Origin of the sequence: Pseudomonas sp. NPDC090208 (assembly GCF_044746785.1) — a bacterium.
Taxonomy (GTDB): Bacteria; Pseudomonadota; Gammaproteobacteria; order Pseudomonadales; family Pseudomonadaceae; genus Aquipseudomonas.
Genome location: NZ_JBIVCU010000010.1, coordinates 143396 through 199618, shown reverse-complemented (window position 1 = coordinate 199618; position 56223 = coordinate 143396). Strand labels below are relative to the sequence as shown.

The following is a 56223-nucleotide window of genomic DNA, read 5'->3' as shown; positions in this document are numbered from 1 at the left end:
CCGTCATCGCCACCAGCACAGCGGCGATGCTTCCGAAAAACAGCGCGGTCGGCAGTGTCCAGGACATCCACTCCATTTTTTCGACTCCTCAGACACGACCAAGGGCAAAACCCTTGACCACATGGTTGCGAACGAACCAGATCACCAGCATGCCCGGCAGAATGGTCAACACCCCCGCCGCCGCCAGCACTCCCCAATCGATCCCGGACGCCGACACGGTGCGGGTCATGACCGCAGCGATCGGCTTGGCGTTGACCGAGGTCAGGGTGCGCGCCAGCAACAGCTCGACCCAAGAAAACATGAAGCAGAAGAACGCCGTCACACCGATCCCCGAGCCAATCAGCGGGATGAAAATCTTGCCGAAGAACTTGGGAAAGCTGTAACCGTCGATGTAGGCCGTTTCGTCGATCTCCTTGGGAACGCCGGACATGAAGCCTTCAAGAATCCATACCGCCAGCGGCACGTTGAACAGGCAATGGGCCAGAGCCACGGCGATGTGCGTGTCGAACAGGCCGATGGACGAATAAAGCTGGAAGAACGGCAGCAGGAACACCGCAGGCGGCGCCATCCGGTTGGTCAGCAGCCAGAAGAACAGGTGTTTGTCGCCGAGGAAACGATAGCGTGAAAAAGCATAAGCCGCAGGCAGCGCCACACTCAGCGATATCACGGTATTCAGGCAAACGTAGTACAGCGAGTTGATGTAGCCGCTGTACCAGCTTTCGTCGGTGAAGATCACCTTGTAGTTGGCCAGGGTGAAGTCCTGCGGCCACAGGGTCAGGCCGCCGAGGATCTCGGTGTTGGTCTTGAACGACATGTTCACCAGCCAGTAGATCGGCACCAGCAGAAACAGCAGGTAGATCCACAGCGGCAAGGTCTTGCGCATGCTCATGGCTTGCTCCTCAGTTGGTTTCGCCATGGGTCATGGCGGTGTAGAACACCCACGACACCAGCAGAATGATCAGGAAGTACACCAGCGAGAATGCCGCCGCCGGGCCCAGGTCGAACTGGCCGAGCGCCATGGTGGTCAGGGTCTGACTGAGGAATGTCGTCGAGTTGCCCGGCCCGCCGCCGGTCAATACGAACGGCTCGGTGTAGATCATGAAGCTGTCCATGAAGCGCAACATCACCGCGATCAGCAGCACGCTTTTCATCTTCGGCAGCTGGATATGGCGGAACACGGCCCAGTTCGATGCACGGTCGATGCGCGCCGCCTGGTAGTACACGTCCGGGATCGCCCGCAGCCCCGAGTAGCAGAGCAGCGCCACCAGCGACGTCCAGTGCCAGACGTCGATGATCAGCACCGTCACCCAGGCGTCCGAGGCATTGGCCGCGTAGTTGTAGTTGATGTGGAACACGTTGTTCAGCAGCCAGCCCAGCAGGCCGATGTCGCCACGCCCGAAGATCTGCCAGATGGTGCCGACCACGTTCCATGGAATCAGCAACGGGATGGTCATCACGATCAGGCACACCGAAGACCAGCGCCCCTTGGTCGGCATGGTCAGGGCGATAGCGATGCCCAGCGGAATCTCGATCAACAGTACGCAGGCCGAGTAGATGAACTGACGCAGCAGCGAGTCATGCAGGCGCGGGTCCTGCAGCACTTGCTTGAACCAGTCGGCGCCGACGAAGTAGCGGCTGGACTGGTCGAAGATGTCCTGCACCGAATAGTTGACCACGGTCATCATCGGAATGATGGCGCTGAACGCCACCAGCAAGAACACCGGCAGCACCAGCCACCAGGCCTTGTTGTTCTGCACCTTACTCATGGGGCACCTCGCTGGCCGGTACTTGACTGGCGGCTTCCAGCAAAAACTCGTCGGCGTAGAGCATCAGCCACTGCGCCGGGAAACTGATCCAGGCCTGACCCTGCGGTACCGGCTTGTCTTCCTGCAGACGCACCTTGAGCGGCTGGCCTGCCAGGCTGAGTGTGAGGATCTTGTAAGTCCCCAGATCCTCGACATAGGTCACGTCGGCGCACATCGCGTCATCGAACGGGCCGTCCCAGACATGCACGAACTCGGGCCGGATGCCGACCTTGAGCGTGCTCCATCGGGTGCCCGCCAGACGCTGTTGCAGGGCTTCCGACAGCGGCAGATGAATCCCGCCAAAGCCGACGCCACCCGCCTCCGGCTTGACCTCGATGAGGTTCATGCCGGGGCTGCCGATGAAGTAGCCGACGAAGGTGTGATGGGGTTTTTCGAACAGCTCGCGCGGGGTACCGAACTGTACGATCTGGCCGCCGTACATCACCGCGATCTTGTCGGCGAAGGTCGAAGCCTCCAGCTGATCGTGGGTGACGTAGACCATGGTGATGTTGAACTGCTCGTGAATCTGCTTGAGCTTGCGCCTCAGCTTCCACTTCAGGTGCGGGTCGATCACGGTGAGCGGTTCGTCGAAGAGGATCGCCGACACGTCGTCGCGCACCAGTCCACGGCCCATGGAAACCTTCTGTTTCTCGTCGGCAGTGAGGCCCTTGGCCTTCTTTTTCAGCAGCGGCTGCAGGTCCAGCACGTCGGCAATTTCCTGCACCTTGGTCTGGATCTTCGCCTCGGCCATGCCCTGATTGCGCAGCGGAAAGGCCAGGTTGTCGTAGACCGTCATGGTGTCGTAGACCACCGGAAACTGGAAAACCTGCGCGATGTTGCGCTGCTCCGGCGACATGTCGTTGACCACGGTAGTGTCGAACAGCACCTTGCCTTCGGACGGGCTGAGCAGGCCGGAAATGATGTTGAGCAGGGTCGACTTGCCGCAACCGGATGGACCGAGCAGCGCGTACGCCCCGCCCTGTTCCCAGATGTGGGTCATCTCGCGGATCGCATAGTCTTCAGGGCCGGCTGGATTGGCACTGTAGCTGTGCGCGAGTTGTTGCAAACGGATCTCGGCCATCAGGCAACCCTCGCCATGCGCAGGCCCGGTGCCTGTATCAGGCCGCCCTGCTGATCGAATACAAAAAGCTTGTGGGTCGGGATGTACACCCGAATCGGCGTGTCGACGTCGTATTCGTGTACGCCCGGCAGGTGCAGCACCAACGAAAAATGCTCGTTACGCACATGCAGAAAGGTTTCCGAACCGCTGATTTCCGCGAGCTCCACGGTCACCGCCAGTTCCAGATCGTCGTCATTGGACGGCACCAGGCTCAGATGGCTCGGGCGTACGCCGAAGCGGTATTCGCCGTCGCCGATCTTGCGCAGGTCGACGTTGAGCGGGAAATGCACGAAGTTGGCGAAGCTGACTTCGTTGCCATCGATACGACCGGGCATCAGGTTGATCGGCGGCTCGGAGAACAGCTCGGCGGCCAGCACGCTTTTCGGTTGGTGATAGACCTCAGGGGTCTTGCCGCTCTGAATCAGCCGGCCTTCATGCAGGATCGTGGTGGTGCCGCCCAAGGCCAGCGCCTCGTTGGGCTCGGTGGTGGCGTAGACCGCGATGGTGTTGCGGGTCTCGAACAGCTGGCGCATTTCCTGGCGCAGCTCTTCGCGCAGCTTGTAGTCGAGGTTGACCAGCGGCTCGTCGAACAGGATCAGTTCGGCGTCCTTGACCAATGCGCGGGCCATCGCCGTGCGCTGCTGCTGACCGCCGGAAAGCTCCAGCGGGTAACGGGAGAGGAATTTTTCGATCCGCAGCATTTTTGCGGTTTCCCGCACGCGGCTGTCGATTTCGTCCTTCGACATCTTTGCCTGACGCAGCGGCGAGGCAATATTGTCGTAGACGGTCATGCTCGGGTAGTTGATGAACTGCTGATAGACCATGGAGACATTGCGATGGCGCACTGCAACCTGGGTGACATCTTTGCCATTCATGAGGACTCGGCCGCTGTCCGGCTTGTCCAGACCGGCCATCAAGCGCATCAGGCTCGTCTTGCCTGATAAGGTGCGCCCCAGCAATACGTTGAATGAGCCGGGTTCAAAGCTCAGCGAGGCGTCGTCGATCCAGATCTGACCGTCGACCGCGCGGCTGACGTGCTCAAGCGTGAGAGACATGGCGTGCCCTTTTTATGTGTTCTTGTCAGGGTGCTGCATTGTTCGGGGGTGACATTCGTCGACCGCCTGTTGGATAGCGACAATCGTGCCAACCGGCATTCGATAACGATCAACACCGCCAAATGCCCGAAACAGAGGGCTCAAGCCGCCTTACATGATGAAACGATATTCGTTGATGAACATAAATGAACAGAGAATGCTGAACACCTGAACAAATTGAACGTTGACTTTGAACACTACTGAACAACAATGGGTGAACGCTTCGAGCATGGATGCTCGGCCTGAGCTGTCCCTCAAAAACAATAAAAGTACCCGTACGGACTCACCCCATGGCCATACCCAGTGCTTCCACTGCTCACGACGCCATCATTCGCGACTCCTGGGCCCGCTGCCGTGAATTCGGCCTCGATCACCAATCCCGTCCGGCCTTCGGACGTCTGGCACAACAACAGGTCTCGCAACTGTTGGAACGCCATCACGGCCTGGTGCAGACCACCCATCAGCAAGTGCTGCCGTTCTACGAAAACATCCTGAGCAACTCCAACTGCCTGATCCTGCTGGCCGATCATCAAGGCCAGGTGCTCAACTCCTGGGGCACCAAACGCTTCGTCGAGCCGGATCAGCAAATGGGCTTCGTCGCCGGCGCCAGCTGGCTCGAACAGGGTGTCGGCACCAACGCCATCGGCACCGCGCTGGCCTGTGAACAGGCTGTTCACATTGAACACGATGAACACTTTCTCAAGGCCAATCGCTTCATGACCGGCTCTGCCGCGCCGATCTTCGACGCCTCGCGGCGGATGATCGCGGTGCTCGATGTGTCCAGCGACAGCTTCCTGCCGCCGTCCCACACCCTGGGGATGGTGAAGATGATGAGCCAGACCATCGAGAACCGGCTGATCCTCGACCAGTTCCAGCACAGCCACTTTCAACTGACCTTCAACACCGGCCTGAACAACCTCGACAGCCAGTGGGCCGGGCTGCTGATCTTCGACGAGAGCGGACGGATCCTTTGCGCCAACCGCCGCGCCGACACTCTGCTGGGTGTCAGCCTGTTGCAGGCCAATATCGAAGACCTGTTCAAGGCGCCGCGCGCGCAGTTACTGACGCATCTGCTCGATCAGGCCGAAGGCCAGCCTTTCCCGCTGCAGGCCGCCGGGCACAACCGCTTTCATTGCCTGCTGAAACGGCCGAAAGCCTCGGTGCTGAAATTCAGGGCCCCGATCACACTGGCCAAACCCGCCGATGTCGCGCCCTGCGACGAGCGCGTCGCCAAGGCATCGCGCCAGGCCTTGCGCCTGCTGGAGAAAAACGTACCGCTGCTGATTCTCGGTGAAACCGGTGCCGGCAAAGAGGTATTCGTGAAGCACCTTCATCAGGCCAGCTCCCGCGCCGATCAGCCGTTGATCGCGGTGAACTGCGCGGCTATTCCGTCGGAACTGGTGGAGGCGGAGCTGTTCGGCTACGAAAAAGGCGCCTTCACCGGCGCTCACCATAAAGGCAGCATCGGCCTGATCCGCAAGGCCGACAAAGGCACGCTGTTCCTCGACGAAATCGGTGACATGCCCCTGCCCGTCCAGGCCCGGCTGTTGCGGGTGTTGCAGGAACGCAGCGTGCAGCCTCTGGGCAGCAGCGAGCAATTTGCGGTGGATATCCGGATCATTTCCGCCACCCACTGCCCGCTGCGCGAGCAAGTGCAGAGCGGGCGTTTCCGCCAAGACCTCTACTACCGGATCAACGGCCTGAATCTGGAACTGCCACCGTTGCGCGAGCGCAGCGACAAGGCCGAGCTGGTACGGGCGATCTGGGAACAACACCGCGAACCGCAACAGACTGCCGGTTTCGAGCCGCAGGTGATGGCGCTGTTCGAGCGTCATCCATGGCCGGGCAACCTGCGTCAGTTGAGCAACGTGATTCAGGTAGCACTGGCGCTGGCCGACGATCAGCCGATTGCCGCGGAGCACCTGCCCGAAGACTTCTTCGCCGATCTGGAGATGGAAAACGACAGCAGCGAGCCGGAAACGGTGTTTGATCGCCGCGCCGTGCTGGATACGCCGGAGGAATTGAACGAGTTGCTGCAGGCGGCCGGGGGGAATATTTCGCAGTTGGCCAAGCGGCTGGGGGTGAGTCGCAATACGTTGTACAAGCGGTTGCGGGAACAAGGGTCAGATTGATTTGTAGGAGTGAGCTTGCTCGCGATCGAGCGGGAACCGCTCGCAGTCCATTCATGGCGGCATGCCTGGCATACCGTACTGATCAGACTGACTGCCGTTCCCGGCAGATCGCGAGCAAGCTCACTCCTACAATTAGAACCAAGCGCTATGAATCAATCCGCCAGACGCCAGGTCGTTCCGCCCTTGCCGTCTTCCAGCACCACGCCCATGGCGGTGAGCTGGTCGCGGATGCGGTCGGATTCGGCCCAGTTCTTGTCGGCACGCGCCTGCAGACGCGCAGCAATCAGCGCTTCCACTTCGGCAGCATCGACACGGCCTTCAGCACCTGCACGCAGGAAGTCGTCCGCCTCAAGCTGCAACACACCCAGCACGCTGGCCAGTTGCTTCAAACGCGCCGCCAGACCGGCCGCCGCCGCGACATCGCTGTCACGCAGACGGTTGATCTCGCGAACCATCTCGAACAGCACGGCGCAGGCTTCCGGCGTACCGAAATCGTCGTCCATGGCCGCGGTGAAACGCTCGACGAATGCTTCGCCACCAACCGGATCGACCTGCGGCAGGCCCTTGAGCGCGTGGTAGAAACGCTCCAGCGCGCCCTTGGACTCCTTCAGGCTGTCTTCGGAATAGTTGATCGCGCTGCGGTAATGGCTCGACACCAGCAGGTAACGCACCACTTCCGGATGGTATTTATCCAGCACGTCGCGAATGGTGAAGAAGTTGTTCAAGGACTTGGACATCTTCTCGCCATTGATGCGGATCATGCCGCAGTGCATCCAGGCGTTGGCGTAGGTCTTGCCGGTGGCCGCTTCGCTCTGGGCGATCTCGTTTTCGTGGTGCGGGAACTCCAGGTCGCTGCCGCCGCCATGAATATCGAAGGTCTCGCCCAGGCAACAGGTGGACATCACCGAGCACTCGATGTGCCAGCCCGGACGGCCCGGCCCCCATGGCGATTCCCAGCTTGGCTCACCCGGCTTGACGCCTTTCCACAGCACGAAGTCCAGCGGATCGTCCTTGGCTTCATCGACCTCGATCCGCGCACCGATGCGCAGGTCTTCGATCTTCTTGCGCGACAGCTTGCCGTAGCCGAGGAATTTGCCGACGCGGTAATACACGTCGCCATTGCCCGGGGCGTAGGCATAACCCTTGTCGATCAGGCGCTGGATCATGTCGTGCATGCCGCCGATGTAATCGGTGGCACGCGGCTCCAGGTCCGGCTTGAGGATGTTCAGGCGCGCTTCGTCCTCGTGCATGGCATCGATCATGCGTGCGGTCAGGGCATCGAACGGCTCGCCGTTGTCACGGGCGCGGTTGATGATCTTGTCGTCGATGTCGGTGATGTTGCGCACGTAAGTCAGGTCGTACCCGCTGAAACGCAGCCAGCGGGTCACCAGGTCGAACGCCACCATGCTGCGGCCATGGCCCAGGTGGCAGTAGTCGTACACGGTCATGCCGCAGACGTACATGCGCACCTTGTTGCCATCCAGCGGCTTGAAGACTTCTTTGCTCTTGGTGAGCGTGTTGTAGATCGAAAGCACGTTCGGCCTCTTTATCGGTACTGCATCAAGTCCAGGAATCCCGCAGCGTCACGGTGCGGTTGAATACCGGCTTGCCCGGTTTCGAGTCCTTCAGGTCCGCGCAGAAATAACCTTCGCGTTCGAACTGGAAACGGTCTTCCGGCTGAGCTTCGCCCAACGACGGTTCGGCCCGACAACCGGTCAGCACTTGCAGCGATTCCGGGTTGATGTTGTCCAGGAACGACTTGCCCTCTTCGGCCTTTTCCGGGTTCGCCGACAGGAACAGACGGTCGTACAGACGCACTTCGCATTCGATGCTTTCAGCCGCCGGCACCCAGTGGATCACGCCTTTGACCTTGCGGCCTTCCGGGTTCTTGCCCAGGGTGTCCGGGTCGTAGGAGCAACGCAGCTCGACGATGTTGCCGTCGGCGTCCTTGATCGCTTCGTCGGCGCGGATCACGTAGCTGCCGCGCAGGCGCACTTCGCCGTTCGGCTCCAGACGCTTGTAGCCCTTCGGCGGCTCTTCCATGAAGTCATCGCGGTCGATGTAGATTTCGCGGGAGAACGGCAGCTTGCGCACGCCCAGCTCTTCTTTCTGTGGATGACGCGGCAGTTCGAGGTGATCGACCTTGTCTTCCGGGTAGTTGGTGATGACCACCTTGAGCGGACGCAGCACGCACATGGCGCGCGGGGCGTTGGCGTCCAGGTCCTGACGGATGCTGAATTCGAGCATGCCGAAATCGACCACGCCATCGGAACGGTTGGTGCCGATCATTTCGCAGAAATTGCGGATCGATGCCGGGGTGTAGCCACGACGACGGAAGCCCGACAGGGTCGACATGCGCGGGTCGTCCCAGCCGTTGACGTGCTTCTCGTCCACCAGTTGCTTGAGCTTGCGCTTGCTGGTGATGGTGTAGTTCAGGTTCAGACGCGAGAATTCGTACTGGCGCGGCTTGCACGGCACCGGCAGGTTGTCGAGGAACCAGTCGTACAGCGGACGATGGCTTTCGAATTCCAGGGTGCAGATCGAGTGGGTGATGCCTTCGATGGCATCCGACTGACCGTGGGTGAAGTCATAGATCGGGTAGATGCACCACTTGTCACCGGTCTGGTGGTGGTGAGCGTGACGGATGCGGTACAGGATCGGGTCACGCAGGTTCATGTTCGGCGAGGCCATGTCGATCTTGGCGCGCAGCACGCGAGCGCCGTCTTCGAACTCACCGGCCTTCATGCGGCCGAACAGGTCCAGGTTTTCCTCGACGCTGCGCTCGCGGAACGGGCTGTTCTTGCCCGGCTCGGTCAGGGTGCCACGGTATTCGCGGGCCTGTTCCGGGGTCAGGTCGTCGACGTAGGCCTTGCCGGCCTTGATCAGATCGACCGCCCAGTCGTACAACTGATCGAAATACTGCGAGGCATAGCGCACTTCGCCGGCCCACTCGAAGCCCAGCCACTTGACGTCGCGCTCGATGGCGTCGATGTATTCCTGGTCTTCCTTGGCCGGGTTGGTGTCGTCGAAACGCAGGTGCGTGACGCCGCCGAATTCCTGAGCCAGACCAAAGTTGACGCAGATCGACTTGGCGTGACCGATGTGCAGGTAGCCGTTGGGCTCCGGCGGGAAGCGGGTCACGATCTGGGTGTGCTTGCCCGAATCCAGGTCCGCCTGCACGATCGGGCGCAGGAAGTTGGTGGGAATTGCAGGGCCTGCCTTGGTGTTGGCAGCAGCGTCTTGAGTGGGCTTGCTCATAGGATCCTTGAAAACCTGACAGTCGCGGCCAGGGTAGGCCGAATAAATCAAAGCGCCTATCATAGCCGAACCTGTCAAGCCCCTGACAGCATGCCGTGACAAAACTGCCGGGATGCCGTGTCGCAGGCTTCAGGAACCCTTGATATCGGGTCATGTACCTATCGCAGCGACATCGCAAGTGCATCGCAAGCTACCCGTTCGGCGGTCAGCCTCTGTAAACTGCGCGCCCGGGTGAAACTGTCGGCGGGACGCCGCCTCTATAAAGGCGGCGTGCGCTGCCCGGCACATCCAACCACGAATGACGAAGAGCGACCTTGAACATGTCCAAAGTAAAACTGAGCACCAACCACGGCGACATCGTCCTGCAACTGGATGCCGAAAAAGCGCCGATCACAGTCGCCAACTTCATCGAATACGTGAAGGCCGGCCACTACAGCAACACCATTTTCCACCGCGTCATCGGCAACTTCATGATCCAGGGCGGCGGTTTCGAGCCGGGCATGAAAGAGAAGAAAGACAAGCGCCCAAGCATCCAGAACGAAGCCGACAACGGTCTGCCGAACAAGAAGTACTCGATCGCCATGGCTCGCACCATGGAGCCGCATTCGGCCTCCGCGCAGTTCTTCATCAACGTTACCGACAACAGCTTCCTCAACCACAGCGGCAAGACCGTTCAGGGCTGGGGCTACGCGGTGTTCGGTGAAGTGGTCGAAGGTTCGGACGTGGTCGACAAGATCAAAGGCGTCGCCACCACTTCCAAGGCCGGCCACCAGGACGTGCCACAAGAAGACGTGATCATCGAGAAAGCCGAGATCGTTGAGTGATACTGCTGATCTCCGATCTGCATCTGGAAGAAGGACGCCCGGACATTACCCGGGCGTTTCTGGATCTGCTGAGCGACCGCGCCCGTGGCGCCGAGTCGCTGTATATCCTCGGGGATTTTTTCGAAGCCTGGATCGGCGATGACGCCATGTCGCCGTTCCAGCGCTCGATCTGCGAAGCCCTGCGCGCCTTGAGCGACAGCGGCACGCAGATATTCCTGATGCACGGCAACCGCGATTTCCTGATCGGCAAGGCGTTCTGCAAGGCCGCCGGCTGCACCCTGCTGAGCGACCCGAGCGTGGTGCGTTTCAACGACGAGCCGGTCTTGCTGATGCACGGCGACAGCCTGTGTACCCGCGACGAAGCTTACATGCGCCTGCGCCGTTACCTGCGTCACCCGCTGACATTGTGGATCCTCCGTCATCTGCCGCTGAGCACCCGCCACAAGCTGGCGCGCAAGCTGCGTAGCGAAAGCCGCGCGCAGACGCGGATGAAGGCCAACGACATCGTCGATGTCACCCCCGAAGAAGTCCCGCGGGTGATGTCCGAATACGGCGTCAAGACGCTGATCCACGGCCACACGCACCGGCCAGCCATTCACAAATTGCAGCTGGGCGATGACGCCGGGCAGCGGATCGTGCTGGGTGACTGGGACCGCGAAGGCTGGGCCCTGCAGGTCGATGAACAGGGTTTTCAGCTGACCTCGTTTGGCTTCGTTCCGGACCAGCCGCAAGGCCTGCCGGCACCGACGCAACCGAGTCAGTCTCTGTAATTCTGCTGCGGGTTTGCGCCCGCGCAGTTCCCGCGTTTCAGGTCACCTGCCGCTCTAGCCTGAGCCTTTCTGGTCTGTACCTTGCCGAAACTTGTCCTACACTCCCCGGTAACAACAAGAAAACACCAAGGGGAAGCCTCATGATCGATCAACGCACATCGCATCGCTGCCTGCTCGCTGACATCGCCTCGGGGGAGGATCTTTACAGCGGCACACCGAACCGTACCCTGCAAACCCTGCTGCTCATCGGCTTCGTCACCCGCCAGCCGAGTCCCGATCATTCCTTTTGCCACCTGGCCCTGACCGAAGCCGGCCATCGTTATCTGGCCGGGCTGTGGCGCTGATCGCTTTCGGATAACGCAAATCCCGTGGGAGGGAGCCCTGTTCGCGAAGGCGCCAATCCAGACAATGCTGCGTTGACTGACACACTGCTTTCGCGAGCAGGGCTCCCTCCCACAAAAGCCCATCGCTGGATACGCGACAGGCACGGGAGACAGACCGCCAGTCCTCATCGGGCTATCGGCAGATGGATCGGGCATCTATACTCCCGCGCCTGTTTTTGCCTCTGAGGACTTCACCATGGCCAACGCCACTATCGACCGCACTCTCAACCTGCTGACGCACCTGCGCGGCATTCTGGTCGCGCTGGGCGAAGCCGAGCAGGTCCCTGAAGAAAGCCATGCGCTGTTTCTGGAACGTTATGACGAGCTGATCACCCTGCTGCCGCAGGAGCCGATCGAAAGCCAGTACCTGGGCCAGGACGTGCTCTGCCAGGTGATCCAGCGTTACCCGCAGATCGCGCACCTGGTGCCACGCGACCTGCTCTGGTTCTTTGGCGGTGACTGCCTGCACTTCATGCCCGACGATGAAATCGACCTGTACACCGCGCTGGAAGAGCGCCGTTACGAAGCCGAGCAGAACGACGAGCCGTTCGATTGGGATCAAGAGAAGCAACTGCTGGCGATGTCGGACGACACGCCGAAGCACTGACAGCCAGGTACGCTACAAAACCTGTGGGAGCGAATTCATTCGCGAGAAGCCTTACCAGGCGACATCAATGTGTTGCCCTGCGCTTGCATCGCGAATGAATTCGCTCCCACATATCCCCCCTACTCCTCAAGCCGCATCCTGCGCCTGCCGCAATGACTCGGCCACCAGATTGCCGAACGACGCCACCGGCGCCTGCAGGTTGCCGAGAAAGCGCGGATAGATCAGCCACAGGTCCATCACCGGACGGAAGTCCTTGACCGGCATCACCGCCAGCGCCTCGCGATGGCTGCTGCGCTCCAGCAACGGACGTGGCACCAGCCCAAGCCCCATGCCGTCGGCCACCAACCCCAGTTGCAGTTCGGTGCCAAACGTTTCCAGATTGACCTTCAGGCTCAGGCCCTGATCGGCCAGGGTGCGCTGCAACCCGCCACGGAACCCACAGCCATCCGGATTGAGCACCCAGCCGCGCTCGTAGCACTCGGCCAGCTTGACCGGCTTTTTCGGCAGGCTGTCTTTCGCGCAAACCACCACCAGTTCCATCTTGCCCATGGATTCGCCGATGATCCCGTCCGGGAAAATCTTGCCCGCCGGAAACAACGCGGCGGCAGCGTCCAGCTCGCCGTTTTCGATCTTGCCGATCAAATGGCTGCCCCACCCCGTCACCACCTGAGCGCGCAGATCCGGGAACTGCCCGCGCAGGTGTTTCAGTGCGTCGAGCAAGACCACGTCACCAATGGTCTGCGGCACGCCCAGGCGCAGCAAGCCGCTAGGCGGCGTGTCAGTGGCCACCAACTCACGCAATGAATCCATTTCCCGCAGGATCGCCAGACACTTCTGATACACCTGCATGCCCATGGCCGTCGGCTTGAGCGGTTTGGTGTTGCGGTCGAACAGTTCCACGCCCAGCGCCTGCTCAAAATTCTGTACCCGCCGGGTGATGGCCGGCTGGGTCAGTTGCAGCGACTCGGCAGCGTGGCTGATCGACTGACAGCGAATCACTGCGACGAAGGCATCGATATCATCAATTTTCATTCGGACAACACATGGAAAAAGGCAGAAAAGATAGGCAAAAAGCATAATTCCAATCACTGCCCATGGATAGCCCGTCGACCCCGTCGCAACCTGCGTAAATGCGATTTCGTTATATTCTAATCATCAATAAATAGCATATTAATCCGCAGCATTATGCTTATATTGACTAACCACATTGCTGCGGAATCGACATGACCTCTCCTCGACACCCTGAACGGCTGAGGGCCTTCATTGGCGCACTGGCCGAACTCATCGACAGCAATCCCCGCGAAGGCGACCTGCTGCATCGCGGCGGCAAGTTGCTCGGCCAACTGGTCAGCCATGACGATTGGCTGCCCGACGAATACGCCATTCCCGACCCGACCCGCTATCAACAGTTTCTCCTGCATGCCGATTCACGCCAGCGTTTTTCCGTGGTGAGTTTCGTCTGGGGGCCGGGCCAGAGCACGCCGATACACGACCACCGGGTCTGGGGCCTGATCGGCATGCTGCGCGGCGCCGAGTACTCCCAGGGCTTCGCCCGCAGCGCCGATGGGCGGCTGGAGCAGGAGGGCCCGGCGATCCGCCTGGAGCCCGGCCATGTCGAAGCACTGTCGCCGCGCAGCAACGATATCCACCAGGTCAGCAACGCCTTCACCGACCAGGTGTCGATCAGCATTCATGTCTACGGCGCCAATATCGGCGCCGTGAAGCGTGCCGTCTATCAAGCCGATGGCAGCGAAAAACTGTTCATTTCCGGCTATTCGAACGCCTATCTCCCGAATATCTGGGACCTGTCCAAAGAGAATCCAAGCCAATGACTCTACCCACACGCTCGTTCGCCGATATCCGTCAGGCCCTGCTGGCACAGGAGGAAGTCGCCTTGGTCGACGTCCGTGAAGAGGCACCGTTCGCCGAGGCTCACCCGCTGTTTGCCGCCAACATTCCGCTGTCGAAACTGGAGCTGGAGGTGTTTTCACGTATCCCCCGCCGCGATACGGCGGTCACCCTGTACGACAATGGTGAAGGCCTTGCGCCCCGAGCCTTCAAACGCCTGACGGCCTTGGGCTACACCGATGTCAGGCTGCTGGAAGGTGGCCTGCAAGGCTGGCGCGATGCCGGTGGCGAACTGTTCATCGACGTCAACGTCCCGAGCAAGGCTTTCGGCGAATGGGTGGAGCACCATCGTCATACGCCATCGTTGAGCGCAGAAGACGTCAAACAGTTACTGGATTCGAAGGCTGACGTGGTGGTGCTCGACGCCCGCCGTTTCGACGAATACCAGACCATGAGCATTCCCACCGGAGTCAGCGTGCCCGGCGCCGAACTGGTGCTGCGCGCCCGCGAACTGGCCCCCGATCCGAACACGCGAATCATCGTCAACTGCGCCGGTCGCACCCGCAGCATCATCGGCACGCAATCGCTGGTCAACGCTGGCTTGCCCAACCCGGTTTCCGCCCTGCGCAACGGCACCATCGGCTGGTTGCTGGCAGGCCAGACGCTGGACCACGGCCAGTCGCGACGCTTTCCTGCGGTCAGCGCAGCCACTCTGGAAACCGCCGGCGCCGACGCCCGCAAGGTCGCGGACACCGCTGGCGTGAAGCGCGGCAACCGCAGTGATCTATCGATCTGGCAAGCCGAGGCGACCCGCACCACCTACCTGTTCGATGTGCGTACGCCGGAAGAATTTGAAGCCGGCCACCTGCCCGGCGCACGCTCCACGCCCGGCGGCCAGTTGGTGCAGGAAACCGACCACTACGCCAGCGTGCGTGGCGCACGAATCGCGCTGGTCGATGACGATGGCGTGCGCGCCAACATGTCCGCCTCATGGCTGGCGCAACTGGGCTGGGAGGTATTCGTGGTCGATAGCCTCAAGATTCAGGATTTCAGCGAAAAAGGCCCTTGGAACGCGCCGATCCCGACGCCTTGGCAGGTCGAAGAAATCAGTGCCGAAACCCTGAACCAGTGGCAGCAACACGGCGGCGTCGCCGTGCTGGACTTCACCGCCAGCGCCAACCATGTGAAACAGCACATTCCCGGCGCCTGGTGGACCTTACGCGCCGATCTGTCCAACGCATTGCGCAAGATCCCCGACGCCGAACGTTATGTACTGACGTGTGGCAGCAGCAAGCTGGCGCGCCTGGCGGTACCGGAAGTGGAAGCACTGACCGGCAAACCGGTGTTTTTGCTGCGCGACGGCACCGCCAGCTGGATCGCCGCCGGATTACCGCTGGAAAGCGGCGAAAGCCATCTCGCCTCCCCGCGCATCGACCGTTATCGCCGCCCTTATGAAGGTACCGATGCGCCGCGCGAAGCGATGCAGGCGTATCTGGACTGGGAATTCGGGCTGGTGGAACAGTTGGGGCGCGATGGCACCCACGGGTTTCATGTCATCTGATCATTGATCGGTAGGAGCGCGCTTGCCCGCGAATACGTCTAGCCAGGCGCACAATGGTTGCCTGGCACAACGGGATCGCGGGCAAGCTCTCTCCTACGATCGGTGAAGGGAATGAGAATGCGCCCATAAAATTAAATATATTTATAATTAATCTTTACCAAATCAAATAAATACATAATTAACATATAGCCAAACGATATTTTTCATACGCCATTTATAAGAATAAGGTCATAAAAAATGACCGACCCCTTCTCCAGGCGGAGGTTACGACCCCACTTACAGCCCGGAGACCCGCTATATGACCTCCCCTCGTGCCCCTTTGGCACGCACCCGCACACTGCTGTTTGGCGCACTGCTGTCCTTGTCGTTTGTCACCCACTGCCAAGCCGCTGAAGCCCTGCAACCGCTGCTGGTGGCGAACCAGAAATCGGCGCTCAAGGTGCTGCTGGAAGCGTCTGGCGAACTGAAAAACGTGCCGTACGAGATCAAGTTCTCCGAATTTCCCTCCGCCTCGCCGCTGGGCGAAGCGCTGAATGCTGGCGCAGTGGATGTCGGCGCACTGGGCGACGCACCTTATGTCTTTGCGCTGGGCGCCGGCGCGTCGTTGAAGGTGATCAGCATCACCCACGTCAACGGCCGTTACACCACCGCGCTGATCGTGCGTGACGATTCGCCGGTCAAAACGGTGGCCGACCTCAAGGGCAAGCGCATCGTCACCGGGCGCGGCTCCATCGGTCATTACCTGGCGATCCGCGCCCTGAACGAAGCCGGCCTGAAAACCAGCGACGTCAACTTCGTGTTCCTGCTGCCCAGCGAATCGCGTTTGATCCTCGACAACGGCGAGGCCGACGCATGGGCCACCTGGGCGCCGTACACCACCGTCGCCACCCAGAACGGTGCACGGATTCTGCCCAACGGCCCGGACCTGTTGACCAACCACTCCTACCTGGCCGCCACCAGCAAGGCCATCGCCGAGAAACGCCCGCAGCTGGATGACTTTGTGGTGCGCCTGGACCGCGCCTATCGCTGGGCGAACACCCATCCGAAGGAATATGCCGCAGCGCAGACCAAAGTCACCGGCCTGCCGCTTGAGGTCCACGTCGCCATCAACCAGGACACCACACTGGAACGGGTCGATATCGACGACAGCGTGATCAAGGGCCTGCAGAACACCGCTGACATCTATTTGCACGAAGGCATCCTCAACAAGCGTGTCGACGTTTCCCAGGGCTTTGACTCCGGCTTCAACGCCGTTCGTCTGGCCGCCGAACAGACCGCGCTTCACACCCACCAGCCGACCGACCCACAAGCAGCGCGCTAAGCCAACGACTCAGGAGAGCACAACATGAGCAAATCCCGTCAACTCAAGTTCGGCGCCATGGTCCACGGCGTCGGCCACGGCTGGGGCGAATGGCGCCACCCGCAGGCGCAGGCCGACGCCAGCACCAATTTCGACTGGTACAAAGGCCAGGCACGGCTCGCCGAAGAGGCGAAATTCGATTTCGTGTTCATCGCCGACAGCCTGCACATTCACGAAAAATCCAGCCCGCATTACCTCAACCGCTTCGAGCCGCTGACCATTCTGTCGGCGCTGGCGGCCACCACCTCGAAAATCGGCCTGGTGGCCACCGTGACGGTCAGCTACACCGAACCGTTTCAGGTCGCCCGCCAGCTGTCTTCGCTGGACCATATCAGCGGCGGTCGCGCCGGCTGGAACGTGGTCACCTCCTGGCTCAGCGGCACGGCGGACAACTTCAGCAAGAGCGAGCACCCACCCCACGCCGTGCGCTATCGCATCGCCAAGGAACACGTTTCGACGGTCAAGGGCCTGTGGGATTCCTGGGAAGACGACGCGCTGGTGCGCAACAAGCAGACCGGCGAGTTTTTCGACCGCAGCAAACTGCACACGCTGAATCACCGTGGCGAGTTCTTTCAGGTCAAAGGGCCGCTGAACATTTCCCGCTCGAAGCAGGGCCAGCCAGTGCTGTTCCAGGCCGGCACATCGGAGGATGGCCGCAATTTTGCCGCCGAATATTCCGATGCCATCTTTGTACATGCTGAGTCGTTCGATGAAGCCAAGGCGTATTACACAGACCTGAAGCGCCGGGCCAAGGGCTTTGGCCGCAACCCGGACGATCTGTCGATCCTGCCCGGCATCCGCCCGATCATCGGCCGCGACGCCGCCGAGGTGGAACAGCGTTATCAACAGGCCGTCGATCTGGTCAGCATCGAGGATGCGATTGTCGCGCTGGGGCGGCCATTCAATGATCATGATTTCAGCCAGTATCCGCTGGACGCGCCATTCCCGGATCTGGGCGATCTGGGTGCCAACAGCCAGAAAGGTGGCTCGGACCGGATCAAGCAACAGGCCCGCGAGCACAAGCTGACCTTGCGTCAGGTGGCGCTGGATTTCTCTCGCCCGCGTCGGGAGTTCGTCGGCACGCCCGAGCAGGTGGCCGACCAGATCCAGCACTGGTTCGAAAACGGTGCCAGCGATGGCTTCATCATCAACTCGCTGCTGCCGGACGGCCTGCAATATTTCACCGAACGGGTGATCCCGCTGCTGCAACAACGCGGCCTGCAGCGCGGTGAATACAGCGGTTCCACCTTGCGCGAGCATTTCGGACTGGCGTTTCCGGTCAACCGCTACACCGCTGCGCGGCATGAGGCCGAAAGCGACGTTCAACCCCGCGCAGTACGCGCCTGAGACCTACGCGGATCAGGTGGGAGCGAGTTCATTCGCGATCGGCGTTTCAGATTGGCAACCCAAGTCGCCTGAAATGCAGCATCGCGAATGAATTCGTTCCCACCAGGTTATTGAATTTGCTCTCACGGGGCTGCTGCCATAAAAAACGCGCGCAAACAAAAACGCCGCTCTGATGAGCGGCGTTTCTGTGAATTTGGAGCGGGAAACGAGACTCGAACTCGCGACCCCGACCTTGGCAAGGTCGTGCTCTACCAACTGAGCTATTCCCGCAATATGGCGTCCCCTAGGGGACTCGAACCCCTGTTACCGCCGTGAAAGGGCGGTGTCCTAGGCCACTAGACGAAGGGGACACTGCCTGAAACACCTTGGCACTGTGTTTCAGTTCAAGACCGTGTCCGAAGACACTGCCTTGTTTCACTCAACCTCGCCTTTCGGCCAGATTGTTTAAAATTGGAGCGGGAAACGAGACTCGAACTCGCGACCCCGACCTTGGCAAGGTCGTGCTCTACCAACTGAGCTATTCCCGCATTGGCGTCCCCTAGGGGACTCGAACCCCTGTTACCGCCGTGAAAGGGCGGTGTCCTAGGCCACTAGACGAAGGGGACACGCTACAACATTCACTCCCTGCCGCGTTTCGCTGTGTGCTTTACGCTGCAAGTGGCGCGCATTCTATGGATGCTTGGAGGGGTCGTCAACCCCCAAGTGAAAATTTATTCAAATCAATGACTTCCCCCTCTATTTTGGTAATGGAATGCCGATAAGGAAGGGGTTGGCAGGCGTTTCTCTATATAGAGGCGGCTGCAGAACCTTCCCGCAGTGGTGCATAGCCACTACACTCGGCGCAAATAACTTGATTGAGGCTTGTACGGTGACACCACTCATTATCACCCTGATGGTTGTAACAGGCATCGTACTCCTCATTGCCATCGGCTATCTGAATCACATCGCCGAAGGCAAGAAAGTCGAGCGTGCCCGCACGCTGGTCGAGCTCAACGATCGTCTGCGCCGCTGCGGCGAGTTGTCGGAAACCTTTCCCGGGCAAATGACCACGCCGGCGCTCAAGCTGCTGCTGGTGCGTCTTGAGCTGAACGTGATCAAACGCCTGATCGCCCTGGAAAGAAGAAACAACCCGAACCTGCAGGAGCGCGAAACCGAACTGGAAGCGCTGATCGCCCAAGGCGACGCCATCACCGTCAGCAACCCGGTCAGCCCGATCCAGACCGAAGCCAAGGCGAAAGATGTGCGTTTTCTGCTGGAAGCGCTGCATGGTCAGGTGACCCGTGCCGCCCATGACGGTTTCCTGCAGACCGCCGAAGCCAAGCACTGGATTCGCGAGATCCGCAACATGCTGGTGCTGCTGCACATCGAGTTCTTCAACAACCTCGGTCAGCAGGCGCTGAACCAGGATCAGCCGGGGCAGGCGCGACTGGCCTTCGAGCGCGGCGTGCAATATCTGAAGAATCAGGCCGAACCTGCACCCTGGAAAACCCATTTGCAGGCGATGGAGCGTCAGTTGGCCCGGGCCAACGCCATGGTGCTGGACACCATCGCGCCAACCGAAGACGACAACAATGAGCTGACCGAAGGCCTGAAGGCGGACGAAGCCGAGTCGGAATGGAAGAAAAAGGCCCTCTACGATTGATTGAGGGCCGTTGCCTGACGCATCGCCCGGTGCGTCAGGCAGTCAATCAGCAGTCGGTCAGTTTCAGAAAGATCGCTGCCAGCTGTTCGATCCCCGCCTGATCCTCTTCACTGAAACGCGCCAGACTCGGACTGTCCAGGTCCAGCACGCCAATCAAACGCCCTTCCTTGACCAACGGCACCACCAGCTCACTGTTGGAGGCACTGTCACAAGCGATATGCCCCGGAAACTCGTGAACATCCAGCACGCGCTGGGTTTCCCGGGTCTGCGCCGCCGTACCGCACACGCCTTTGCCAAACGCGATGCGCACGCAGGCGATCTGCCCCTGGAACGGGCCGAGCACCAGCTCTTCATTGCGGTTGAGGTAGAAGCCGGCCCAGTTCAGGTCATCCAGCTGGGTGTAGAGGAACGCGGAAAACTGCGCGGCGTTGGCGATGAAGTCGCGCTCGTCCGCCAGCAGGGATTCCAGTTGCGCGGCCAGCAGGCGGTAACCGTCGAGGCCCTGCCCCGTTGCATTCAAATCGATCATGGATGTTGCTCCAGCATTTTCAAACCAACCCAGTAACGGGCGAACTGATAGGCGCAGCGGCCGTTGCGGTTGCCGCGGCCGGTGGCCCAGCGCACCGCGTGGATGTCCAATTCTTCGTCACGCTGCCATTGCAGGCCGGCCTTGGCCGCCAGTTCGCCGATCCAGTGCTCCACCACGTTCAGGAAGTGTTCCTGAGTGAATGGATAGAAGGACAGCCACAGACCGAAGCGGTCGGACAGGGCAATCTTGTCCTCGACCGCTTCGCTCGGGTGAATCTCGCCATCATCGCCACGCTGCCAGTGGGCATTGTCGCTTTCCTTTTCCGGCACCAGATGGCGGCGGTTGGACGTGGCATACAGCAGAACGTTGTCCGGCGCCTGTTCCAGCGAACCGTCAAGCACGCTTTTGAGCACTCGGTAATCGCCCTCACCGGACTCGAACGACAGGTCGTCGCAGAACAGCACGAAACGCTGCGGCAGTTTCTGCAATTGCTCGACCACCCGCGGCAGGTCGCCCAGGTGGTCACGCTCGATCTCGATCAGACGCAGACCGGCCTTGGCATGCTCGGCCAGCAGGGCACGCACCAGCGACGACTTGCCGGTGCCGCGCGAGCCCCACAGCAGCGCGTGGTTGGCCGGCAGCCCGTCAATGAATTGCTGGGTGTTGCGACCCAGTTGCTCACGCTGGCGGTCCACGCCGATCAGGTCGGACAGGCGCATGTCCAAGGTGACCTGCAACGGCAGCAGATAGCCGCTGCGGCCTTCGCGCACCCAGCGCGCGGCCAGCGAGGTGTTCCAGTCCACCGGCTCGCGCAGGGCCGGCAGCAGAGGTTCGAGGCGCGCCAGAACCGATTCGGCGCGTTCCAGAAATGCGTTCAACCGAGAATCCACAGTGTCTCCTTGATTTAACTGGTTAAAGCCCGTGAGCGATCGGCTATGCTTGCCCGGCAATGGACACCAGAAGTGGCAGTGCCCTCATGGATATAGCAATTACCCACCGGTTGTCGTTCAAACAGGCGCGTTTGACGGTGCTGATCGGTTTTGTGCTGGGCACCCTGCTCAGCCTGATACAAATTGCTATCGATTATGCCAGCGAAGACGCCTCCATCGATCGTGAAATTCGCTCTCTGCTGCAAATCAGCCACAACCCCGCCTCGCGCATTGCCTACAACATCGACGCCGAACTGGCGCAGGAACTGACCTCCGGCCTGTTGCACTCCCCCGCCGTGGTCGGCGCACGCCTGACCGACAACAACGGTGTGTTGCTGGCCGCTGTGGCGCGGCCCATGGCGGAAAGCCCCTATCGCATGCTCAGCGACTTCCTGTTCGGCCAGAGTCGGCAGTTCGACGACCTGCTGAAGCTGGACCACATGCCCGAAGAAGCCATCGGCACCTTGCACCTGGAGGTCGACACGTTCGCCTTCGGCAGCCATTTTCTGCAACGGGCGGAAATCACCCTGCTCAACGGCTTCGTCCGAAGCCTGGTGCTGGCCTGCATCCTGATGGGGCTGTTTTATCTGACCCTGACCAAACCCTTGACCGGCATCATCCGTGCCCTCGCCAGCCGTGACCTGCACAGCCCCAAATCAGTGCCGCTGCACTGCCCCGCCGGCCACGAAAACGATGAGATCGGTGTGTTGGTGCAGGTTGCCAACCGTCAGCTGGAAAGCGTGGCCAGCGAATTCGGTCGACGCCGCGACGCCGAGAACCGCCTGACCGACCACCTCAACGAGCTGGAGGACATCGTCTCCGCGCGCACGCTGGAGCTGAAGGCCAGCAACGCCCGCCTCAGCCAGTCCAACGAAGAGTTGCAGATCGCCCGCAGCACCGCGCTGGACATGGCTCACGCACGCTCGGCGTTCCTGGCCCACATGAGCCATGAAATCCGCACGCCGCTCAACGGCCTGCTGGGCATGCTGGCGTTATCGCTGGACGGTCCGCTGAGCGCCGAACAGCGCCAGCAGCTGTCCATCGCCCATGACTCGGGCAAGGTGCTGGTGGAACTGCTCAACGATATTCTCGATCTTTCCAAGTTTGATGCGGGCCAGCTGGAGCTTGAGTGCATTCCGTTCGACCTCGCCAGCCTGATCGAGGACACCGCCAATCTGCTGTCACAGAACGCGGCGCCCAGCGTCGAACTGACCTGCCTGATCGACCCGCGTTTTCCGGGGCTGGTACTGGGCGATCCGACACGGGTCCGGCAGATCGTCAGCAACCTCCTGTCCAACGCCCTGAAATTCACCCGCAACGGGCGCGTCGATGTGCGCCTGGGGATGCACAACGGCAACGTGCGAATCGAGGTTCGCGATACCGGCATCGGCATCGCTCAGGACGCCCAGGCCAAGATCTTTCAGCCGTTCACCCAGGCCGAAGCGGCGATCACGCGGCAGTACGGCGGCACCGGGCTGGGCCTGACCCTGACCCACAACCTGTGCGAGGCCATGAACGGCCAGTTGAGCATCGAATCGCGGGAAGGTGTCGGCAGCCGTTTCTATGCCGACCTGCCATTACCCACCCACGCGCAGGCACCCTCCTGGCCGAAGTTGCGCGGCCGGGTCGTGGTGGTCAGCCCGGTGAACAGCGGCCTGGTGGAATTGCTGGATCGGTTGCTGCCGGAATGGGGCGTCGAGCACCGGCACTTCTCGGCCAACGACCCGCAGCCGGATCAGCCGCCGGACCTACTGATTACCGACTGCCCGGAATGCCTCATCGGCATTCGCCCGGCGACGCGGATCCCGATTCTGCTGGTGACGGCGTACGGCAACTTCATGCCAACTGCTCAGGTCATGGCGCTGGCGCCGTTGCAGCAGCAGGCGCGGCCGCTTTCACGCAACACCCTGCATCAAACCCTGACCCGCATGCTGTGCATCGACGAACAACCGAGCGGCAACCGCCTGCAAAGCCTGCAACCGATCGCCCATCGCGCGCGGATTCTGCTGGTAGAAGACAACCCGGTGAACCAGCTGGTCGCCAAGGGCATGCTTGGCAAGCTGGGCTGCGAAGTGGTGGTCAGTGGACATGGTGGCGAAGCGCTGCAACAGCTGGAGCGCGGCCATTTCGATCTGGTGCTGATGGATTGCAACATGCCGGTGATGGACGGCTACGAAGCCACACGGCGCATCCGCCAGAGCGGAAAATGGCCGGATTTGCCGATCATTGCGCTGACAGCCAACGCCATGCCGGAAGAACGCGAACATTGCAAAAGCGCCGGCATGAGCGATTACCTGGCCAAGCCGTTTCACCGCGAAGAACTGGTCAACCTGCTGGACCAGTGGATACCGGTGGTGCAGGAGCACTGAGTCCGCGACGCCACCCCATGGCTCATGCACAGACCTGTGGGAGGGAGCTCCCTCCCACATTGATCATTCGTATGCCCTGCCAGCTGTGGTGTTGCGCAACATCCACATCAGGCACTTATTTCAGCAACGCCTCGATATCCGCCTTCAACTCTTCAGGCTTGGTCAGCGGCGCGTAACGCTTGACCAGCTTGCCGTCGCGGCCGACGAGGAATTTGGTGAAATTCCATTTGATCCGTTCGGAACCAAGCAGGCCCGGCGCCTGTTTCTTCAATTGCACGAACAGCGGATGGGCATGGCTGCCGTTGACGTCGATCTTCTTGAACAGCGGGAAGCTGACGCCGTAGTTCAACTCGCAGAACTCGGAAATCGCGCCTTCGTTGCCCGGCTCTTGCTTGCCGAACTGGTTGCAGGGAAAGCCCAGCACCACCAGGCCGCGATCCTTGTAGCTCTGCCACAGCTCTTCGAGGCCTTTGTACTGCGGGGTAAAACCGCATTTGCTCGCGGTATTCACCACCAGCACCGCCTTGCCGGCATAGTCGGCGAGGGTTTTCTGCTCGCCCTTGATCGTGGTGCACGGAATGCTCAGCAAGTCGCTCATGACACTGTCCTGGATAAAAAAGCCCACCACCAAATTAGCGCGCCATTGATTGGCGCGCCATTTGATTCTCGACGGTGATACCCGGCCATAGGGCTTGCAGCGCCCGATCAGGCTTCGCGGGGCACCAGATCCAGGCACACCGAGTTGATGCAATACCGCAGACCGGTCGGCGGCGGGCCGTCGGGGAACACGTGGCCCAAGTGAGCATCGCACTGGGCGCAGACCACTTCGGTGCGAATCATGCCGTGACTGGTGTCACGCACTTCCACGACGGCACTGCCTTCGATCGGCGCATAGAAGCTCGGCCAGCCGCAGCCCGAATCGAACTTGGTGGTCGAGTCGAACAGCGCTTCGTCACAGCACACGCAGTGATAGACGCCCGGGGTCTTGGTCATGTTGTACTTGCCGGTAAACGGCCGTTCGGTGGCCTTCAGGCGGCACACCTGATACTGCTCCGGATCGAGCATCTGCTTCCATTCTTCGAGGGTTTTTTCCAGCTTGCTCACGGGGATACCTCCACATCTCAAAAAGCCCGAAACTGTGTCTTTTCCACGGATCGGGTGGCACGTATGATGCGCCTTCGTCGGACGCCAGTCTGTCACCGGCGTTTCTCGCATACAAACCCATTTTGATGGCGTCGTGCTCCGCAGTCGGCATTTTTTCCATTCACTGCGAACCGTTTATTCTCGGGATCAATCACCATGCAGTTCAGCAAATCGAACAAGCTCGCCAACGTCTGCTACGACATTCGCGGGCCAGTGCTCAAGCACGCCAAACGCCTGGAAGAGGAAGGCCATCGCATCCTCAAGCTGAACATCGGCAACCCGGCACCGTTTGGCTTCGAGGCGCCGGATGAAATTCTTCAGGACGTGATCCGCAATCTGCCGACCGCACAGGGCTACAGCGACTCCAAAGGTCTGTTCAGTGCGCGCAAGGCGGTCATGCAGTACTACCAGCAGAAGCAGGTCGAAGGTGTCGGCATCGAAGACATCTACCTGGGCAACGGCGTGTCCGAACTGATCGTGATGTCGATGCAGGCGCTGCTCAACAACGGTGACGAAGTACTGGTGCCGGCTCCTGACTACCCGCTGTGGACCGCCGCCGTGGCGCTGTCCGGCGGCAACCCGGTGCATTACCTGTGCGACGAGCAGGCCAACTGGTGGCCTGATCTGGACGACATCAAGGCCAAGATCACGCCGAACACCAAGGCGATGGTGATCATCAACCCGAACAACCCGACCGGCGCCGTCTACTCCAAGGAAGTGCTGCTGGGCATGCTGGAAATCGCCCGCCAACACAACCTGGTGGTGTTCTCCGACGAGATCTACGACAAGATTCTGTACGACGATGCCGTACACATCTGCACCGCGTCGCTGGCGCCGGACCTGCTGTGCCTGACCTTCAACGGTCTGTCCAAGTCCTACCGCGTGGCCGGCTTCCGTTCCGGCTGGATCGCCATTTCCGGACCGAAACACCACGCACAGAGCTACATCGAAGGCATCGACATCCTGGCCAACATGCGCCTGTGCGCCAACGTACCGAGCCAGCACGCGATCCAGACCGCACTGGGTGGCTATCAGAGCATCAATGACCTGATCCTGCCGCCAGGTCGCTTGCTGGAACAGCGCAACCGTACCTGGGAGTTGCTCAACGACATTCCCGGCGTCAGCTGCGTGAAACCGATGGGTGCGCTGTATGCGTTCCCACGCATCGACCCGAAAGTCTGCCCGATCCACAACGACGAGAAGTTCGCGCTGGACCTGCTACTGTCGGAAAAACTGCTGATCGTTCAGGGCACCGCTTTCAACTGGCCGTGGCCGGACCACTTCCGCGTGGTCACGCTGCCGCGCGTCGACGATCTGGAAGCCGCCATCGGCCGCATCGGCAACTTCCTGAAGACGTATAAGCAGTAATGCTGCTTCTGTAAGAGTGAGCTTGCTCGCGATAACGTTTTTTCTGACACCACGGCAGTGACGGATCAAACGCCATCGCGAGCAAGCTCACTCCTACAGTGAAATGTGCCCAATCGCTCTACCCCCACCCTTTCACCAATGGTCCATAATGGCCTTGGTGACGCAAAACGACACAGTTTGAAATAGTCGCCCGGTTGAATCGCCACCGGCATCACCTTATATACCCCGCAACGCGTTACATATTCTTCACGAGGAGAAATTCCAGACCATGATGCGCATCTTGCTGTTTTTGGCCACTAACCTTGCGGTCGTGCTGATTGCCAGCATCACCCTGAGCCTGTTTGGCTTCAACGGGTTCATGGCGGCCAACGGGGTTGATCTCAACCTCAATCAGCTGCTGATCTTCTGCGCCGTATTTGGTTTCGCCGGTTCGCTGTTCTCGCTGTTCATCTCCAAGTGGATGGCGAAGATGAGCACTGGCACCGAGATCATCACCCAACCACGCACCCGCCACGAACAATGGCTGCTGCAGACCGTTGAACAGCTGTCCCGCGATGCTGGCATCAAGATGCCGGAAGTGGGTATTTTCCCGGCGTACGAAGCCAACGCCTTCGCCACCGGCTGGAACAAGAACGATGCTCTGGTTGCGGTCAGCCAGGGTCTGCTGGAGCGTTTTTCGCCGGATGAGGTGAAAGCGGTACTGGCCCACGAAATCGGCCACGTGGCCAACGGCGACATGGTGACCCTGGCGCTGGTGCAGGGCGTGGTCAACACCTTCGTCATGTTCTTCGCGCGGATCATCGGCAACTTCGTCGACAAGGTGATCTTCAAGAACGAAGAAGGCCAGGGCATTGCCTACTTCATCGCGACCATCTTCGCCGAGATCGTGCTGGGCTTCTTGGCCAGCGCCATCGTCATGTGGTTCTCGCGCAAGCGCGAATACCGCGCCGACGACGCCGGTGCCCGCCTGGCCGGTACCGGTGCAATGATCAGCGCGCTGCAACGTCTGCGTTCGGAACAGGGCGTGCCAGTGCAGATGCCTGACAGCCTGACCGCGTTCGGCATCAACGGCGGCCTCAAGCACGGCCTGGCTGGCCTGTTCATGAGCCACCCGGCGCTGGAAGACCGTATCGACGCCCTGCGTCGTCGCGGTTGATTCAAGAGCAATGCAAAAGGGCGACGCAAGTCGCCCTTTTCTTTTGCCCTATCGGCGAAACATCCGGTAGGCATGCTCGCTCAGACGCGAAGCGCCGGCCTCGACGAACTTGCGACTCTGCGCCAGCACATCCTGCTCGGCGATCATGTTCAGCCGCCACTCCGGCGACAGCAATTGCATCACTTCCTCTTCCGGCACGGCAAACGGCGGTCCGTCGATTTCGCTCTGCTCGTAATCCAGCGTGATCAACAACCCCCGGCAATCCGCCGGCAGGATGCTGTTGAGCTGTTTGACGTAACGCCAACGCATCTCGGCCGGTAACGCAATCAAGGCGGCGCGGTCGTACAACGCCGAGCAATTGCCGATATCCCGGGCCTTTAGCGCAAAAAAGTCGCCACACCAGATCTCGCACGCGGCATGGCGATAGACCTTGAAGGCACCGCGCTGCTCGACCTCCGGCTTGACGCGGCGCTCCTTGAAGTAATCCTCCACGGCCTTTTCCGAAAGCTCGATGCCGACCACGGCAAAGCCCCGCTCTTCAAGCCAGGTCATGTCGATGCTTTTGCCACATAAAGGCACCAGCACGCGCTCGCCGGCCTTGAGGTTCAACTCGGGCCAGAACTGTTTGAGATAAGGATTGACGTCCGACTGATGAAAGCCGATCTGATTGACGGCCCAGCGTTCATGCCAAAACTGCGGCTCCATAAACACTCCTGTTTTTTCGATCAAACGGCACTAAAACTTATATTAGATTTAGATCAATGATCTGCCTGATCATGCATTCATCTTATACGCTCAGGACGCCCGACATGTTCCCCAGCCTGTTCATTTCTCACGGCTCGCCGATGCTTGCCCTCGAACCCGGTGAAAGCGGTCCGGCGCTGGCGCGTCTGGCCGCGCAGTTGCCACGCCCCAAGGCGGTGGTGATTGTATCGGCACACTGGGAAAGTCAGGAGCTGTTGGTCAACGGCAATCCCCAGCCGGAAACCTGGCACGACTTCGGTGGCTTCCCCGCTGCCCTGTTCGCCGTGCAATACCCGGCGCCCGGCATGCCGGAGATGACCCGTCGGGTCATGGAACTGTTGGCCGCTGCCGACCTGCCAGCACGCATCGACAGCCGTCGCCCGTTCGACCATGGCGTCTGGGTGCCGCTGTCGCTGATGTATCCGCAGGCCGACATTCCGATCGTTCAGGTGTCGTTGCCGTCGCGCATGGGCCCTGCCCTGCAGACCCGCGTCGGTCAGGCCCTGCAAAGCCTGCGCGAGGAAGATGTACTGCTGATCGGTTCCGGCAGCATCACCCATAACCTGCGCGAACTGGACTGGCATGCCGGCCCGGAAAGCATCGAGCCTTGGGCTCAGGCCTTCCGTGACTGGATGGTGGAGAAGCTGCAGGCCAACGACGACGAAGCGCTGCATGACTACCGTCGCCAGGCACCCAACGCCGTGCGCAATCATCCGAGCGACGAACACCTGCTGCCGCTGTATTTCGCCCGTGGCGCCGGCGGCGAGTTCAGCGTGGCTCACACTGGATTCACCCTGGGCGCGCTGGGGATGGACATCTATCGCTTCGGCTAGAAAACCCGATCACTGTCGGAGCCGGCTTGCTGGCGAACGCATTAGAACCGTTGCAGCCATATTGAATGATGCACCGCATTCGCCAGCAAGCCGGCTCCCACGAATACCCCTCCACCGCCATCATTTTTCTGATGGCAAAAAAAATCCCCGCACAAGGCGGGGATTTTTTTGTTCAGACGATCAGCTCAACGCCAATCAGTCTTCGCGATAACGACGCAGCTTCAGCTGTTTGCCGGCAACGCGGGTGTCTTTCAGCTTGGCCAGCAGACGCTCAAGGCCTTCTTCCGGCAGCTCGACGAGGCTGAAGCTGTCACGCACCTGGATGCGACCGATGGCCTCACGAGCCAGACCGCCTTCGTTGAGGATGGCGCCCAGCAGGTTCTTCGCGGCGATACCGTCACGCGCACCCAGCGCGGTACGGCAACGGGCACGACCTTCTGCCAGCGGCATCGGTGCACGACGTTCACGCTCTGGACGGTCACCGCTGGAGCTGCGCTCACGTGGTGCACTGTTCGGTACCAGTGGGCGCTCTTTCTCGATGGCTGCCAGGTTCAGCGCCTGACCGTTGGTCGCCTTGCGCAGCAGCGCAGCGGCCAGGGCACGCGGGCTGCAGCCGATGTCGGCGGTCAGACGGTCGAGCAGGTCGCCATGGCTGGCTTCGGCATCGGCCACCAGCGGCGCGAGGCTGTTGGTCAGCTTCTTGATGCGGGCATCAAGAACGGCTTGCGAGTCAGGCAGGCGCACTTCGGCGACTTTCTGACCGGTCACACGCTCGATCACCTGCAGCATGCGGCGCTCACGTGGAGTCACCAGCAGCAGCGCACGACCTTCGCGACCGGCACGGCCAGTACGGCCGATACGGTGAACGTAGGATTCCGGGTCGTACGGCATGTCGACGTTGAACACGTGAGTGATGCGCGGTACGTCCAGACCACGGGCAGCGACGTCGGTCGCGACGACGATGTCCAGACGGCCATCCTTGAGCGAGTCGATGACGCGCTCACGCTGGTTCTGGGCGATGTCGCCGTTCAGCGCGGCAGCCTTGTAGCCTTTGGCTTCCAGTGCGCCAGCCAGGTCCAGGGTGGCCTGCTTGGTGCGTACGAACATGATCAGCGCGTCGAAATCTTCGACTTCCAGCAGGCTCAGTACGGCAGAGGTCTTCTGGTCGGCGTGAACCAGCAGGTGAGCCTGCTCGATCGCGGTGACGGTCTGGGTCTTGCTCTGGATCTTGACGTGTTTCGGGTCTTTCAGGTGACGCTCGGCGATCGCACGGATCGACTGCGGCAGGGTCGCCGAGAACAGTACGGTCTGACGGCTTTCCGGCATGGCGTTGAAGATGACTTCCAGGTCATCCATGAAGCCCAGCTTGAGCATTTCATCAGCTTCGTCGAGAACCAGGTGGTTCACGGTCGCCAGGACTTTTTCGTCACGACGCAGGTGATCGCACAGACGGCCCGGGGTGGCGACGACGATCTGCGCACCGTTACGGATAGCCTTGAGCTGCGGGCCCATCGGCGCACCGCCGTAGACCGCGACCACGTTCACGCCCGGCATCTGCTTGGCGTAGGTTTCAAAAGCGGTGGCCACTTGCAGGGCCAGTTCGCGGGTCGGCGCGAGAATCAGCGCCTGTGGCTCGCGTTTTGCCGGATCGATGCGGTTCAGGATAGGCAGTGCGAAGGCGGCGGTTTTACCGGTACCTGTCTGCGCCTGACCGATCATGTCGTGACCGGCAAGAATAATCGGGATCGATTGTTGCTGAATGGCCGAAGGCTCTTCGTAGCCGGTAGCGATAACGGCTGCAACAATAGCGGGATGAAGGTCAAGAGCGGCGAAGCCGCCGATTTCCTGGGTCATGGGTCTGCCTCTGAGTGCATCCGCAAAGACCCATGCTGCAAAGCTGCGCGTGCCGTGTAAGACCCGAAGGTCACCCTGGCTGCTTTGTCGGCGGGGATTTGCGAAAACGTATTGATGAATGGATCGTCAGGGGTGGGTCGCGAACGAACCGGTTCGGGAATTGTGTTTCACGAACCATGCCATGACGAGGGCCCAGTGAAAGGCCGGCGCGCACTATACCGGAATTGCTGAATAAAGTGAGGATTTTTTTCCACGGAACATGACGTTGCGGCCAACGGTCACAGGCTTTGCGCAAACCTGTGTCAGTGTCTACTTTTTTAAAGCCCGGTCTTGCTGGCGGTAGGGGCTAAAACGTTTCATCTGCTCTCTGCATTCTCGGGGCAGCCCTCCTCCACACGTCTGCGCACGCAGGAGATCAGACATGACCTCTTCGACAAAAGGCCACGTCACCCGGGAACAGCGTGGCGCCATCATGCTCATCGGTCTGGACCGTGTCGCCAAGCGCAATGCCTTCGACATGGAAATGCTCAATCAGCTCAGCCTCGCCTACGGCGAATTCGAACGCAACGATCAGGCGCGGGTCGCGGTGGTGTTTGCCCATGGCGAGCACTTTACCGGCGGTCTGGATCTGGCCGAAACCGGCCCGACCCTGGTCAATGGCTGGCAATTGCCCGAAGGCGGCTACGACCCGTGGGGCGTTTTCGCCGGGCCGCGAGTGAGCAAACCGGTGATCATCGCGGCGCAGGGCTACTGCCTGACCCTGGGCATCGAACTGATGTTGGCGGCCGACATCAACCTGTGCGCCAGTAACGCGCGTTTCTCGCAGATCGAAGTGCAGCGCGGCCTGTTCGCCTTTGGCGGCGCGACCCTGCGCATGCACCGGGTGGCCGGTTGGGGCAATGCCATGCGCTGGCTGCTGACCGGCGACGAGTTCGATGCCCATGAAGCACTGCGCATGGGCCTGGTGCAGGAAGTCATGGCCCATGAGGACCTGCTGCCCTGTGCCCTGCACATGGCCGAACGGATTGCCGAACGGGCGCCGCTGGGTGTGCGCGCGACCTTGGCGTCGGCACGACAGGCGGTACATGAGGGCGAGGATGCTGCCGCCCGTCAGTTACCGGCGCAGATCCGTCAGGTCATGGCCAGCGAAGATGCCAAGGAAGGGTTGCGTGCCCTGCTGGAACGGCGGCCGGGGCATTTCACCGGCCACTGACAACAGCGTTCAGGTGGCCGGGCGCACAGTCTTGATCAGCGGCAGCAGCGAATAGCCCAGCTGCGGCGCCAGCCCTTCGGCGCGGGCGATCAGACCGTCCATGTCCAGGGTCTGGTCCAGATCGGCCGGGACGATGAGGATCACGTTGCCCTCCTTCACCGGCAGTTCCCAGTAGTGACGGTGATAGAGACCGCGCAGCAACGCCGCACCCAGCGGTTTGCCATCGTCTGACGCCCACTGATTGATGATCAGCCAGCCACCGGGGTTCAGGCGTTTCTGGCAGTTTTCCAGAAAGCCCCAGGCCAGATGGCCCGCCGCAGGGCCGGTGTCGGTGTAGAGGTCGACGAAAATCAGGTCGGCAGGCTCGGCGGTCGGCAGCAGCTCCAGCGCATCGCCGACCCGGATGTACAGGCGCGGATCATCGGCCAGACCCATGTATTCCATGGCCAGACGTGGCACATCGGGGCGCAGCTCGATGGCTTCGACGTCGTCCAGCGGCAGAAACTTAAGGCAGGCCTGAGTCAGCGTGCCGGCGCCGAGGCCCATGAACAGCGCGCTTTCCGGCGCTTCATGGCACAACGCACCGATCAGCATGGCGCGGGTGTAGTCGTACTCCAGCCAGCTGGGATCGGCGGTGAAGGTGCAGCTTTGCTCGATGGCGTCGCCGAACTCCAGAAAGCGATAGTCCTGCACCTCCAGCACGCGGATCATGCCGAAGTCGTCATGGACTTCGGCCAGCACGCGCTCTACACGCTCTTCAGTCATTACTGCTCTCTTGCCAAGGTTCAGTGGAGATGGACCACCTGTGGGAGCGAATTCATTCGCGATAAAGGCAGCCAGCTCACGACTCATGCATGGACAGGACTGCCGAATCGCGAATGAATTCGCTCCCACAAGGGTCAGGCACCACCACAGCGGTCAGACAGTGCCTCTCGGGAAAGCGCGGATTGTCGGCGAAGCGGGCCCGGCAGGTCACGCAAATTCTCGGGATGAACTGCTACCATGGCCGTCCGATCGTACTGACTTCGAGTTCATCATGAGCCAACCCTGGAGCCCTGACAGCTGGCGGACACTGCCTATCCAGCAGCAACCGCAATACCCCGATGCCGAACATCTGTTGCGTGTCGAACAGACGCTGGCCAGCTATCCGCCGCTGGTGTTCGCCGGCGAGGCCCGGGAGTTGCGCCGCCAGTTTGCCGAGGTCACTCAGGGTCGCGCGTTTCTGCTGCAGGGTGGCGACTGCGCCGAGAGTTTCTTTGAGTTCTCCGCCGCGAAGATCCGCGACACCTTCAAGGTGCTGTTGCAGATGGCAATTGTCATGACCTTTGCCGCCGGCTGCCCGGTGGTCAAGGTCGGCCGCATGGCCGGGCAGTTTGCCAAGCCGCGCTCGGCCAACGACGAAACCATCGACGGCGTGACGCTGCCGGCCTATCGCGGCGACATCGTCAACGCCATCGGCTTCGACGAGAAGAGCCGTGTCCCGGACCCGGAGCGCCTGCTGCAGGCGTATCACCAGTCCACCGCCACGCTGAACCTGCTGCGCGCCTTCGCCCAGGGCGGCTTTGCCGACCTGCATCAGGTCCATCAGTGGAACCTGGATTTCATCGCCAACTCGGCGTTGGCCGACAAGTACAGCCAACTGGCCGACCGCATCGACGAAACCCTGGCGTTCATGCGCGCCTGTGGCATGGACACCTCGCCACAACTGCGCGAAACCAGTTTCTTCACCGCCCACGAAGCGTTGCTGCTCAATTACGAAGAAGCGTTCGTGCGCCGCGACAGCCTGACCAACGACTTCTACGACTGCTCGGCGCACATGCTGTGGATCGGCGACCGCACCCGCCAGCTGGACGGCGCCCATGTCGAGTTTCTGCGCGGGGTGAAAAACCCGATCGGGGTGAAAGTCGGCCCGAGCATGAACACCGATGATCTGATTTGCCTGATCGACATCCTCAACCCGGACAACGATCCGGGCCGCCTGAACCTGATTGCGCGCATGGGCGCCAACAAGGTCGGCGATCATCTGCCGGGGCTGATTCGCGCAGTAGAACGCGAAGGCAAGAAGGTGCTGTGGAGTTCCGACCCGATGCACGGCAATACGATCAAGGCCAGCAGCGGCTACAAGACCCGCGACTTCGCGCAGATCCTCGGCGAGGTGAAGCAGTTCTTCCAGGTGCATCAGGCAGAAGGCACGTACGCGGGTGGTATCCACATCGAAATGACCGGACAGAACGTCACCGAATGCATCGGCGGCGCCCGTCCGATCACCGAAGATGGCCTGTCGGACCGTTACCACACCCATTGCGACCCGCGGATGAACGCTGATCAGTCGCTGGAACTGGCGTTTTTGATTGCCGAGACGTTGAAGCAGGTGCGTCGGTAAGCCCCTGCGCCCTTCATCTGTAGGAGTGAGCTTGCTCGCGATTGCGCCAGATCAGGCAGCGCGGTTTTGACTGAGCCACTGCAATCGCGAGCAAGCTCACTCCTACAAAGCCTGTCCCAGATCAACTGACACAAACGCCACCCGCAACCGCGCTGCACTGGCGCGCTGGCAATTGATCAGCACCTCCGGCAGGTCCAGCCAGTTGGCCAGTTGTCGCAAGTGGAGCGCCAGCGCCTGCATACCTTCCTCGTCCAGCCCCGGTTGTTCTTCATGCACGGCATGCACCGCCAGGCGTCCGGCCGCTCGCTCGGCGCGCAGGTCGACGCGGGCGGCGATGCGTTCGTGGTGCAGAAACGGCAACACGTAATAGCCGTACACCCGCTTGTGCGCCGGGGTGTAGATCTCCAGCCGGTAATGGAAATCGAACAGGCGCTCGGTGCGTGCCCGTTCCCAGATCAATGAATCGAACGGCGAAAGCAAGGCGCTGGTGGTGACGTTTCGCGGCACCTTGAGGTCCGGCAGTGCATAAGCCTGCTGCTTCCAGTCCTGCACCCGAACGACCTGCAGCGCGCCGTCTTCCACCAGCTCGGCAAGACCGGTTTTCGCTGGCGCCGGGTCCTGACGGAAATAGTCGCGGATGTCTTTTTCCGTGCCGATTCCGAGCGCCTTTACCGCCTGCAACAGCAGCGCACGCTGAGCGTCGGCCTCGCTGATGTCGGGATGATCGACAACGTCGGCTGGCAACACGCGCTCCGGCAGGTCGTACAGACGCTCGAAACCGCGCCGTCCGGCCACGGTGACTTCACCGGCGGCGAACAGCCATTCCAGCGCCATCTTTTCTGCGCTCCAGTCCCACCACGGCCCGGCCCGTTCTTCGCGGGTGCTGATGCTGCCGGCGCCCAGTGCGCCCTGCTCGCGCACGGACTGCAACACCCGGGCGAGGGTTTCCGGTTGCTCACGGCCGAAACGCGCCAGTTGCTGATAGATGCCCTCCCCTTGAGCCGCCCGACGCATGCGCCAACGCATCAATGGATAGAGTTCGACCGGCAACAACGAGGCTTCATGCCCCCAGTATTCGAAAAGCTTGCGTTGACGGCCCTGGCCCCAGGCGGCCTGGTCCAGCAGCTTTTGCGGGTAATTGCCAAGGCGGGAAAACAGCGGCAGGTAGTGAGAACGCACCAGAGCATTGACCGAATCGATCTGCACCACGCCCAGACGCTCGATCAGTTGCGTGACATGACCGGCCTTGATCGTCGCTGGCGGCTGGCGCCCGTTGAAACCCTGGGCGGCCAGCGCCACACGACGTGCTTGCTTGAGAGACAGCTGGAGAGGAGACGGCAGTTCTGCGGGCATTCAGGACCTCCTGATCAATGCGCAAAACTACCTGAACATGAGTACATATGCCTACCGCCTCTCACATCGATGGCATTCGCCAAAACCCGATGGGACTGCGACGGGGTTGGCGTTTTGCGGGATGCTCCGATCACGATGGCCCTGAGGGAGGGAGCTCTGCTCGCGATAGCGTCTGCACAATCAACACTGCGGTGACTGATCCGGCGCTATCGCGAGCAGAGCTCCCTCCCACAGGGCCGGTGTTGCCAGGCTGGCCCTGGCCGGCACTACCAAGCACTCCTCAGTGTTTCAGCGGATCATCCCAGAACGGCCGTTCGGACTCTTCCAGCACGTCCGCCCGCGACAGGCCGATGTCTTTCAGCGCGTCATCGCTCAGGCTGGCGAGCTGGATGCGCTCGTGGTGCAGTTTTCTCCAGCGGGCGACCTGCGCGGCGACGGCGTGCCAGGCGCGTTCCATGAGCGAATCATGGGACAGCGTTTTCAGGACCAGTACATAACCTTTTTGACCTTTCATCTTGTTGCCCTCCAAGTGGGGATGGGCAGATTTTCGCGCCGGGATTATGATCAAGCCAACGAATGTTTCTGATGTGCTGCATCTGGGAGATTGATGTATGGCTACCTACCCGAGTATCGACAGCGAACTGCTGCGCACCTTTGTCGCCATTGCCGATCAGGGCGGCTTCACCAAGGCCGGGGAAGTGGTCAACCGCACGCAGTCGGCGGTGAGCATGCAGATGAAACGGCTGGAAGACGACGTGGTGCAGCGCCCGCTGTTTCTCAAGGACGGTCGCAGCCTCAACCTCACCGCCGAGGGCCAGGTGCTGCTGGGCTACGCGCGACGCATCCTCAAATTGCACAGCGAAGTGTTCAATACCCTGCGTGAGCCGCACATGGTCGGCACGGTGAAGATCGGCACGCCCGACGATTACGTCATGCGCTTTCTGCCGGGGATTCTCTCGCGCTTCGCCCAGGCCTATCCGCTGGTGCAGGTGGAAGTGCATTGCGAATCGTCGGCGCAATTGCTGCAGCGTCAGGACCTGGACTTGAGCATCGTCACCCGCGAGCCGGGCAAGGAAATCGGCCAGATCCTGCGCCAGGAGCGCTTCGTCTGGGCCGAGGCCGTGGGCTTTTGCCCTCATGAACAGACGCCCTTGCCGCTGGCGATGTTCAACAATGACTGCTTCTGCCGGCTGTGGGCCTGCAACGCGCTGGACACCATCGGCCGTGAATACCGCGTGGCTTACACCAGTGCCAGCCTCGCGGCGATCATGGCGGTGGTCAGTGCCGGGCTGGCGGTGACGGCACAGTTGCAGAGCCTGATCACCTCGGACATGCGCATCCTCGGTGAGGCTGAAGGACTGCCGCAATTGCCGTCGGCGAGCATCGTGCTGCTGCGCAACCCGAACAACCCTTCGCCGATCACCGAATGCCTGGCCGATCACATCGCCGAGGGCTTCAAGCTTTAAGCCGTGGGCCTAGATGCGGAAGCACAGCATGATCGCGCAGACCACCAGAAACACACAGAACAGCGAACGCAACAGGCGCTCCGGCAGGCTGTGAGCCAGCGCCACCCCCCAACTGATGCTGGCCAGGCCGCCAATCGCCAGGGGAATGCCCATCAGCCAGTTGACGTGGCTGTGCAGCGCATACGTGAACAGGGTGATGGTGGTACTCGGCGCCGCCAGCGCCAGTGCCAGCCCTTGTGCGGCGACCTGCGAAGCACCGAACACGCCGGTGAGGATCGGCGTGGCGATCACCCCGCCGCCAACCCCGAACAGGCCGGCGGTCACACCGGAGCCCAGTCCCAGCACCCACAGCCACTTGCCATGGCGCAGTTCGGTACCGCCCTGGCCTTTGCGCCAGTACATCTGAATCAGGTTGAACAGGGTCAACACCAGCAGAAAGGCGACAAAGCCGATACGCATGCTTTGGGCATCGACCCGCACCGCCCACAGCGAGGTCAGCCACGACACGACAAAGCTCGGCACGATCAGCATCATCGCGTTGCGCACGGAAATCCGGTTGCGCTGGTTGTAGCGCCACAGTGCCAACAGCACGTTCGGCAACACCATCAGCAACGCCGTGCCCTGCGCCAGTTGCTGATCGAGACCGAACAACACGCCCAGCGCCGGAATCGCCACCAGCCCGCCACCAATTCCGAACAGCCCGCCGAGGGTGCCCATGGCAGCGCCCAACAGCAGGTACATCACTACATCGACAATCACACCCGATCCTCTGAATTGAACCTGCGCGCATGCTACGCAGTCAGCTTGCTCAACGAAATCCGCAAGCGCCGATCAGCATCAACGAAGCGTGATCTGCCGATTCACGATTCGTGATCGATAGAAAAGCACCTCACGACCGATTGCCGAAATTATCTGGTGCATTAAATATTCAGGCATTAAATTAGAGGCCACTTCCGATTGACCGAGGATCCCCCGATGAATGCCGACGATAGCTCGACCGCTGGCGCTGGCAGTTGCGCTGAGTTGCTTCTGGATAATCAGCTGTGTTTTGCCCTGTATTCCACGTCACTGATGATGACCAAGGTGTACAAGCCCTTGCTTCAGGAACTGAACCTGACCTATCCGCAGTACCTGGCGATGCTGGTGCTATGGGAAGCCGACGGCATCACCGTGGGAGAAATCAGCAGCCGTCTGTTGACTGATCCTGGCTCGCTGACCCCGCTACTCAAGCGCCTGGAAGCCGAAGGCCTGATCAGCCGGGTGCGCAGCAAGGATGACGAGCGTGTCGTGCTGCTGTACCTGACTGAGCAAGGCAAGGCGCTGCATCGGAAGGCCCAGAGCATTCCGCAATGCATTCTGGCGGCCAGCGGCATCAGCGTGGAGCAATTGCGTGCGCTGCAGAGCGATCTGATTGGCCTGCGCGGCAACCTGCACGACAGCCTCTGATCCGTTCCCTTCCCGCCAAAAGGCCAGCCATCGTGCTGGCCTTTTTTGTTTCTGCCGCCTGCCCGTGTAAATGCAAATCCGTGTAGGAGCTGGCTTGCCCTGCGACCGGCGACGGAGTCGTCGTAAATCCATACGCATTGGCCGTGTCAGGCATACCGCATGCAAAGGGTTTACGACGACTTCGTCGCCGGTCGCAGGGCAAGCCAGCTCCTACAAGGTGACGCTGTTCAAACCATAAAAACTCTCTTTTCAGAAAATTTCTGAAAAATTTATCTCTTTATAAATCAATATCTTGAATAGAAATCTAGCCCATTTCAGGCAAATCCTCAAAAATTTATATTGCGCACAAAACATTTGCGCAGTAGATTTATCTCAACTGCTTAGCGCACAAGACTTTAGCGCAGAGCCTAACCAGATAAACCCAACATCATCGAGTGAGGAAATACCATGCAAGCTCTCTATACCGCAGTCGCAACCGCAACCGGTGGCCGTGATGGCCGTGCTGTTTCCAGCGACAAGATTCTCGACGTGAAACTGGCGACCCCGAAAGAACTGGGCGGCGCTGGCGGTGAAGCCACCAACCCTGAGCAACTGTTCGCCGCCGGCTACTCGGCCTGCTTCATCGGCGCACTGAAATTCGTCGCCGGTCAGAGCAAGCGCAGTATCCCTGCCGACGCCTCGATCACTGCCCATGTCGGCATCGGTCAGATCCCTGGTGGCTTCGGTCTGGACATCGACCTGAACATCAACCTGCCAGGTCTGGATCAGGCCGACGCACAAGCACTGGTCGACGCTGCCCACCAGGTCTGCCCTTACTCCAACGCCACCCGTGGCAACGTTGACGTCCGCCTGCACGTGACTGTCTGACCCCACGCCCACCGAAGGAGAAGATCATGAACACATTTGGCAAGATTCTGGCGGGCTCGCTGCTCGCCCTGTCGATCGGCAACGCCTTCGCCGCCGATACCGGCGTGGAGCACAACACCCAGGCGTTTCTGGATGCGCTGAACAGCGGTGGCGGCAAGCCGATCGAACAGCTCTCGCCGAAAGATGCCCGTGCGGTGCTGACCGGCGCCCAGGCCAGCGTCAAGCTGACCCTGCCCAAAGCCGATGTCAGCCAGAAGACCATCAAGGTCGACGGCCAGGACATCAGCCTGACCATCGTGCGTCCGGCCGGCGTCAAGGGCACCTTGCCTGTGTTCATGTACTTCCACGGTGGCGGCTGGGTGCTGGGCGATTTCCCGACCCACGAGCGTCTGGTCCGCGATCTGGTGGCCGGTTCGGGTGCGGTGGCGGTGTTCGTCAACTACACGCCTTCCCCTGAAGCGCACTACCCGACCGCGATCAACCAGGCGTATGCGGCGACCAAATGGGTGGCCGAGCATGGCAAGGAAATCAACGTCGACGGCAAGCGTCTGGCGGTGGCGGGCAACAGCGTCGGTGGCAACATGGCGGCAGTCGTCGCACTGATGGCCAAAGACAAGGGCACCCCGGCATTGAAATACCAGGTGCTGCTGTGGCCGGTGACTGACGCCAACTTCGACACCGGTTCCTATGACCAGTTTGCCGAGGGTCACTTCCTCACCCGCAACATGATGAAGTGGTTCTGGGACAACTACACCACCGATCCGAAGCAACGCGCCGAGATCTACGCCTCGCCGCTGCGCGCCACCACGGATCAGTTGAAAGGTCTGCCGCCTGCATTGGTACAGACCGCCGGTGCCGACGTGCTGCGTGACGAAGGCGAAGCCTACGCCCGCAAACTGGACCAGGCTGGCGTTTCGGTGACAGCCGTGCGCTACAACGGTCTGATCCACGACTACGGTCTGCTCAACGTGGTCAGCCAGGTCCCGGCGGTGCGTTCGGCGATGCTGCAGGCTTCGCAGGAACTGAAAGAGCATCTGAAGTAATCGAGGCATCGGCCGGAAAGATCTTGATCGATCAATCCGGCCCCATCGCGAGCAAGCTCACTCCTACAGGGTACGTATTCCCCTGCAGGAGTGAGCTTGCTCGCGATGGCGTTCTCAGGATCGCCGTCGCCTGCAAGCCGGACCGCTACAAAGGTCCACCGCCAGACGGATACAGCGCCCACAAAAAAGCCCGACTCAATGGTCGGGCTTTTTTGCATGCGGGTTCAGCGCATTACTTCTTGGTGCGGCCCTTGAAGGAGCTGTCACGGGTATCGATATCGATCCACTCGTCGATTTCGATGAAGTCGGCAACCTGGATTTCAGTGCCGTTAGCCAGCTTGGCAGGCTTCATGACCTTGCCCGAAGTGTCGCCACGAGCCGAGTTCTCGGTGTAGGTCACTTGACGGCTGATGGTGGTCGGCAGCTCTACGGAAACCAGACGGCCTTCGAAGAACACGGCTTCGCAGACGTCCTGCATGCCTTCTTCGATGAACGGCAGAACAGCTTCGATGTCTTCGGCGTTCAGCTCGTACATGGTGTAGTCGGTGGTGTCCATGAACGTGTAGCTGTCACCGCTGATGAACGACAGGGTGGCTTCTTTGCGATCCAGGATCACGTCGTCCAGCTTGTCGTCGGCAAAGTAGACGGTTTCAGTCTTGTAGCCGGTCAGCAGGTTTTTCAGCTTGGTCTTCATGATCGCGCTGTTACGACCGGACTTGGTGAATTCAGCTTTCTGAACCAGCCAAGGGTCGTTGTCGATGCGCAGCACGGTACCGGGTTTGAGTTCTTTACCAGTTTTCATTACGAGTATCCGAATTTGGATGAATATGCTTTCTAAGCCCTGTACGAAAAGCCACTTTTCGTACAGGGCTTAATACAAGGCCGCGTATCATAGCCAATTTCGATAAAAGAGCACCAGCGCAGTCGTCAGATCGTCCTGCAAGGCCCGTTCCAGACACCAGCGTTCAGCGTGCGCCGCAAGCTCCGCGCGGTGCTTCTGCAACGCCGGCCAGCTTTGGCTCATGCCCTCCCCGGCGTTCCAGTTGCGCCAGACGCCGGTCAGCGCCTGTCCGGCTTCGGCGGACAAACCGGCCAGATACAGCTCCAGAAACGCATCCAGCTTGGCCCAGTGGGCGTCGTCGTCCTGTTCGTAGATGTGCCAGATCATCGGCCGCCCGGCCCATTGCGCGCGCACGAACGAGTCTTCGCCACGCACCACGTTGAAGGCGCAACACCACAGCAGCAGGTCGTAATCTTCCTGGCGCACGAACGGCAGGACCTGAATCGTCAGGTTTTCCCGCACATGCACTGCACCGGCGCGCAGGCCTTCGACACCCAGCCAGCGTTGCACGTCGCCGATGATGCGACCTTCCGGCACCAGCAGGTGGGTAGGCTGTGCATCCTGCGCCAGGCAGTCGAGCCAGGAATCCAGCCCGGCGTGTTCGTAGGCGAACAGCGAAATCAGCTGCGCATCGGCCGCCGGGTGGACACCCAGACGCGCCAGGAAAGCCTGTTGCGCAGCCGGATCCTGCTCGAAGACATGGCGCCGTTCGATCAGCCCCGCTTCACGCAGCAAACCGCCCGTGGTCGGACGGAAACCCGGAAAGAAGAAGAACTTCTGGATGCCGCTGGATTGCAGCGACGGCAGACCATGGCAGCCGGTGACCCACTCTTCGGCGCTCAGATAATCGAGGTTCAGCCACAGCGGCTTGGGGTTGCGCGCCTTCATGGCGTCGATCTGGGTCGGCGGCAAGTGGCAACCGAAGGCTTCGATGACGACATCGGCCGGTTCGACCGGCTGCCAGTCCTTGCTCCACAGGCGCACGTCGACCCCTTCATGCCATTGCTGCGGGGCATTGGCATCGGCGCCCGGACACAGGCGAACAAAGGCGCTGAGGTCATCGACCCACAGGCGCACGGCCATGCCGTGCTCGGCCACCAGTTGTCGGGCCAGGCGCAAGGTCACGCCGATGTCGCCGAAGTTATCCACAACCGTACAGAAAATATCCCAAGAGGCTTTCATCCCGGCTCCTTGAGGATGTTCAAAAAAAGCGGATTGTCGTTCATATGCACCCACAATCGCCAGCCTCGCTCGTGCGACAATCCACACCAACGTCTATCGCAAGTCTGGAGTCTGCCATGTACGTCAATCACCGCGAATTGTCCGTCACGCTCCATCCGCTGAAACTGGTGCTGTCCATTGCCGTGGGCATCTGGCTGGGGTTTCTGACCATTTTGCTGACTGGCTGGCTGGTCTACACATTGTTGCCTGCCGAGCGGGCCCAGGCCCTGAGCAATGCGGCCACGCAACTGACAACGCCGCCGGCGGCCAAAGCCAGGCCGGAAAGCGACAACCCGATGTTCGACCAGTACCGGCAGATCCTGCGCGACAGCGAAGCGCGTCAGGCCCAGGAAGCCGAACAGGCCGAACGGGCGCGCAGCTTCAACGGCCCGAAATGCCAGTTCTGGATGCAGCAGAACCAGACCGCGCCCAGTGAAAAAAGCCGCGCCGCCATTTATCAGTACTGCGGCTGAGCCCGCACCACGAGACACGCAATGCCCATGAACAAACAGTTGGTCCTGCAGGGGATCATCGACAAATTGCAGATCGATCTGGACGTCGCCATCCGCGCCGCCCAGACCGCTTATGAAACCGCGACCCACGAAGAGAACATCGCGGAAAACAAGTACGACACCCTCGGTCTTGAGGCATCGTATCTGGCTGCCGGACAGGCGCGCCGGGTCGAGGAGATCCGTCAGGCGCTGGTGCATTACCAGAACCTGACGCTCAAACCGTTCGACGAACAGCGCGGGATTCAGTCCGGCGACCTGATCGCCCTGACCTCCGAAAACGGTGCCGAGCAGCAACTGTTTCTCGGGCCGGATGCGGCAGGGTTGAAAATCACCCTGGACGGTGTGCTGATCACAGTGATCACCGCACGGGCGCCGCTGGGCCAGAACCTGCTGGGCAAGTTCGATGGCGATGAAGTGGACATCAGCGTCAACGGCAGCCGGCAGTTTTTCGAAATCACGCGCGTACTGTGACCCGTTGATCATTTGCAGGGTTGAAGGGCTCGACGCAATGTGGGTAAGGTGCGCCGTCGCATGACAAACGGTAAAACCCGGAAACATGGAGCCGGGCACAAGGATTTAATCAAGGAGATATTTCATGACGAACGTCATCACCTTCCCTGACGCCCATGAACGTGATCGCCTCAAGTCCAGTGACCACGGGTTGCGCTACCTGAACAAGAAAGAGCGACAACTGATCGACCGCCTGCGCATGACCAGCCATGCCGGCCGCCAGTACGTGTATGACTACGCCAACATCATGCACCGTTCCAAACCGTTGTATCCCGACCCGGTGGACTGACGACATACCCTTGTCGAATGCACACCCACCCCGTGCGGGCCTATAGTGGGCAGATGTTTCTGTCACTCAGGCCCCGCCCATGTCCTCCGTTACTCCTGAATCCGCTGCACCTGACACTCAAGCCACGGCCAAGGCCGATCACCTGCGCTTCCACAGGGACCACTCCCATCTGGGCCCCACCTTTGGTACCGACGCGTTTGCCCTGAAGGCCGAAGCCTTTGCACGTTTTTTCGGCACACCCACCTTTCTCGGCGCGCAGACGCTGGTGGTGTTGCTGTGGGTGGGCGCCAACCTCACCGGGCTGGTCAGTTTCGACGTCTATCCGTTCATCCTGCTCAACCTGGCGTTCAGCCTTCAGTCAGCGTACGCAGCGCCGCTGATTCTGCTGGCCCAGACCCGCCAGGCCGCCCGTGACAAGGCCAGCGCCGACGCCGACGCCCGACACCGCGAAGACCTCGCGGTCGCCAACGAAGAACGCATGGCCCGCGCCGCACAGAACACTGCGCAGATGCTGGAATTGCTGGAGCAGAACACCCGCCTGACGGAGATGACCAAGCAACTGACCGAGCGGGTCGAGGCGCTGACGGCGGACATGCACAAGCATTTCGTGAGGAAGGATGGGCATGCGTAAGCACGGACCTTGTGGGAGCCGGCTTGCTGGCGAATGCGTCAGGTCATTCGGCATCGTGATGTCTGAACCGACGCTTTCGCGGGCAAGCGCGCTCCTACGGGGCGGGGTGCATTGCTTTCAACTCTGCATGTCCTTGAACCCGGAAGCCGCTTCCTGCACTTCCGGGGAGAAATCCTCGAACGCCTGCACCCGGCGCACTTCGATGATTTCGTTGTCCCCCGCCGGGCAGCGGCTGGCCCAGGCGATGGCGTCTTCGCGGGACGCCACGTCGATCATCCAGTAACCGCCGAGCACCTCGCTGACACCCGGAAACGGCGCTTCGATGACCTGCGCCTTGCCATCCTTGAAGGTCACCCGTGCGCCCATGCTCGGCGGGTGCAGGCCGTCGAGAGTCAGCAGCACACCGGCGTGCTGCAGTTCCTCGTTGTATTTCATCATCCGCTCCACCGCCGCCGCATCCGGTTGCGTGCCAGGGGCGGCCTGTTCGTATCCCTTGGGGATCATCAGCATCATGAATCGCATGGTCGACTTCCTTCTGTAGAGGGCTCCCCCGACACCATAGCCGAGGGTTTCGTCCTGTAGTCGAATCCCTGCGGCACAAATCGACAGCGCGACGCCAAATCTGCGACCGATTTGGCCATGATCTGGACATTTATGATATTGCGGCCATCATCAATGCGCGGGATTATGCCCGTAATTTTTCTGCATCCAGCAACCCTGCCCGATGCATGACCCGGAGCGCACGCCCATGCAAAGCCCGTCCCGCGAAGAAACCCTGGCCCTCTGGCAACAACAGGAAACCGACATCCGCGCCCGCCTGGGCAAGGCCGGCAGCATGCGCCTGAGCGACGTCGCGCAACTGACCCCGGAGGAGTTTTTCAACGGCATCGGCGAAGGCATCTACCCTCACCCACCGATCGGTGAGCTGATGGACTTCGTGCCCATCGAATGGTCAGCGGGGCGCTTTCTCTTTCAAGGCACACCCGGCCCGCAGCATTACAACCCGCTGGGCATCGTCCATGGCGGTTACGCTGCGACGCTGCTGGATTCGTGCATGGGTTGCTCGGTCCACACCCGCCTGCAAAAAGGCCAGGGCTATACCACGCTGGATTTGCGCATCAGCTACATCCGTGCGCTGACCGACAAGACCGGGCCGATCCGCGCTGAAGGCACCGTCGTCCACCTCGGCCGCTCCACGGCACTGGCCGAAGGCCGCATCTACGACGCCGAAGGCCGTCTGTACGCGACCGGCACCACCACCTGCATGATTCTCGACATGAATCGTTGAGTTGCCCCACTTGCCTGTAGGAGTGAGCTTGCTCGCGATAGCAATGAGTCGGTCACATTGATGGAGCCTGACACATTGCAATCGCGAGCAAGCTCACTCCTACCGATGTCAGCGATTTCAAGGACGCCAACCACCGGCAAGCCGGATTGCTACGAGGTGGGGTGCAAACGCTCATTCGTGATCTGAAATCAAAAGTCCCTTGCCCTTTCCCCGGTTTTTCCGCAGGGAATCAACCGGGATACTGGCGGTCGATTTCTTATCCGTTCAATGGAGTTTCGCCATGACTGTTCCTGCATTTGGCCTGGGCACCTTTCGCCTGAAAGACCAAACCGTGATCGACTCGGTCAGCACCGCCCTGCAACTGGGCTATCGCGTCATCGACACCGCGCAGATCTACGACAACGAAGCCGCAGTCGGCCAGGCCATCGCCGAAAGCGGCGTACCCCGCGAAGAGCTGTTCATCACCACCAAGATCTGGACCGCCCATTACGCCGCAGACAAGCTGATCCCCAGCCTCAAGGACAGCCTGAGCAAACTGCAGACCGACTACGTCGACCTGACCCTGATCCACTGGCCATCGCCGCAAGGCCAGGTGCCGGTCGCCGAGTTCATGGCGGCGCTGCTGGAAGCGAAAAAGCAGGGGCTGACCCGCGAAATCGGCGTCTCCAACTTCACCGTGGCGCTGATGAAAGAAGCCATCGCTGCCGTGGGCGCAGAGAACATCGCCACCAACCAGATCGAACTGCACCCGTATCTGCAAAATCGCACCGTGGCCGAGTTTGCCCGCCAGCAAGGTATCCAGGTCACCTCGTACATGACCCTGGCCTACGGCGAAGTGCTGAAAGACCCGCTGATCCAGCAGATCGCCCAACGCCACAACACCACCCCGGCACAGGTCACTCTGGCCTGGGCAATGCAACTGGGCTACGCGGTGATCCCGTCGTCGACCCGCCGCGCCAACCTGGAAAGCAACCTCAAGGCGGTGCAGCTCAAGCTCACCGAGGAAGACATGGCGCAGATCGCCGGTCTGGATCGCGGCCACCGGCTGACCAGCCCGGCCGGCCTCGCCCCTGAATGGGACTGATCGACAGCCATGAAAAAAGGCGCCTTCAAGGCGCCTTTTTTATTGCGATCGCGGGTTGATCACGCCACGACCGGAATCATCGGGTCGGCGGCAGCCAGCGCTGCTTCACGCTCGGCAACCGGCGGGTAGATCCACACCGAGTTGATCTGGTGCTTGAGCTCCTTGGCTTCCTGCTTGATCAGCTTGACCTGACGATCCCAACCTTCGGTGTACACCGCGCCCCAGGCGCCGAGGTCAAGGCAGGTGACGTACTTGACCTGGCTGTACGGAATCGGCGCTTCGCCCAACAGGTCGGCGGCGACGTTGTTACCGGCCGAACGTCCCAGTGCGATGGCGTGCTGGCAGGTCATCAGGGCGAAGTTGCCTTCGTCGTCGGTGGCCGCATAGGCGGTGTCGCCGGTGGCGTAGATGTCGTCCTGGCCGATGACTTTCAGGTTGCGGTCCACGTGCAGACGACCAAAGGCGTCGCGCTCGCCGGGGATCTGTTCGGTCAACGAGCTGGCCCGTACACCCACGGTCCAGACCACGGTTTTCGCCTCGATGCGCTGGCCGTTCGACAGGGTCACACCGTCGGCGTCTACAGCAGACACGGCCACGTTGACTTGCCACTCCACTCCGAGGGTTTCGGTGGCTTCGACGATCGACGGGCTGATGTTTTCGCCCAAAGCTGCACCGACTTTTTCACCACGGTCAACGATGATGACCCGCACCTTGGCATCGGCACCCAGCGCCTCACGCAGACGGGCCGGCATTTCGGTCGCCGTTTCGATACCGGTGAAACCGCCGCCGGCGACCACCACGGTGTTGCGCGCTGCCGACTCCGGCAACTGCGCCAGACCCTTGATGTGGTTTTCCAGGTTGACGGCTTCTTCCATCAGGTCGACGTCGAAGGCGTGCTCGACACCCGGCAGCGAGGCTGGACGGACCACGCGGCTGCCGGTAGCCAGAATCAGTTTGTCGTAGTTGAGCGAAGTCTGGACGCCGTTGATGTCGGTGTAACCGACCTTCTTGCCGGCCACATCGATGGCGTCGGCCAGGCCTTTGACGAACTTCACGCCGACCGCCTCGAACAGCGGCCCCAGCGGCGCCTGCATCTGCTGCACCTGCTGTTCGTAGTAACGCGGACGCACACCCAGCACCGCTTCAGGGGCCAGCACGGTGACCGAAACGTCGTCGCGACCGTGGATATCTAGCAGTCGGGTAGCGCTCAGCGCGCTCCACATACCGCCAAAGCCCGCGCCGACAATCAGAATTTGCTTTTTCATTGTGTGCTCCAGAAAAGAAGAACCGTAGATGTTCGGGTTGAGTGAGCCATGGCTCGATCAGATGAACGCCCGGTAAGCCGGTGTGGATTCATCTGATCGGAGTTGCCGACCGCCTCAGGACAACTACGACTCTATTGATCGGAGTTAATTTTAGCAAACACTATTTTTCAGGGCACCTGCGCGCAGTGCGCCCTCAAAGGTACACAAGCCTTTAAAAATCAGGTAAATAGCGTAAAAAAACCGTCCATCCGCCGCCGAAAAAAAGAGCGCAGGCACTGACCGCCGGTCAAGGAAAGAGCGCTTCGCTTGCGGCAGACTCGGCAAATTGATAGCTTTTGCACGACCAATTCAGTCGGAGATCGACATGTCTCTTTATAGCGCGGGTGTCGAATACGGCATTCACTGCCTGTTGTATCTGGTGGATGACCGTGGCGACAGTCGCGAAGCCAGCGTGCGAGACCTCGCGGATCTGCAAGGCGTGCCCCAGGAATATCTGGCCAAGGTGTTCACCAAACTGGCGAAAGCCGGGCTGGTGGCGGCGACCGAAGGTGTACGCGGCGGTTTTCGCCTCGGACGCCCTTCCGATGAAATCACCCTGCTGGACATCGTCACCGCCATCGACGGGCGCAAGATGATTTTCGATTGCCGCGACATCCGTGGCCGCTGCGCCGTGTTCGGCGGTTGCGCGCCGGACTGGGCGACGGCAGGCACCTGCGGCATCAATGCAGCGATGCTGACGGCGCAGAAGCGTATGGAAGAGGCGCTGGACCAGCAGACCGTGCTCGACCTGGCCCGCCGCGTCGGGCGCAAGGCGCCGGAAGGTTTTGCCGGGCAGATCAATGACTGGCTGAGCGAGCGCAAGGAAGGCCGCGTGATTGCGCGGGAGAGTGATGCACAGTAATCCCTGTCGGAGCCGGCTTGCTGGCGAAGGCGTCAGGTCAGACACCGCAGCGTTGAATGACAGATCGCATTCGCCAGCAAGCCGGCTCCTACAGAAATGCGGTACGGCAGGTAACTCGCGCTCAGGCTGATATCACGGCGTAGATCCCCACCGCACTCAGCACGATCACCGTGCCGCCCAGCACCGCCACTTCCCGCAATGGCGCCGGTACCCGTTCCTGCTTGAGGCCGCGCGCGCTTTTGCGATAGCGGGCGTTGAGGCCGATCTGGATCAGGATGCCGGCCACCAGCGAGACGATGATCGGCAACAACGCGATCAGGCCGAAGTGCGGAATCCAGCGCAGGAAAATCGTGCAGACCACCAGCAGCGTCATCAGCGTGCGGCGCCAAGCCAGCAGCGTGCGCTCCGGTTGCAGACCGGGGTCGTCGTGACTCAGCGTGGCACTGTGGCGACGGTTCACGAGGCGCCATAGACCAGGAAGACAATCAGCCCCGCCGCCACCAGCGCGCCGCCCAGCGACAGGATCGGCACCAGCACCGGCAACGGCAGCGGCTTGCGCAGGCGCATGGCGCGTTCGACCTTGAGCCAGCGCAGACAGGCACTGGCACTCACCAGCATCGCCAGCACCAGCAACGACAAGGCCACGGCACGACGCAAACCGGGGCTGAACACATCACCGGTGAACGCCTCCACCGCGATACCACCGGCGAGAAACGCCAGCGCCGTGCGAATCCACGCCAGGAAGGTGCGTTCGTTGGCGAGGGTAAAGCGCGGGTCAGGCTCGCAACCGCCACCGAGCAGGGACGCAGACAGACGATCGCGATCAGGGGAAGGGACTTTGCCGGGTTCCGGAGAGTTCATGTCGCACCGAGGTCGGGTAGATGCCGGAATCATACCGGGCATCCGCAGCAAAGGCCCGTATTGGCAGCGACATGGGTGTGTCTGTGGCCGTAGTCGGCCCGGAGAGTAGTTGCAGATGCACACAAAACCCTGAACAGACCACGCCCTGTGGGAGGGAGCTCTGCTCGCGATGGCTGTGGCTCAGACAACACAGCGCTGCCTGACCCACTGCCATCGCGAGCAGAGCTCCCTCCCACAGGTGACGTGGCGGTCATCAGTCACCTGTCAGGATCAATTCACTGCTTGCCTTCAGCCAGATCCACCCACACCGGCCCGTTCGGGAATTGATAGCGCTCCAGCGTCTCGCCATGCATTTCGATGCTGTAGCCAGGGCGCTTGGGCGGCATGTAGCGGCCGCGGCGGATCACCACCGGGTCGAGGAAGTGTTCGTGCAGGTGATCGACGTATTCCAGCACGCGGTTTTCCAGCGAGCCGGACACGGCGATGTAGTCGAACAGCGAGATGTTCTGCACGTATTCGCACAACCCCACGCCGCCGCCGTGCGGGCACACCGGCACGTTGAACTTGGCGGCCATCAGCAGCACGATCAGCACCTCGTTCAGACCACCCAGACGCGCGGCATCCAGCTGGCAGAAGTCGAGAGCGCCGGCCTGGAACATCTGCTTGAACATCACCCGGTTGTGGCAATGCTCGCCGGTCGCCACGCCAATCGGCGCGATGCGCTGGCGAATGGTGGCGTGGCCGAGAATGTCGTCGGGGCTGGTCGGCTCTTCGATCCACCACGGCTCGAACGCGGCCAGCCGACGCATATTGCTGATCGACTCGTCGACGCTCCAGACCTGGTTGGCGTCCATCATCAGCGTGCGCTCCCAGCCCAACTCGTCGCGCAGGATCGCAGCGCGGCGCAGGTCCTCTTCGATATCCGAACCGATCTTCTGCTTTATATGGGTCCAGCCGTCGGCAATCGCCTCGCGGGCCAGCCGGCGCATTTTCTCTTCCGAATAGCCCAGCCAACCCGGCGCGGTGGTGTAGCCCGGATAGCCTTCAGCCAACATGTGCGCTTCGCGCCTGGCCTTGCCCGGCACCTGACGGCGCAACAGCGCGATGGCTTCTTCCGGAGTGATGGCGTCAGTGACGTAGCTGAAGTCCAGGCACTGCACCAGTTGCTCGGGGCTCATGTCGGCCAGCAGCTTCCACACCGGCTTGCCTTCGGCCTTGGCCCACAGGTCCCAGACCGCGTTGACCAACGCAGCGGTCGCCAGATGAATCACACCTTTTTCCGGCCCCAGCCAGCGCAACTGGCTGTCGCCTGCGGTGACGTCACGCCAGAACGCGCCCATGTCGGCGGTGATCGCTTCCAGGCTCTGCCCCACCACACGCGGCGCCAGCGACTGGATCGCCGCCACGCAGATCTCGTTGCCGCGACCGATGGTGAACGTCAGACCATGGCCTTCCAGCGTGTCAGGGGAATCGGTGTGCAACACCACGTAGGCGGCGGAATAGTCCGGCGCGCTGTTCATGGCATCGGAGCCATCGAGGGACAGTGACGTGGGGAAACGCAGGTCGCGGACGGTGATGGAGGTGATCTGCATGGGGGGCTCTCTTGTTCTGGGAGTATCGGGTGTTCTGCAATTTTCCGGCCTTTGTAGGAGTGAGCTTGCTCGCGATTACAGTGTGTCAGTCACCTGCGACGCCACAGGTACACCGCAATCGCGAGCAAGCTCACTCCTACAAGGCGGTGTATGTGATTCCGACTGTAGGCCGATCACTGATACAGGCATAATCGCCATTTCCTAACTATCGATACCAAATCCGATATGTCAGAAATCACCCCGTTCAGCGCCCTGAAAATCTCCAGCCGCCAGATCGCCCTGCTCAACGCCCTCGGCGCGCTGGGCAATCTGCGCAAGGCAGCTGCGGCGATTCACACCACCCAGCCGGCGGCCAGCGTGCTGCTGCAGCAACTGGAGGAGCGCCTCGGCGTGCCGCTGTTCGAACGCCTGCCACGGGGCATGCAGCCGACGTTGTACGGCGAGGTGATGATTCGCTACGCCCAAGGCGCGCTACACGAGTTCGAATACGCCGAGGCGCAGATCGCCGAACTGGCGCGCGGCGCGGCGGGCATGGTACGCATCGGCACGGTGATGGGTCCGGTGCCGACCCTGCTGACCCGTGGTGTGCTGGCGTTCAAGGCGGCGCACCCGAACGTGCGCATCGCCCTTGAAGTCGGCACCAGCGACACCCTGCTACCCGCGCTGATGCGCGGCGATTTCGACGTGGTGCTGGGGCGCCTGCCCGATCAGCAGAACAGCCAGGGCCTGAACATCCAGCTGTTCGAACAGGGCGAACGGATGCGCATCATCGCCCGCCCGGATCACCCGCTGACCCGTCAGGCCGCACCGACGCTGGCTGACCTCGCGCCGCTGACCTGGATTCTCCACCCGCCCGGCAGCCCGATGCGCCGCCAGGTGGAAAACGCCCTGCAGGCCGCGCAGTGGATCGAGCCGCTGGACATCGTCGAAACCAGCTCGATCCTCGCCACCACCGCCATGCTGGAGTCTTCGGACATGATCGCCGTGGTGCCCAACGACGTCGCCGAGCACTACGCCCGCTATGGCATGGTCGCGGTGCTGCCGGTAGAACTGCCGCTGGCGATGGCCAATCTTGGCCTGCTCACTGCCACTGCCCGGCCCATGTCGGCGGCAGTCAGTGCCCTGCTGGTGTTTCTCAAGCAGCAGATTACCGGCTGATTTGATAACCGCTCGTTATCATTCAATCGAAACCTTTCATTGGGAAATTATGAATTCGCTTCATAGAGTGAGTCACAACCGGGCCATCATCACGGCCCCCGAACAAGAATAATCGACCGCCTGAAACGGCGCTGTTCCCCTCCCGGGGGCCGTTTGTCGCAATGCTGACGCAGGTGGCAACCGTCCTGAGAGGCTGCATGGAACTCATTGCCAAAACCCCGGCGTTCGACAGTAGCGCGCTGGTCATCCGTCTCAACCCCCTCGACAACGTGCTGATCGCGCGCCAGCCGCTGAGCGAAGGCATGCATCTGGCCGAGGAAGGCATCAGCGTCCTGCAGGACATTCCGTCCGGGCACAAAGTCGCCACCGTCAACGTCGAGCAGGGCCAGCCACTGCGCCGCTACGGGCAGATCATCGGCTTCGCCTCGCAAGCCATCACTGCCGGCCAGCATGTACACGTGCACAACGTCGAAATGGCCGACTTCTCCCGGGATTACGCGTTCGGCGTCGATGTTCACGACACGCCGAAAAGCGAGGCGTTTTTCCAGGGCATCGTCCGCGCCGATGGCCGGGTCGCCACGCGCAATTACATCGGCATCCTCACCTCGGTGAACTGCTCGGCCACCGTGGCGCGGGCGATTTCAGATCATTTCCGCCGCGACATTCACCCTGAAGCGCTGGCCGATTATCCGAACATCGACGGCGTGGTCGCGCTGACCCACGGCTCCGGTTGCGCCATCGACTCCAAAGGCGAGGCCATCGACCTGCTGCGCCGCACCCTCGCCGGCTATGCCGTACACCCCAATTTCGCGGCGGTGCTGGTGGTCGGTCTGGGCTGCGAAACCAACCAGATCCAGGACCTGCTCGACAGCCAGGGGCTGAAGGCCACCGATCAACTGCGCGCCTTTACCATTCAGGGCAGCGGCGGCACCTCGAAGACCATCGCCAGCGGCATCGAGCAGGTGAAGTCGTTGCTGCCCCAGGCCAATCAGATCAAACGCGAAACCGTCAGCGCCCGGCACCTGATCGTCGGCCTGCAATGCGGCGGGTCCGATGGCTATTCCGGCATCACCGCCAACCCGGCGCTGGGCAATGCGGTGGACCGGCTGGTGGCGGCCGGCGGCACGGCGATTCTCTCCGAAACCCCGGAAATCTACGGCGCCGAACACCTGCTGACGCGGCGTGCGGTCAACCGTGAAGTCGGTGAAAAGCTGGTGCAGCGCATTCACTGGTGGGAAAACTACTGCAAGCGGATGAACGCCGAGCTGAACAACAACCCTTCCGCCGGTAACAAGGCTGGCGGTCTGACGACGATTCTGGAAAAGTCCCTCGGCGCGGTAGCCAAGGCCGGTTCGACCAACCTCACCGGGGTTTATGAATACGCCGAAGCGGTGCGTGCCCAGGGTCTGGTGTTCATGGACACCCCCGGCTACGACCCGGTGTCGGCCACCGGTCAAGTCGCTGGCGGCGCCAACCTGATCGCCTTCACCACCGGGCGCGGTTCGGCCTACGGGTGTGCACCGACGCCGTCGATCAAGCTGGCGACCAACAACCGCGTGTTCGAATTCCAGCAGGAAGACATGGACGTCAACTGCGGCGGCATCGCCGACGGCAGCACCAGCATCGAAGAACGCGGCGCGTACATTTTCCAGATGATGCTCGACATCGCCTCGGGTGCGCGCAGCAAGAGCGAGCAGCACGGCTACGGACAGAACGAGTTCGTGCCGTGGCAGATCGGCGCGATTACCTGATCGCAACGCGCTGCAAGCAGGCAATACCGCAAAGGGTCAACACGTCGCTGCGTCACCGTGATCCGGTGACGCGGTCCGCAACCTGACAACAATAAAAAAGGTGCCTATGAAAACCCTCAAGACCTACCAGCGGATCACCGTCGTGTTCCTCATGCTGTTCGGGATCATCAACTACCTGGACCGCAGCGCGCTGTCCATCGCCAACACCACCATTCAGAAAGACATGCTGATCAGCCCGGCGGAGATGGGCATTCTGTTGTCGGCGTTCTCCCTGGCCTATGCCTTCGCACAACTGCCGATGGGCATGATCATCGACAAACTGGGCAGCAAGATCGCCCTCGGCGGCGCACTGATGGTCTGGTCCATCGCCCAGACCGCGTCGGGCTTCATCAACAGTTTCAGCAGCTTCTTCGGCCTGCGCGTGTTGCTGGGTATCGGCGAGGCGCCGATGTTTCCCTCGGCAGCGAAAACCCTCAACGAGTGGTTTGAAGAACACGAACGCGGCACGCCCACCGGTATCGTCTGGTCGGCCACCTGCATCGGCCCGTGCCTGGCGCCGCCGGTGCTGACGCTGTTCATGGTCAACTTCGGCTGGCGCGGCATGTTCATCATCACCGGGATCATGGGCATCGTGCTGTCGCTGTGCTGGCTGATGTTCTACAAGAGCCGCGCGCAGTATCACCAACAGTTGTTGGCTGCCGGCCAGCCGCTGCCAACCAGCGAACGTGAACCGGTGGCTGTCGCTGCCGAGCCGAAAGGTTCGTTCTTCGCCGGCTGGCTGGACCTGTTCAAGCACCGCAGCACCTGGGGCACTTTCCTCGGCTTCATGGGCGTGATCTACATGCTCTGGCTGCACCTGACCTGGCTGCCGGGCTACTTCCAGCGCGAGCACGGTCTGGACGCCTACTCGACGGCCTGGGTGGTGTCGTTTGCCTACGTGTTCGGCGCCATCGGCACGATTGCGGCCGGGCGTATCTGCGACCGCCTGGTCAAACGCGGCGTCGGCGTGCTGCAAAGCCGTAAATACACGGTGATCGGCGGGTTGGTGTTCGCCGCTGTCGCCACCCTGCCGCTGACCTTCGTTACCAGCCTCAACGGCTGCATCGCCCTGCTCTGCCTGGCGCTGTTCGGCATCAACCTGGCCAGCGCCACGGCATGGATGGTGGTCAACACCGTGGTCGACAACAAACGTGTGGCCTCGTTGGGTTCGATCCAGAACTTCGGCGGCTACATCGCCGGCTCCGTGGCACCGATCGTCACCGGTTTCAGCGTGCAGTACTCCGGCACCTTCGCCACGGCCTTCGCGGTCAGCGCCATCGTCGCCCTGCTCTCGGCCGTCGCCTACTTCGTGCTGCTGAAAGCACCGATCCCGCTGCACACGCAAAAAGCCGAAAGCAACTGGCAGCCGCAGGCGGATGAGGTGCAGGGTCGGCAGGTGTAAAGGCTGGCACTGAAAAGTGAAAACTGTGGGAGCGAATTCATTCGCGAAAGGATCGGCCAGACGACAAAATTGCATCGGCTGAACCGCCTCTTCGCGAATGAATTCGCTCCCACAGGATCAGCGTTCTTCACACCTCCACCGTTCACCCAGCAACTGTAGGAGTGAGCTTGCTCGCGATTGGGTCCTGTCAATCAGCATCAATTTGATTGAACGGACGCCATCGCGAGCAGAGCTCCCTCCCACAGGATCAGCGTCGTTCACACCTCTACCCTTTCACCCAGCAACTGTAGGAGTGAGCTTGCTCGCGATTGGGCCCTGTCAATCAGCATCAATGTGATTGAACGGACGCCATCGCGAGCAGAGCTCCCTCCCACAGGATCAGCGTCGTTCACACCTCTACCCTTTCACCCAGCAACTGTAGGAGTGAGCTT

54 protein-coding genes, 4 tRNA genes and 1 pseudogene (1 of these 59 running past the window's edge) are annotated in these 56223 nt (G+C 61.1%); 30 read left to right on the top strand and 29 right to left on the bottom strand.

All coding sequences use genetic code 11. The features are described 5' to 3' along the window. The 5 genes in view from ACIPL0_RS18170 to ACIPL0_RS18150 are tightly spaced (at most 12 nt apart) and all read right to left on the bottom strand, a layout consistent with a single transcriptional unit that may run on beyond the window. Positions 1-76, bottom strand: partial view of a DUF2160 domain-containing protein gene (locus ACIPL0_RS18170; RefSeq protein ID WP_400591960.1) — the beginning only. It extends 197 nt beyond the left edge of the window; 76 of the gene's 273 nt are visible here — the first part of the coding sequence; the start codon lies at positions 74-76; its stop codon lies off the left edge, out of view. Positions 77-88: 12 nt separating this feature from the next. Beyond that, on the bottom strand, positions 89-889 hold the full coding sequence (locus ACIPL0_RS18165; protein ID WP_400591963.1) for a carbohydrate ABC transporter permease: 801 nt from the start codon (positions 887-889) through the stop codon (positions 89-91). A gap of 10 nt (positions 890-899) precedes the next feature. Beyond that, entirely contained in the window at positions 900-1766 is an 867-nt protein-coding gene (locus ACIPL0_RS18160) for a carbohydrate ABC transporter permease (protein ID WP_400591966.1), read from the bottom strand. Beyond that, positions 1759-2886 (bottom strand): ABC transporter ATP-binding protein, encoded by a 1128-nt coding sequence (locus ACIPL0_RS18155; protein ID WP_400591968.1) that lies wholly within the window; start codon positions 2884-2886, stop codon positions 1759-1761. The genes ACIPL0_RS18160 and ACIPL0_RS18155 overlap by 8 nt, the downstream gene beginning before the upstream one ends. After that, entirely contained in the window at positions 2886-3980 is a 1095-nt protein-coding gene (locus ACIPL0_RS18150; RefSeq protein WP_400591970.1) for an ABC transporter ATP-binding protein, read from the bottom strand. The genes ACIPL0_RS18155 and ACIPL0_RS18150 overlap by 1 nt, the downstream gene beginning before the upstream one ends. A gap of 329 nt (positions 3981-4309) precedes the next feature. Between ACIPL0_RS18150 and ACIPL0_RS18145 the strand changes: the two genes are divergently transcribed. Continuing rightward, a complete protein-coding gene (locus tag ACIPL0_RS18145; protein WP_400591973.1) occupies positions 4310-6151 on the top strand; it encodes a sigma-54-dependent Fis family transcriptional regulator in 1842 nt (613 codons plus the stop codon). 152 nt (positions 6152-6303) lie between these two features. On the opposite strand, the gene cysS is transcribed toward ACIPL0_RS18145, so the two are convergent. Next, positions 6304-7686: a cysteine--tRNA ligase gene (cysS, locus tag ACIPL0_RS18140; protein ID WP_400591975.1), complete on the bottom strand. Its 1383-nt coding sequence runs from the start codon at positions 7684-7686 to the stop codon at positions 6304-6306. Positions 7687-7711: 25 nt separating this feature from the next. Then, positions 7712-9409, bottom strand: coding sequence for a glutamine--tRNA ligase/YqeY domain fusion protein (locus ACIPL0_RS18135; RefSeq protein ID WP_400591977.1), 1698 nt, complete (start codon positions 9407-9409; stop codon positions 7712-7714). 320 nt (positions 9410-9729) lie between these two features. Here ACIPL0_RS18135 and ACIPL0_RS18130 point away from each other — a divergent pair, with 320 nt between their 5' ends. The 4 genes from ACIPL0_RS18130 (at position 9730) to ACIPL0_RS18115 (ending at position 11993) form a co-directional block, all read left to right on the top strand. Then, entirely contained in the window at positions 9730-10233 is a 504-nt protein-coding gene (locus ACIPL0_RS18130; protein ID WP_400591979.1) for a peptidylprolyl isomerase, read from the top strand. Beyond that, positions 10230-11003: a UDP-2,3-diacylglucosamine diphosphatase gene (gene lpxH / locus ACIPL0_RS18125; protein ID WP_400591982.1), complete on the top strand. Its 774-nt coding sequence runs from the start codon at positions 10230-10232 to the stop codon at positions 11001-11003. Before ACIPL0_RS18130 ends, lpxH begins: the two co-directional genes overlap by 4 nt. Positions 11004-11143: 140 nt before the next feature. Beyond that, complete coding sequence (locus ACIPL0_RS18120; RefSeq protein WP_400591984.1) at positions 11144-11347, top strand: hypothetical protein; 204 nt, start codon at positions 11144-11146, stop codon at positions 11345-11347. Between the two features lie 235 nt (positions 11348-11582). Then, the gene (locus ACIPL0_RS18115; protein ID WP_400591986.1) at positions 11583-11993 is read left to right on the top strand and encodes a PA2817 family protein; all 411 of its coding nucleotides are present in this window, start codon (positions 11583-11585) and stop codon (positions 11991-11993) included. Positions 11994-12119: 126 nt separating this feature from the next. Here ACIPL0_RS18115 and ACIPL0_RS18110 read toward each other — a convergent pair whose 3' ends face one another. Further along, positions 12120-13025 (bottom strand): LysR family transcriptional regulator, encoded by a 906-nt coding sequence (locus tag ACIPL0_RS18110; RefSeq protein ID WP_400591988.1) that lies wholly within the window; start codon positions 13023-13025, stop codon positions 12120-12122. Between the two features lie 191 nt (positions 13026-13216). On the opposite strand from ACIPL0_RS18110, the gene ACIPL0_RS18105 reads away from it, so the two are divergent. The 4 genes from ACIPL0_RS18105 (at position 13217) to ACIPL0_RS18090 (ending at position 18109) form a co-directional block, all read left to right on the top strand. Continuing rightward, the gene (locus ACIPL0_RS18105; protein ID WP_400591989.1) at positions 13217-13825 is read left to right on the top strand and encodes a cysteine dioxygenase; all 609 of its coding nucleotides are present in this window, start codon (positions 13217-13219) and stop codon (positions 13823-13825) included. Then, on the top strand, positions 13822-15402 hold the full coding sequence (locus ACIPL0_RS18100) for a rhodanese-related sulfurtransferase (protein ID WP_400591991.1): 1581 nt from the start codon (positions 13822-13824) through the stop codon (positions 15400-15402). The genes ACIPL0_RS18105 and ACIPL0_RS18100 overlap by 4 nt, the downstream gene beginning before the upstream one ends. 298 nt (positions 15403-15700) lie before the next feature. After that, positions 15701-16723, top strand: a complete 1023-nt coding sequence (locus ACIPL0_RS18095) for an ABC transporter substrate-binding protein (RefSeq protein ID WP_400591994.1) — start codon at positions 15701-15703, stop codon at positions 16721-16723. A gap of 24 nt (positions 16724-16747) precedes the next feature. Continuing rightward, entirely contained in the window at positions 16748-18109 is a 1362-nt protein-coding gene (locus tag ACIPL0_RS18090) for an LLM class flavin-dependent oxidoreductase (protein ID WP_400591997.1), read from the top strand. Between the two features lie 194 nt (positions 18110-18303). Here ACIPL0_RS18090 and ACIPL0_RS18085 read toward each other — a convergent pair. The 4 genes from ACIPL0_RS18085 to ACIPL0_RS18070 all read right to left on the bottom strand — a co-directional run bounded on the left by ACIPL0_RS18085 (position 18304) and on the right by ACIPL0_RS18070 (position 18714). Further along, positions 18304-18379: transfer RNA gene (locus ACIPL0_RS18085), tRNA-Gly, on the bottom strand. A 4-nt stretch (positions 18380-18383) separates the two neighbouring features. Continuing rightward, positions 18384-18459 (bottom strand) — tRNA-Glu (locus tag ACIPL0_RS18080). A 101-nt stretch (positions 18460-18560) separates the two neighbouring features. Further along, positions 18561-18636: transfer RNA gene (locus ACIPL0_RS18075), tRNA-Gly, on the bottom strand. Between the two features lie 2 nt (positions 18637-18638). Further along, positions 18639-18714 (bottom strand) — tRNA-Glu (locus ACIPL0_RS18070). 263 nt (positions 18715-18977) lie between these two features. Here ACIPL0_RS18070 and ACIPL0_RS18065 point away from each other — a divergent pair. Then, complete coding sequence (locus ACIPL0_RS18065; RefSeq protein WP_400592000.1) at positions 18978-19751, top strand: hypothetical protein; 774 nt, start codon at positions 18978-18980, stop codon at positions 19749-19751. 46 nt (positions 19752-19797) lie between these two features. On the opposite strand, the gene ACIPL0_RS18060 is transcribed toward ACIPL0_RS18065, so the two are convergent. Next, positions 19798-20280 (bottom strand): GAF domain-containing protein, encoded by a 483-nt coding sequence (locus tag ACIPL0_RS18060; protein ID WP_400592003.1) that lies wholly within the window; start codon positions 20278-20280, stop codon positions 19798-19800. Then, positions 20277-21170, bottom strand: coding sequence for an ATP-binding protein (locus ACIPL0_RS18055; protein WP_400592006.1), 894 nt, complete (start codon positions 21168-21170; stop codon positions 20277-20279). The genes ACIPL0_RS18060 and ACIPL0_RS18055 overlap by 4 nt, the downstream gene beginning before the upstream one ends. Positions 21171-21256: 86 nt before the next feature. On the opposite strand from ACIPL0_RS18055, the gene ACIPL0_RS18050 reads away from it, so the two are divergent. Next, the gene (locus ACIPL0_RS18050; RefSeq protein WP_400592008.1) at positions 21257-23578 is read left to right on the top strand and encodes an ATP-binding protein; all 2322 of its coding nucleotides are present in this window, start codon (positions 21257-21259) and stop codon (positions 23576-23578) included. A 115-nt stretch (positions 23579-23693) separates the two neighbouring features. On the opposite strand, the gene ACIPL0_RS18045 is transcribed toward ACIPL0_RS18050, so the two are convergent. Together ACIPL0_RS18045 and msrB are read right to left on the bottom strand one after the other, a co-directional pair. Further along, positions 23694-24176 (bottom strand): glutathione peroxidase, encoded by a 483-nt coding sequence (locus ACIPL0_RS18045; RefSeq protein WP_400592011.1) that lies wholly within the window; start codon positions 24174-24176, stop codon positions 23694-23696. Between the two features lie 107 nt (positions 24177-24283). Next, entirely contained in the window at positions 24284-24682 is a 399-nt protein-coding gene (gene msrB / locus ACIPL0_RS18040) for a peptide-methionine (R)-S-oxide reductase MsrB (RefSeq protein WP_400592014.1), read from the bottom strand. Positions 24683-24877: 195 nt separating this feature from the next. Between msrB and ACIPL0_RS18035 the strand changes: the two genes are divergently transcribed. Then, a complete protein-coding gene (locus tag ACIPL0_RS18035; RefSeq protein WP_400592017.1) occupies positions 24878-26089 on the top strand; it encodes a pyridoxal phosphate-dependent aminotransferase in 1212 nt (403 codons plus the stop codon). Positions 26090-26357: 268 nt separating this feature from the next. Further along, entirely contained in the window at positions 26358-27245 is an 888-nt protein-coding gene (htpX, locus tag ACIPL0_RS18030; RefSeq protein WP_400592019.1) for a protease HtpX, read from the top strand. A 48-nt stretch (positions 27246-27293) separates the two neighbouring features. Here htpX and ACIPL0_RS18025 read toward each other — a convergent pair whose 3' ends face one another. After that, on the bottom strand, positions 27294-27950 hold the full coding sequence (locus ACIPL0_RS18025) for a thiopurine S-methyltransferase (protein WP_400592022.1): 657 nt from the start codon (positions 27948-27950) through the stop codon (positions 27294-27296). A 104-nt stretch (positions 27951-28054) separates the two neighbouring features. Between ACIPL0_RS18025 and ACIPL0_RS18020 the strand changes: the two genes are divergently transcribed. Continuing rightward, positions 28055-28822: a DODA-type extradiol aromatic ring-opening family dioxygenase gene (locus ACIPL0_RS18020; protein ID WP_400592025.1), complete on the top strand. Its 768-nt coding sequence runs from the start codon at positions 28055-28057 to the stop codon at positions 28820-28822. A gap of 195 nt (positions 28823-29017) precedes the next feature. Here the strand turns inward: ACIPL0_RS18020 and ACIPL0_RS18015 are convergent. Then, positions 29018-30710: pseudogene (locus tag ACIPL0_RS18015) on the bottom strand (DEAD/DEAH box helicase). 387 nt (positions 30711-31097) lie between these two features. Between ACIPL0_RS18015 and ACIPL0_RS18010 the strand changes: the two are divergent. Further along, entirely contained in the window at positions 31098-31889 is a 792-nt protein-coding gene (locus tag ACIPL0_RS18010) for a crotonase/enoyl-CoA hydratase family protein (RefSeq protein WP_400592027.1), read from the top strand. 9 nt (positions 31890-31898) lie between these two features. On the opposite strand, the gene ACIPL0_RS18005 is transcribed toward ACIPL0_RS18010, so the two are convergent. Continuing rightward, positions 31899-32654 (bottom strand): spermidine synthase, encoded by a 756-nt coding sequence (locus tag ACIPL0_RS18005; RefSeq protein ID WP_400592029.1) that lies wholly within the window; start codon positions 32652-32654, stop codon positions 31899-31901. A 271-nt stretch (positions 32655-32925) separates the two neighbouring features. Between ACIPL0_RS18005 and ACIPL0_RS18000 the strand changes: the two genes are divergently transcribed. Further along, positions 32926-34272, top strand: coding sequence for a class II 3-deoxy-7-phosphoheptulonate synthase (locus tag ACIPL0_RS18000; protein WP_400592031.1), 1347 nt, complete (start codon positions 32926-32928; stop codon positions 34270-34272). A gap of 102 nt (positions 34273-34374) precedes the next feature. Here the strand turns inward: ACIPL0_RS18000 and ACIPL0_RS17995 are convergent, their stop codons facing one another. Both ACIPL0_RS17995 and ACIPL0_RS17990 read right to left on the bottom strand, forming a co-directional pair. Beyond that, positions 34375-35625 (bottom strand): winged helix-turn-helix domain-containing protein, encoded by a 1251-nt coding sequence (locus ACIPL0_RS17995; protein WP_400592034.1) that lies wholly within the window; start codon positions 35623-35625, stop codon positions 34375-34377. Between the two features lie 280 nt (positions 35626-35905). Then, entirely contained in the window at positions 35906-36139 is a 234-nt protein-coding gene (locus tag ACIPL0_RS17990; RefSeq protein ID WP_400592037.1) for a DUF1127 domain-containing protein, read from the bottom strand. 97 nt (positions 36140-36236) lie between these two features. Here ACIPL0_RS17990 and ACIPL0_RS17985 point away from each other — a divergent pair, with 97 nt between their 5' ends. After that, complete coding sequence (locus ACIPL0_RS17985; protein ID WP_400592040.1) at positions 36237-37091, top strand: LysR substrate-binding domain-containing protein; 855 nt, start codon at positions 36237-36239, stop codon at positions 37089-37091. 9 nt (positions 37092-37100) lie between these two features. On the opposite strand, the gene ACIPL0_RS17980 is transcribed toward ACIPL0_RS17985, so the two are convergent. Then, positions 37101-37832: a sulfite exporter TauE/SafE family protein gene (locus ACIPL0_RS17980; RefSeq protein WP_400593884.1), complete on the bottom strand. Its 732-nt coding sequence runs from the start codon at positions 37830-37832 to the stop codon at positions 37101-37103. A gap of 234 nt (positions 37833-38066) precedes the next feature. On the opposite strand from ACIPL0_RS17980, the gene ACIPL0_RS17975 reads away from it, so the two are divergent. The 3 genes from ACIPL0_RS17975 to ACIPL0_RS17965 all read left to right on the top strand — a co-directional run bounded on the left by ACIPL0_RS17975 (position 38067) and on the right by ACIPL0_RS17965 (position 40447). Next, positions 38067-38537: a MarR family winged helix-turn-helix transcriptional regulator gene (locus ACIPL0_RS17975; RefSeq protein ID WP_400592043.1), complete on the top strand. Its 471-nt coding sequence runs from the start codon at positions 38067-38069 to the stop codon at positions 38535-38537. A gap of 447 nt (positions 38538-38984) precedes the next feature. Continuing rightward, positions 38985-39404, top strand: a complete 420-nt coding sequence (locus tag ACIPL0_RS17970; protein WP_274132252.1) for an organic hydroperoxide resistance protein — start codon at positions 38985-38987, stop codon at positions 39402-39404. Between the two features lie 26 nt (positions 39405-39430). Continuing rightward, positions 39431-40447, top strand: a complete 1017-nt coding sequence (locus ACIPL0_RS17965; RefSeq protein ID WP_400592046.1) for an alpha/beta hydrolase — start codon at positions 39431-39433, stop codon at positions 40445-40447. Between the two features lie 232 nt (positions 40448-40679). Here the strand turns inward: ACIPL0_RS17965 and efp are convergent, their stop codons facing one another. Both efp and earP read right to left on the bottom strand, forming a co-directional pair. Next, positions 40680-41249 (bottom strand): elongation factor P, encoded by a 570-nt coding sequence (gene efp / locus ACIPL0_RS17960; protein ID WP_108237187.1) that lies wholly within the window; start codon positions 41247-41249, stop codon positions 40680-40682. Positions 41250-41336: 87 nt separating this feature from the next. Continuing rightward, a complete protein-coding gene (gene earP / locus ACIPL0_RS17955; protein ID WP_400592049.1) occupies positions 41337-42470 on the bottom strand; it encodes an elongation factor P maturation arginine rhamnosyltransferase EarP in 1134 nt (377 codons plus the stop codon). 116 nt (positions 42471-42586) lie between these two features. On the opposite strand from earP, the gene ACIPL0_RS17950 reads away from it, so the two are divergent. The 4 genes from ACIPL0_RS17950 to ACIPL0_RS17935 all read left to right on the top strand — a co-directional run bounded on the left by ACIPL0_RS17950 (position 42587) and on the right by ACIPL0_RS17935 (position 44451). Further along, positions 42587-42982: a hypothetical protein gene (locus ACIPL0_RS17950; protein WP_400592051.1), complete on the top strand. Its 396-nt coding sequence runs from the start codon at positions 42587-42589 to the stop codon at positions 42980-42982. Between the two features lie 27 nt (positions 42983-43009). After that, entirely contained in the window at positions 43010-43492 is a 483-nt protein-coding gene (locus tag ACIPL0_RS17945; RefSeq protein ID WP_400593887.1) for a transcription elongation factor GreAB, read from the top strand. A 124-nt stretch (positions 43493-43616) separates the two neighbouring features. Next, positions 43617-43820: a hypothetical protein gene (locus ACIPL0_RS17940; RefSeq protein WP_400592053.1), complete on the top strand. Its 204-nt coding sequence runs from the start codon at positions 43617-43619 to the stop codon at positions 43818-43820. Positions 43821-43899: 79 nt separating this feature from the next. Next, entirely contained in the window at positions 43900-44451 is a 552-nt protein-coding gene (locus ACIPL0_RS17935) for a DUF1003 domain-containing protein (RefSeq protein ID WP_400592055.1), read from the top strand. 117 nt (positions 44452-44568) lie between these two features. Here the strand turns inward: ACIPL0_RS17935 and ACIPL0_RS17930 are convergent, their stop codons facing one another. Continuing rightward, entirely contained in the window at positions 44569-44973 is a 405-nt protein-coding gene (locus tag ACIPL0_RS17930) for a YciI family protein (RefSeq protein ID WP_400592057.1), read from the bottom strand. Between the two features lie 226 nt (positions 44974-45199). Here ACIPL0_RS17930 and ACIPL0_RS17925 point away from each other — a divergent pair, with 226 nt between their 5' ends. Together ACIPL0_RS17925 and dkgB are read left to right on the top strand one after the other, a co-directional pair. Then, the gene (locus tag ACIPL0_RS17925; RefSeq protein WP_400592060.1) at positions 45200-45739 is read left to right on the top strand and encodes a PaaI family thioesterase; all 540 of its coding nucleotides are present in this window, start codon (positions 45200-45202) and stop codon (positions 45737-45739) included. Positions 45740-46019: 280 nt separating this feature from the next. After that, positions 46020-46823: a 2,5-didehydrogluconate reductase DkgB gene (gene dkgB / locus ACIPL0_RS17920; RefSeq protein ID WP_400592063.1), complete on the top strand. Its 804-nt coding sequence runs from the start codon at positions 46020-46022 to the stop codon at positions 46821-46823. A 59-nt stretch (positions 46824-46882) separates the two neighbouring features. On the opposite strand, the gene ACIPL0_RS17915 is transcribed toward dkgB, so the two are convergent. Beyond that, on the bottom strand, positions 46883-48088 hold the full coding sequence (locus ACIPL0_RS17915) for an NAD(P)/FAD-dependent oxidoreductase (RefSeq protein ID WP_400592066.1): 1206 nt from the start codon (positions 48086-48088) through the stop codon (positions 46883-46885). Positions 48089-48452: 364 nt separating this feature from the next. Here ACIPL0_RS17915 and ACIPL0_RS17910 point away from each other — a divergent pair, with 364 nt between their 5' ends. Next, positions 48453-48989, top strand: coding sequence for an RrF2 family transcriptional regulator (locus tag ACIPL0_RS17910; protein ID WP_400592069.1), 537 nt, complete (start codon positions 48453-48455; stop codon positions 48987-48989). Between the two features lie 121 nt (positions 48990-49110). On the opposite strand, the gene ACIPL0_RS17905 is transcribed toward ACIPL0_RS17910, so the two are convergent. From ACIPL0_RS17905 to ACIPL0_RS17895, 3 genes are all read right to left on the bottom strand, one after another. Then, complete coding sequence (locus tag ACIPL0_RS17905) at positions 49111-49449, bottom strand: DUF202 domain-containing protein (protein WP_400592072.1); 339 nt, start codon at positions 49447-49449, stop codon at positions 49111-49113. After that, positions 49446-49850, bottom strand: coding sequence for a YidH family protein (locus ACIPL0_RS17900; protein ID WP_400592075.1), 405 nt, complete (start codon positions 49848-49850; stop codon positions 49446-49448). Before ACIPL0_RS17900 ends, ACIPL0_RS17905 begins: the two co-directional genes overlap by 4 nt. 275 nt (positions 49851-50125) lie before the next feature. Continuing rightward, entirely contained in the window at positions 50126-51442 is a 1317-nt protein-coding gene (locus tag ACIPL0_RS17895; RefSeq protein WP_400592078.1) for an L-fuconate dehydratase, read from the bottom strand. A gap of 225 nt (positions 51443-51667) precedes the next feature. On the opposite strand from ACIPL0_RS17895, the gene ACIPL0_RS17890 reads away from it, so the two are divergent. The 3 genes from ACIPL0_RS17890 to ACIPL0_RS17880 all read left to right on the top strand — a co-directional run bounded on the left by ACIPL0_RS17890 (position 51668) and on the right by ACIPL0_RS17880 (position 55792). Further along, on the top strand, positions 51668-52600 hold the full coding sequence (locus ACIPL0_RS17890) for a LysR family transcriptional regulator (protein WP_400592081.1): 933 nt from the start codon (positions 51668-51670) through the stop codon (positions 52598-52600). Between the two features lie 197 nt (positions 52601-52797). Next, a complete protein-coding gene (locus ACIPL0_RS17885; RefSeq protein ID WP_400592084.1) occupies positions 52798-54351 on the top strand; it encodes a UxaA family hydrolase in 1554 nt (517 codons plus the stop codon). 106 nt (positions 54352-54457) lie between these two features. Continuing rightward, complete coding sequence (locus ACIPL0_RS17880; protein WP_400592087.1) at positions 54458-55792, top strand: MFS transporter; 1335 nt, start codon at positions 54458-54460, stop codon at positions 55790-55792. Positions 55793-56223 lie beyond the last annotated feature (431 nt).

Bases quoted from the DNA above. Each gene is read 5' to 3' on its own strand.
- ACIPL0_RS18165 (WP_400591963.1), bottom strand. From the start codon at position 889: ATGAGCATGCGCAAGACCTTGCCGCTGTGGATCTACCTGCTGTTTCTG.
- ACIPL0_RS18160 (WP_400591966.1), bottom strand. From the start codon at position 1,766: ATGAGTAAGGTGCAGAACAACAAGGCCTGGTGGCTGGTGCTGCCGGTG.
- ACIPL0_RS18155 (WP_400591968.1), bottom strand. From the start codon at position 2,886: ATGGCCGAGATCCGTTTGCAACAACTCGCGCACAGCTACAGTGCCAAT.
- ACIPL0_RS18150 (WP_400591970.1), bottom strand. From the start codon at position 3,980: ATGTCTCTCACGCTTGAGCACGTCAGCCGCGCGGTCGACGGTCAGATC.
- ACIPL0_RS18145 (WP_400591973.1), top strand. From the start codon at position 4,310: ATGGCCATACCCAGTGCTTCCACTGCTCACGACGCCATCATTCGCGAC.
- ACIPL0_RS18135 (WP_400591977.1), bottom strand. From the start codon at position 9,409: ATGAGCAAGCCCACTCAAGACGCTGCTGCCAACACCAAGGCAGGCCCT.
- ACIPL0_RS18130 (WP_400591979.1), top strand. From the start codon at position 9,730: ATGTCCAAAGTAAAACTGAGCACCAACCACGGCGACATCGTCCTGCAA.
- ACIPL0_RS18120 (WP_400591984.1), top strand. From the start codon at position 11,144: ATGATCGATCAACGCACATCGCATCGCTGCCTGCTCGCTGACATCGCC.
- ACIPL0_RS18115 (WP_400591986.1), top strand. From the start codon at position 11,583: ATGGCCAACGCCACTATCGACCGCACTCTCAACCTGCTGACGCACCTG.
- ACIPL0_RS18110 (WP_400591988.1), bottom strand. From the start codon at position 13,025: ATGAAAATTGATGATATCGATGCCTTCGTCGCAGTGATTCGCTGTCAG.
- ACIPL0_RS18105 (WP_400591989.1), top strand. From the start codon at position 13,217: ATGACCTCTCCTCGACACCCTGAACGGCTGAGGGCCTTCATTGGCGCA.
- ACIPL0_RS18100 (WP_400591991.1), top strand. From the start codon at position 13,822: ATGACTCTACCCACACGCTCGTTCGCCGATATCCGTCAGGCCCTGCTG.
- ACIPL0_RS18095 (WP_400591994.1), top strand. From the start codon at position 15,701: ATGACCTCCCCTCGTGCCCCTTTGGCACGCACCCGCACACTGCTGTTT.
- ACIPL0_RS18090 (WP_400591997.1), top strand. From the start codon at position 16,748: ATGAGCAAATCCCGTCAACTCAAGTTCGGCGCCATGGTCCACGGCGTC.
- ACIPL0_RS18060 (WP_400592003.1), bottom strand. From the start codon at position 20,280: ATGATCGATTTGAATGCAACGGGGCAGGGCCTCGACGGTTACCGCCTG.
- ACIPL0_RS18050 (WP_400592008.1), top strand. From the start codon at position 21,257: ATGGATATAGCAATTACCCACCGGTTGTCGTTCAAACAGGCGCGTTTG.
- ACIPL0_RS18045 (WP_400592011.1), bottom strand. From the start codon at position 24,176: ATGAGCGACTTGCTGAGCATTCCGTGCACCACGATCAAGGGCGAGCAG.
- ACIPL0_RS18035 (WP_400592017.1), top strand. From the start codon at position 24,878: ATGCAGTTCAGCAAATCGAACAAGCTCGCCAACGTCTGCTACGACATT.
- htpX (WP_400592019.1), top strand. From the start codon at position 26,358: ATGATGCGCATCTTGCTGTTTTTGGCCACTAACCTTGCGGTCGTGCTG.
- ACIPL0_RS18025 (WP_400592022.1), bottom strand. From the start codon at position 27,950: ATGGAGCCGCAGTTTTGGCATGAACGCTGGGCCGTCAATCAGATCGGC.
- ACIPL0_RS18020 (WP_400592025.1), top strand. From the start codon at position 28,055: ATGTTCCCCAGCCTGTTCATTTCTCACGGCTCGCCGATGCTTGCCCTC.
- ACIPL0_RS18010 (WP_400592027.1), top strand. From the start codon at position 31,098: ATGACCTCTTCGACAAAAGGCCACGTCACCCGGGAACAGCGTGGCGCC.
- ACIPL0_RS18005 (WP_400592029.1), bottom strand. From the start codon at position 32,654: ATGACTGAAGAGCGTGTAGAGCGCGTGCTGGCCGAAGTCCATGACGAC.
- ACIPL0_RS18000 (WP_400592031.1), top strand. From the start codon at position 32,926: ATGAGCCAACCCTGGAGCCCTGACAGCTGGCGGACACTGCCTATCCAG.
- ACIPL0_RS17995 (WP_400592034.1), bottom strand. From the start codon at position 35,625: ATGCCCGCAGAACTGCCGTCTCCTCTCCAGCTGTCTCTCAAGCAAGCA.
- ACIPL0_RS17990 (WP_400592037.1), bottom strand. From the start codon at position 36,139: ATGAAAGGTCAAAAAGGTTATGTACTGGTCCTGAAAACGCTGTCCCAT.
- ACIPL0_RS17985 (WP_400592040.1), top strand. From the start codon at position 36,237: ATGGCTACCTACCCGAGTATCGACAGCGAACTGCTGCGCACCTTTGTC.
- ACIPL0_RS17980 (WP_400593884.1), bottom strand. From the start codon at position 37,832: ATGTACCTGCTGTTGGGCGCTGCCATGGGCACCCTCGGCGGGCTGTTC.
- ACIPL0_RS17975 (WP_400592043.1), top strand. From the start codon at position 38,067: ATGAATGCCGACGATAGCTCGACCGCTGGCGCTGGCAGTTGCGCTGAG.
- ACIPL0_RS17970 (WP_274132252.1), top strand. From the start codon at position 38,985: ATGCAAGCTCTCTATACCGCAGTCGCAACCGCAACCGGTGGCCGTGAT.
- ACIPL0_RS17965 (WP_400592046.1), top strand. From the start codon at position 39,431: ATGAACACATTTGGCAAGATTCTGGCGGGCTCGCTGCTCGCCCTGTCG.
- efp (WP_108237187.1), bottom strand. From the start codon at position 41,249: ATGAAAACTGGTAAAGAACTCAAACCCGGTACCGTGCTGCGCATCGAC.
- earP (WP_400592049.1), bottom strand. From the start codon at position 42,470: ATGAAAGCCTCTTGGGATATTTTCTGTACGGTTGTGGATAACTTCGGC.
- ACIPL0_RS17950 (WP_400592051.1), top strand. From the start codon at position 42,587: ATGTACGTCAATCACCGCGAATTGTCCGTCACGCTCCATCCGCTGAAA.
- ACIPL0_RS17945 (WP_400593887.1), top strand. From the start codon at position 43,010: ATGAACAAACAGTTGGTCCTGCAGGGGATCATCGACAAATTGCAGATC.
- ACIPL0_RS17940 (WP_400592053.1), top strand. From the start codon at position 43,617: ATGACGAACGTCATCACCTTCCCTGACGCCCATGAACGTGATCGCCTC.
- ACIPL0_RS17935 (WP_400592055.1), top strand. From the start codon at position 43,900: ATGTCCTCCGTTACTCCTGAATCCGCTGCACCTGACACTCAAGCCACG.
- ACIPL0_RS17930 (WP_400592057.1), bottom strand. From the start codon at position 44,973: ATGCGATTCATGATGCTGATGATCCCCAAGGGATACGAACAGGCCGCC.
- ACIPL0_RS17925 (WP_400592060.1), top strand. From the start codon at position 45,200: ATGCAAAGCCCGTCCCGCGAAGAAACCCTGGCCCTCTGGCAACAACAG.
- dkgB (WP_400592063.1), top strand. From the start codon at position 46,020: ATGACTGTTCCTGCATTTGGCCTGGGCACCTTTCGCCTGAAAGACCAA.
- ACIPL0_RS17915 (WP_400592066.1), bottom strand. From the start codon at position 48,088: ATGAAAAAGCAAATTCTGATTGTCGGCGCGGGCTTTGGCGGTATGTGG.
- ACIPL0_RS17910 (WP_400592069.1), top strand. From the start codon at position 48,453: ATGTCTCTTTATAGCGCGGGTGTCGAATACGGCATTCACTGCCTGTTG.
- ACIPL0_RS17900 (WP_400592075.1), bottom strand. From the start codon at position 49,850: ATGAACTCTCCGGAACCCGGCAAAGTCCCTTCCCCTGATCGCGATCGT.
- ACIPL0_RS17895 (WP_400592078.1), bottom strand. From the start codon at position 51,442: ATGCAGATCACCTCCATCACCGTCCGCGACCTGCGTTTCCCCACGTCA.
- ACIPL0_RS17890 (WP_400592081.1), top strand. From the start codon at position 51,668: ATGTCAGAAATCACCCCGTTCAGCGCCCTGAAAATCTCCAGCCGCCAG.
- ACIPL0_RS17885 (WP_400592084.1), top strand. From the start codon at position 52,798: ATGGAACTCATTGCCAAAACCCCGGCGTTCGACAGTAGCGCGCTGGTC.
- ACIPL0_RS17880 (WP_400592087.1), top strand. From the start codon at position 54,458: ATGAAAACCCTCAAGACCTACCAGCGGATCACCGTCGTGTTCCTCATG.